Below are 54,590 nucleotides of genomic sequence, written 5' to 3' on the forward strand. Positions count from 1 at the left end.
CTACGGCGCTCGCCGGCCATCCATGGCCGTCGCCCCACTACGCAAGGGTTCCACTCGGCCTCCTGAAGGGACGATCGGTGGCGCCTGGAATATCGTGCGCTTAGGAGCAGGAGCAGGAGCAGGAGCAAAAGCAGGAGCAAAAGCAGGAGCAAAAGCAGGAGCAGAGCGAAGCACGGGTTCGGCTTTCCGCCTTTGCTTTTGCTTTTGCTGTTCGTACATCACCAGTCCAGACGACACGGTTCGTCCCTTCAGGAGGCTGAGCGCAGGTATTGCGTAGCCGGGTGCAGGCCATGGATGGCCTGCAAGTACCGCAGGGCCATGGATGGCCCTTCGGTGCGTCCCGGCGGGAGCAATGCCGGAGGGAAGGGACCCGCAGCGAAGCGTAGGGCCGGATGCAGGGACGCACGGTTTGCGCCACTTTGCCATGACAAAGTGGCCCGCCGTAAGGGCGGAAGGGGCCAGCAGCGTCACCATCGCGAATGGATCAGCTCGCAACACGGCAAGCCAAAGCGTTGGCACTGAAGACAGTGAGCATATCCATTCCCTGCGGCGGCTCCAACGGCTGGTTTCGCCCTTTACGGCGACCCACTTTTGAGGGCAAAAGTGGGCAAAACCCGTGTCCCTGCATCCGGCCCTTCGCTTCGCTACGGGTACCCTCGTTCCACCCTTGCTCCCGCGGGGGCGCGCCGAAGGGCCGTCCCTGGCCCTACGGCGCTCGCCGGCCATCCATGGCCGTCGCCCCACTACGCAAGGGTTCCACTCGGCCTCCTGAAGGGACGATCGATGGCGCCTGGAATGTCGCGCTCAGAAGCAAGAGCAAAAGCAGAGCGAAGCTCGGTCTCAGTTTTCCGATTTCGCCTTTGCTTTTGCTTTTGCTGTTCGTACATCGCCAGCCCAGACGACGCGATTCGTCCCTTCAGGAGGCTGAGCGCAGGTATTGCGTAGCCGGATGCAGGGACGCACGGTTTGCGCCACTTTGCCATGACAAAGTGGCCCGCCGTAAAGGCGGAAGGGGCCAGCAGCGTCACCGCCTCGAATGGATCATCTCGCTGATGACAAAGTATTGGCCCGTAGCCGCTGCCGCCAGGCTGCGATCGACTGCGCAGCAGTCGCAGGGGCCGGAAGTCCTGCGTGAGGCAGGTTTTACGACCGCTTCGCGGCCGATCGCAGCCTGGCGGCAGCGGCTACAGGGAGCACATCCGGTCTGCCGCTCACCTGGTTTGCGGCAAGTGCTCGAAGAGGGTCTTGCAGACGCCCGCGATATGTTCGTCGAGCAACCTCACCGCACGCTCGATATCCTTGGACCGACAGGCATCAAGAATCTCCCGGTGTTCATGATCGGCGCGTTCCTTGCCCGCCGACAGGCTCATCTGCATCCGCAGGTAGCGCTCCAGCTTGTCGTTCACCGAACGGATCATATTCACCAGGAACGGCCGCTGCGCCGGTTCGTACAGGCAAGCATGCAACTCCCAATTGAGCTCGGCCCAGCGGCCGACATCGTTCTCGCCAACGAACTCCTGGCAGATCCGCTCGGCACGGGCGAAGGTCTCCTCGGTCATGTTCGGAATGGCCAGGCGCAACGCCTTGTCTTCGAGCAGCATGCGCACCTCGAACATCTGCGCCAGCTCAGGTTCCGACATGCGCGTAACCATCGCCCCACGGTTGCGCTGGAACATCACCAGGCCTTCGGCCTCCAGGCGCTTGAGCGCTTCGCGCACGGGGATCTTGCTGACGTTGAACTGGCGGGCGATATCGTCCTGGCGGATCGGTTCGTCTTCGGCGAAGTGCCCGGCGATGATCGCATCGCGCAGGTGACGGGTGATGATTTCCGAAGTCGAAGGCGTATTGCCCAGGTCCGGGGCGTTGAGGCGGGGTACGGTCACGGTGGCATCGTCCGAAGTTATTTCAGGATATGGTATACGAATCTATCCGGTCCCGGCGCTACAGTTGCCCAACGGCCAGTTTCAGGAGAGAGTTTGACCGCCGATTACGGGTGTCCACGACGGTATTAGAGACAGGGCTAGCGGATGAAATGCACCTTGCCGGTGTCGTCGTTGCCCATGTAGATGCCGTAGACGCCGGCCTGGCGCTCTTCGATGTAGCGTTCGAGGATTTGGCGGATCGCCGGGTAGTAGATCTGGTCCCAAGGGATGTCCTCGGGGGCGAAGAAGCGGTAGTCGAGGGTTTCCGGGCCGTACTGGCCGGTGACCTCCAGGGCGATGGCGCGGAAGATGATGTACACCTCGCTGATCTTCGGGACGCTGAAGATCGAGTAGGGCGAGATGATTTCGGCACGTACGCCGCTTTCTTCCCAGACTTCGCGCAGGGCCGCCTCTTCGGTGGTCTCGCCGCTTTCCATGAAGCCGGCGGGCAAGGTCCAGGTACCGGGGCGCGGCGGGATGGCGCGCTGGCACAACAGGTACTTGCCGTCCTGCTCGATGATGCAGCCGGCGATCAGCTTGGGATTCACATAGTGGATGTAGCCACAAGCGTTGCACATCAGGCGCTCGTGGGTGTCGCCGGTGGGCCGTCCCTGGTGCAGCGCGGCAGTGCATTGCGGGCAATAGCGAGGGACGGCAGGCATGATCAGCGACCTATGCGGGGTTCTTTGAGGACAATCGGCGTGGCGATGTCACGCACCTTGCTGGTGTCGTCGTGTTTCTGGCGCAAGTAGTCCAGGGCCACCTTGGCCGCGGCGCGCACATGGTCGACCGAGGCCTGGTGGGCGGCCAGCGGATCGCCGCTCTTGATCGCGGCGACGATCTTTTCCATTTCCTGGTTACTGGCCCCACGGCGGTTTTCCTGGGACACCGAGGTGGCGCGCAGGTAGCTGATGCGCGCCTGCAACTGGCGCAGCTGGGTGGCGGCGACATGGTTGCCGGAGCCTTCGAGCAGCACGTCGTAGAAGCCCTGTACCGAATCGAGCACTTGTTGCAGTTCGCCTTCTTCAAGTGACCTGCGGTTCACCTCCAGGGCCTTCTCCAGGGCACGGATGTCCTTGGCCTTGGCGTTCAAGGTGAACAGCTGGACGATCAGGCCTTCGAGTACGCAGCGCAGCTCGTAGATGTCGCGGGCGTCTTCCAGGGTGATGATGGCTACGCGCGGGCCCTTGGCGTCGGCGAACTCCACCAGGCCCTCGGACTCCAGGTGGCGCAGCGCTTCACGCACCGACGTGCGGCTCACGCCCAGGCGGTCGCACAGGTCGCGCTCGACCAGCCGGTCGCCCGGCAGCAACTGGAAGCTCATGATCGCCCCGCGCAGTTTGTCGAGCACGATTTCGCGCAGGGTTACGGGGTTGCGGTTGACCTTGAAGCTGTCGTCGAGGGGCTGGCGTTTCATCGTCTGTGCTCTGAAATTGGCTGTTGCCTTCACCGCCGTCGCGCACCTCGAACCCCGGTGCGCCGTTGCGGTGCCGAACAGCCAGTCGTTAACGGGTTGCCTGCGAGTCGGCCTCGGCGAACGCCTCGCGGGCCAGGCGGAAGCTGTCCACGGCCGCGGGCACGCCGCAGTAGATGCCGACTTGAAGCAGGATTTCGCGTATTTGCTCACGACTCAGACCGTTACGCAAGGCGCCGCGTATGTGCAGCTTGAGTTCGTGGGGGCGATTGAGCGCGGAAATCATCGCCAGGTTGATCATGCTGCGCTCCTTGAGCGACAGGCCTTCGCGGCCCCAGACATGCCCCCAGCAGTATTCAGTGACCAGCTCCTGCAAGGGGCGGGTGAAGTCGTCGGCGTTCTCGATGGATTTCTGGACGTAGTCCTGGCCCAGCACCTGGGTGCGGATCTCAAGGCCTTTCTGGTACTTCTCGTTGCTCATGATCGGCTCCGAAAAAAAACGGGGGCCGCAACCGAGGTGTGGCGCACGGCCCCCTAAGGGAAATCAGGCCAGCGGCGGCAGGGCGCCGAGCTTGCCCTTGTGGTAGATCATCGGCGTGGCCGGTTGATCGGGCAGGATTAGGTTTTTCACCGCGCCGACGATGATGGCGTGGTCGCCGCCGTCGTACTCGCGCCACAGCTCGCACTCGATGATCGCCGTGGCATTGCCCAGCAGCGGGTTGCCCAGTTCGCTCAGGTGCCAGTCGATGCCTTTGGCCTTGTCCTTGCCCTTGCCGGCGAAGGCATAGGCCTCGGCGGTTTGTCCGGCGGCCAGCAGGTGAATGGCGAACTGCTTGCTGTCACGCAGCACCGGATAGGTATCGGAGGCGTAGTTGGGGCAGAACAGCACCAGCGCCGGGTCGATCGACAGCGCGCTGAAGGCGCTGGCGGTGATGCCGACGATGGCCCCGTCGGCGTCCAGGGTGGTGACCACCGTGACGCCGGAAGGGAAGGAGCCCATCACGTCTTTGTAAATGCCGGGTTCGATCATGACGCAGGTCTCCTAACGCATGACAAAGGGGTCGGGCATCGGCGCGGTCGAGAGGTTGATCCACACCGTCTTCAGTTCGGTGTAGGCCAGTACCGAGTCGATGCCGCTCTCGCGCCCGTAGCCGCTGTTCTTGAAGCCGCCGATCGGCGCCATGGCCGAGACCGCGCGGTAGGTGTTGACCCAGATGATCCCCGAGCGCACGTCGCGGGCCAGTCGGTGGGCACGGCCCAGGTCGCGGGTCCAGATGCCGGCGGCCAGGCCAAACTGCGAGTCGTTGGCCATGGCCAGCGCCTGGGCCTCGGTCTTGAAACGGATCACCGCCGCCACCGGGCCGAAGACTTCTTCCTGCATGATCTTCATCGAGTTGCTGTCGCATTCGAACAAAGTCGGCTCGTAGTACCAGCCGTCGCTGTCGACCTCGGCGCGCTTGCCGCCCAGGCGCAACGTCGCGCCTTCGGCCTTGGCCGCCGCCACCAGGCCTTCGACCACGGCCAGTTGCTGGGCGGTGGCCATGGGGCCCATTTCGCTGCTTTCGTCCTGAGGGTTGCCGATCTTGATGCGTTTGGCCCGCTCGACCAGGCGCGCAACGAATTCATCAAAGATCTCGTCCTGCACCAGCAGGCGCGAGCCGGCCACGCAGCTTTGCCCGGAGGCGGCATAGATGCCGGCCACTGCGCCGTTGATGGCGCTGTCCAGGTCCGCGTCGGCGAAGATGATATTCGGCGACTTGCCGCCCAATTCCAGCGACAGCTTGGCGAAGTTCTCGGCGCTGCTGCGCACCACATGGCGGGCAGTGGCGGCGCCGCCGGTAAAGGCGATCTTGCGCACCAGCGGGTGGCGGGTCAGCGCCGCGCCGGTGCTCGGACCAAAGCCTGTGACGACGTTGACCACGCCCGGCGGGAAGCCGGCCTCCAGGGCCAGGCGCGCCAGCTCCAGGACGGTCGCCGAGGCATGTTCGGACGGCTTGATGACGATGGTGTTGCCGGCGGCCAGGGCCGGAGCCAGCTTGATCGCGGTCAGGTACAGCGGGCTGTTCCAGGGGATGATTGCGGCGACCACGCCGATCGGCTCGTGTACGGTGTAGGCGAACAGGTCGGGCTTGTCCAGCGGCAGGGTGCCGCCTTCGAGCTTGTCGGCAAGGCCGGCGGTGTAGTGGAAGAACTCCGGCAGGTAGCTGACCTGGCCGCGGGTTTCGCGGATCAGCTTGCCGTTGTCGCGACTTTCCAGCTGGGCCAGGTGTTCCTTGTTGGCGCTGATCAGGTCGCCCAGGCGGCGCAGCAGTTTGCCTCGGGCGGTGGCGGTCAGGCCGCGCCAGGCCGGGTTGTCGAAGGCCGCCTGGGCGGCCTGGACGGCGCGCTCGACATCCGCTTCATCGGCATCGGGCAATTGCGCCCAGGCCTGGGCGGTGGACGGGTCGAGGCTGTCGAAGGTCTTGCCACTCTGGGCATCGAGCCACTGGCCGTCGATGCACATCTGAAATCGTACGAGAGTCATGCAACGATCCCCTTGGCTGAATCGGAGAGGGTTTTGGCGTCGCCGAGAAAGTCCAGCAGCATCTGGTTGACCAGGCGCGGCGACTCTACCGGCATCATATGCCGTTGCTCGGCCAGTACCACGCTTTGGGCACCGGGTATGCGCCGGGCCAGTTGCCGGGTCATGTCCGGGGTCGAGCCCAGGTCCCATTCGCCGGTGGCGATCAGGGTCGGCACCTGGATGCTGCCCAGGTCGTCGGCGCGGTACATGTCCTGGGTGGCGAACAGTTCGTAGGTGGTCAGGTAGCCCTGCGGATCGTTGCTGGCCAGGGTCTGGCGGATGGCGGCGATCTGCGCCGGGTTGGCCGCCTGGTACTCGCGGCTGAACCAGCGCGCCAGGGCCGCTTCGGCATTGGCGTCCGGGCCGTGCTCGGCCGCCTGGGCGGTACGGGCGATGACCCCGGCGCGCTGCTCGGCGCTACGGTTGAACACGCTGTTGAGCACCACCAGCGCGGCCAGGCGCTGCGGGTAGTGCAGGGCGAAGGCGCGGGCCACCAGGCCGCCCATGGAAAAACCGATGATGGTCGCCTGGGGCAGTTGCAGGTGATCGAGCAGCTCGGCCAGTTGCGCGGCATAGCCGGGCAGGCCGCAACCTTGCTGCGGACGTGGGCTCTGGCCGTGGCCGAGCATGTCGTAGGCGATTACCCGGTAGTCGCTGGCCAGGCCAACGACCTGGCCGCCCCACATTTCTTTGTTCAGGCCCACGCCGTGGATCAGGACCACGGGCTGGCCTTGGCCGGTCGCCAGGTAACTGGTGCCGGCCGGGGTGCGTTCAGCAGCAGGCTGAATCATCGGTCGCTCCTAGGGCGTCGTTATTGTTATTGCGCTTTTTCAGCGGCCAGCTCTTCCAGGTCGATGTAGCGGTTGCCGATGCGCGGGTGCAGGCGGCCACCGTCGGCGCACCCCAGGACCACCACGATCTCGTCGGCGCGCGGGGCGTCCTCGATCTGCATTTCCAGGGTGATGTAGTGCGAGCGAAGGCCTTCGTCGTCCTTGTGCATCATCGGGATTTGGATCGAGGTGCCCGGACCGCCGCGCTTGTTGGTGAAGCTCAGGTAGCTCTTGGCCTTGACCGCCTCGCGGTAGTGGTTGCCGAAACGCAGGGTGTGGATCACCGCCGAGGCGTGCTCGATCTCGCCATCGGCGCCGACCACAGCGGCCTTGCCGTAGGCTTCGATCTTGTCGGCACCGCCGATGGCGGCACACAGGCGCTCGACCATCTGTGCACCCAGGTCCGAGCAGTTGGCGCGGATTTCAGGCTTGAGGTCTTCGACAAAGCCGCGGCCCAGCCACGGGTTCTTGATCACCACGGCCAGGCCGACCATGGTCACCGGCTTGTCGGTGGCCTTGCCCCCTTCGATGAAGGTTTCTTCGGCGTAGGTGACGATCTTGCGGATTTCGAAACTCATGGGCTGCTCCTGTGCAGGTGGGGGCTAGGTCTTGTTGTCTGATGGTATACCATAATACTTTGCATGCAAGTGCTTCCTGCAAATTTCTCTGCCAGGGTGACGTGTGGGGGATAGGGGAGGGCGACCGCGGTGCGGTCGATCGCAGGCTTCGCCAGCTCCCACAAAGGTCGGGGGGCTTGTGGGAGCTGGCGAAGCCTGCGATGGGGTTTACTTGCGCGCTTCGAGAATCAGGTTGAACGGCGTTTCCGTAGCCCGTCTGAAGGTCTTGAAACCTGCTTCTTCAAACACCGCACGCAGGCGCGCTTCCCCGGCTTGCGCGCCCAGGCCCAGGCCGACTTCCTGGGACAGCGAGTTAGGCGTACAGATGAACGTGGAGGCGGCGTAGAACAGCCGGCCCACCGGCGTGCTGTTGGCATCGAGGTTGTCACCGGCATAGGGCTCGACCAGCAGCACCGTGCCGTCGGCCTTGAGCGCTTTGTAGGCATGTCTGGCGGCGCCCACCGGGTCGCCCATGTCGTGCAGACAGTCGAAGTAGCAGATCAGGTCGTAGTCATGGTCGGGAAAGTCCTTGGCGCTGGCCTTGACGAACTGCGTGTGCTCACCCACGCCCGCTTCGGCGGCACGCTGGTTGGCCACGGTGATCGAAGGGGCATGGTAGTCATAGCCAATGAACCGCGAGGCGGGAAAGGCCTGGGCCATGATCACCGTCGAGGCGCCATGGCCACAGCCGACATCGGCGACCTTGGCCCCGGCCTTGAGCTTGTCGACCACCCCGCTCAGCGCCGGCAGCCACTGGCTGACCAGGTTGGCCTTGTAGCCAGGGCGAAAGAAGCGCTCGGTACCGCTGAACATGCACGGGTGGTGATCGCCCCAGGGCAGGCCGCCGTCGCCGCGCATGGCCGCGACCAGTTTGTCCTTGTCGTGGTAGAGGGCGGCGATCACCGAGGCGCCACCGGCGGCGTACACCGGCGAATCCTCGATGGCCAGGGCCATGGCCTGTTCCTCGGGCAGGCGGAAGCGGCCCTCCTTGTGTTCCATGTAGCCCGACGCCGCCTGGGCGCTGAGCCATTCGCGCAGCAGGCGGGCATTGCAGCCGGTCTGTTGCGCCAGTTCTTCGGGGGTGACGAACTGACTGTCGGCCATGGCCCGGTACAAGCCCAGTTCATCGCCGAGGATCAGGTTGGCCAGCAGGGCGGCGGCGCCCATGTCGTTGACCAGCTTTCCCATGAAATCCTGTAGCTTGGCTTCGTCCATTGCGTGATCTCCTGCAAGAAGTCCAACGTCAACGGGGCCGCCGCAGCCAGCGACGGCCTCGGCCATTTGTAAAAGGGGCAACCTATCAGTGTAGTTCAGCGGGCCTGACCGGACGCGCGTTCGCGCAACGCCTTGCTGACTTTTGCCTGGATCTCGTAGGCCGGCGCCTCAACGGCGTCGTAGTCGCGGGAATAACGCCGGGCGAACTCATCCACACCCCATTGCTGATACTGCTGCACATGGTGCAGCTCGTGGGCCCAGAGCGCGACGTTGTCCTGGGCATCGGCCTCGTCGCGAAAGACGATGATGTCGATCAGGGTCACGGCGTTGACGTCGGGGTTCTGCAGCACGGCATTGGCGCTGTCCAGGGCCTGCTGGTCGCCGACCTTGTAGCGCGCCGCATCCAGCACCTGGAAATCGTAATACGGTTCCAGCTGGGCGCGAATGTGCAGTGGGATCGGCAGCAGCGTGCCGGCCGCCGCCTCGTTGCGTGCCTGCTGCAGGGCCATGGCCAGGGAGCTGCTGGCCATGCGCCCCAGGTCATCGAGCACGGTGCGGGCTTCGCCTGGGTCGACCGGCGAGCAGATGCAGCCGCCCAGGCAGATCTCGTACTGGCCGGCGGGGCAGGCGGCGTGGGCGTTGAGCGGGAGGAGCAGGGCAAGACCGAGCAGCAGCGTTTCAACGACTTTCATGCAAGGCCCCGGCGAGAAAATCACGGGAGGCCTTGAGCACGTGCTGCTGGCGCGCTTCGCTGGCCAGCATGCGTGCAATCACCAGCGCGCCCACGCACTGGCTGAGCAGCGCCCAGGCCAGGTCCGGGTCGCCCAGGGTCCGGGCCCAGGCCTGTTGCAGGCTGCACAGCCAGTGTTCGGCTTCTTCGCGCACCGGCAACGGCGCCTGGGCAATCTCCGCGCCCAGGGCCGGGATGGCGCAGCCGCCTTCGCGGTTGTGCACGTGGGCCAGGGTCAGGTACTGGTCCAGGCAGCGGCTGAGCCGTTCGCGGTCCATGGGTTGCTGGGCCATTGGGCTGTGGGACAGCTCGCGGCGCACGATCTCGGTGAACAGGTCGTCCTTGGACGGAAAATGGTTGTAGAAGGCCCCACCGGTCAGGCCTATGGCCTTCATCAACCCGGCCACGCCCGTGGCATTGAAGCCGCCGCGCTTGGCCAGGGCACCGCTGCTTTCCAGCAGTTTCTGCCGGGTCTGTTCCTTGTGATCGGTGGCGTAACGCACGCTGGCTGTCTCCGGTGCACCTGCTTGACGAGGCCTGGATCATAGCATAGCGTTCGTTTAGTAAATGATCGTTTACCAATGGAGGCGATGGATGAACTTGAACAAGAAAGTGGTGCTGGTGGTGGGCGCCGGGGATGCGACCGGTGGTGCGATTGCCAAACGCTTTGCCCGCGAAGGCTACATCGCCTGCGTGACTCGGCGCAGTGTCGACAAGTTGCAGCCGCTGGTGGACGAGATCCGCGCCGGCGGCGGTGAGGCGTATGGCTTCGGCTCCGATGCGCGCAAGGAAGAAGAGGTGACGGCGCTGGTCGAGCAGATCGAAAGCAGCATCGGCCCGATCGAGGCCTTCGTGTTCAACATCGGCGCCAATGTGCCGTGCAGCATTCTTGAAGAAACCCCGCGCAAGTACTTCAAGATCTGGGAAATGGCCTGTTTCGCCGGCTTTTTGACCGCCCAGGCAGTGGCCCGGCGCATGGTCACCCGCGAACGCGGGACTATCCTGTTCACCGGTGCTACCGCCGGCTTGCGCGGTGCTGCCGGCTTTGCCGCGTTCGCTGGGGCCAAGCACGGCATTCGCGCCCTGGCCCAGAGCATGGCGCGGGAACTGGGCCCGCGTAACATCCATGTCGGCCACGTGGTGGTCGATGGCGCCATCGACACGGCCTTTATCCGCGACAGCTTCCCCGAGCGCTACGCCCTGAAGGATCAGGACGGCATCCTGGACCCGGCGCATATCGCAGACAGTTACTGGTTCATGCACGCGCAGACACGGGATGCCTGGACCTTCGAACTCGACCTGCGGCCGTGGATGGAACGCTGGTAAATCCCTGACAACAACAAGAAAAGGACGCATTGCAATGAGCAAGACCGTTGAATTCTTCTTTGACCTGGGCAGCCCGGCCAGTTACCTGGCCTGGACCCAGCTACCGGCGCTGTGTGCCCGTCACGATGCGCAGCTGGTATACCGGCCGATGCTGCTGGGCGGGGTGTTCCAGGCCACCGGCAACGCCTCGCCGGTGATGGTGCCGGCCAAGGCCCGGCATGTATTCGTCGACCTGCAGCGCTATGCCCGGCGTTATGGCGTGCCCCTGGCCTTCCCGCCGGGCTTTCCGATCAACACCTTGAACCTGATGCGCGGCACCGTGGCGGTGCAGCAGTTCGCGCCGCAGCGCTTTGAGGCGTACCTGAGCTGCGTGTTCCAGGCCCTGTGGGTACAGCAGCGCAACCTGGGCGATCTGGCGCAACTGGCATCTGTGCTGGAAGCGGCAGGCTTCGATGCCGAACAGTTTCAAGCCTGGGCGGCCGATCCCGAGGTCAAGGCCGCCCTCAAGGCGGCCACCGACGAGGCGGTGCAACGCGGCGTATTCGGCGCACCCACCTGCTTTGTCGGCGAGCAGATGTTCTTTGGCCAGGATCGCCTGGACTTTGTTGCCCAGGCCCTGGGCTAGGCAGGACAGTCAGGTGTAGCGCCATTATTTTCGCCAACTGTATGGCCTGGGCGTGGCAAGACTCCGTTAGTGTCGATACAGCCTTGAACCCGACGGATTGCCTGCCATGCTCAGCTCACTCGACCTGATTACCGCCTTCGTGCTGTTTGCCTTCGTTTCCTCGATCACCCCGGGGCCCAACAACACCATGTTGCTGGCCTCCGGGGTGAACTTCGGCGTGCGCCGATCGATTCCCCATGCCGTGGGCATCAGCGTCGGCTTCATGGTCATGGTGCTGGCGGTGGGCTTTGGCCTGGGCGAAGTGTTCAAGGCCTATCCGCCGATCTATTCCGTGCTGCGTTACGTGGGCGCCGCCTACCTGCTGTACCTGGCCTGGAAGATCGCAACCTCCGGGCCGCTGTCGGCGAGCAACCCCGAGCGCCGCAAGCCCCTGGGCTTCTGGGGCGCGGCGGCGTTCCAGTGGGTCAACCCCAAGGCCTGGGTGATGGCGGTGGGGGCGATTACCACCTACACGCCGGCCCAGGGTTATGTCACCAACGTGATTGTCATCGCCACGGTGTTCGCCTTGGTCAACCTGCCCAGTGTCTGGGTCTGGGTGATGTTCGGCAGCGCCTTGCGAAATGTATTGCAGAATCCGCGCTGGCTGATGCTGTTCAATGTCCTGATGGCCGCTTTGCTGGTGATATCCCTGTACCCGCTGCTCTTTGTAGAATCGGGGTTTTCCTGAAAGTGAGTGCGCCGGCACATGCAGTTGATTCCCTGGTCCCATGACACAAGTGCTGGCTTCACCTTGCGCGGCTGGCGTTCACCCGCCAGCGGCAAACCGCTGCTGCATTTCTTGCACGGCAACGGCTTTTGCAGCCTGACCTACCAACCCTTGCTGGCGCGCCTGGCCGAGAACTTCGACCTGTGGCTGTGTGATGTCCAGGGCCATGGCGACAGCGATCACGGTGGCCCGTTCCAGGGCTGGAACCGCACGGCGGAGCTGGCTATCGAAGCCTTTGACGCCGGTCGCGGGGAGTACGCCGACGTGCCGCGCTTCGCGGTCGGCCACAGCTTCGGTGGCGTGCTCACCGCGCTGATGCTGGCGCGCCAGCCGCAGCTGTTCCAGCGTGCGGTGCTGCTCGATCCGGTGCTGTTCAGCTGCTCGATGATGGGCCTGATGGGCGCAGCCGCACTGGTCGGCCTGCACCGTCGCCATGCCCTGGCGCGCAAGGCCGCCACCCGCCGCAGCCACTGGCCGGATCGCACCGCGGCGCGGGCTTCGCTGGAGGGCCGTGGCATTTTCAAGGGCTGGAGCGAGCCGGCGCTGCAGTCCTATATCGAACATGCCATTGGCGAGTGTGGCGAAGGGGTGGTGCTCAAGTGTCGGCCGAGCAGGGAAGTGGAGATCTTCAGTTCCTTCCCCCGGCGCATGTGGGCCTCGCTGGGCCAGGTGCAGACCCCGAGCCTGGTGCTCTACGGCGAGGCCACCTATCCCTTCGTGCCGCAGTCGGTACAGCGTTGGGCCCAGGGTAATCGCCATGTCACCGCCAGCCAGGTGCCTGGGGGGCATTGCTTCATGCAGGAAGATCCGGCGGCGTGTAGTCAGCGGATCGAAGCCTTTTTGCACAATTGATGGGGTTGTTGCCCACTTTTTGACGATTGTGAGTCTTGGTTTGAGCGCGCAATAGCACGACTCCCTGAACAGCATGCCACGTGTCGGTCCGAGACCCGATGCAGGTACAATGCCATTATTGATTGCCAGCCTACCTTCGGACCACATGAAACCAAGCATGACGCAGCCGCTCGATACCCTCATCTGTTTTGCCACCCGTTGGGGCCCGCAATTTGGTGGGATCAATAGCTTCAATCACGACCTACTGGGAGCGTTTGCTGCGTTGTATTACCGCCAGGCGCGTACATGGTGTGTCGTGCTTTGGGCCAGTGAGCAGGAGAAGGCCGATGCGAGGGCACAGCAGGTGTCACTCATCTCTCTGGGCTTGGAGACAGAGAAGCAGTTTGCTGCAGGTCATGAACAATTGGCTTGGGCAGCGTTGGCAGCAGAAGGGGTCGAGCCGAACGAACACTGCGTATGGTTAGGCCATGACCGCATCACCGGGCCAATCGCTCTGGCGGCGAAGGCACGCGGTGGGCGCACGGCGTTGATCCACCACATGAGTTACGAGCGCTATGAGCCCTTTGTTGAAAATGCACAGCGGTCTCGGGCCAAGGAAGAAGAACAACGGCAGTTGTTCGAAGCGGCCGACGTGGTGATGGCTGTCGGTCCCTTGTTGCGCGACGCGCTGTACGACATGCTCGATCATGAAACGATTCCGATGCTGGTGCCAGGTTTGGCGGAAATTACTGCCAAGCGTGAGCCCAAGACGCTCAAAGCTTTCTTGAGTGGCCGCCTTAGTGCCGATGCAAGCAAAATCAAACAAGCACACCTGGGCGTTGCAGCGTTTTCCCAGGCCATACGTCAGGCAGATGCGCAGTCGGAAATGCCCAACAAGTTTCAAGGCAAGAACGAGCCAAAGCTGTTGCTGCGGGGCGTGGACTTCGAGGACCGCACGCAGGGCACAGGCGAAGGAGCCGAAGCCGAGTTGCGTCGTTATGCGCTGGAGCAAGCCGGGCGTGTGGTTAACATCCATCCCCTGCCATTCACCGCGCAACGCCAGGTTCTGTTCGATGATTTGCGTGGCTCGACCGTTGCGATGATGCCGTCATGGCACGAAGGTTTTGGCCTGGTCGCGTGGGAAGCCATTGCCGCAGGTGTGCCACTGATCGTCAGCGTGAAAAGCGGGGCGTACAAGCTGCTCGAAGAGTTGGAGCACGGTGCCTATAAATCCTGGGTCACGACAATTGATGTCGAAGGCAGCGAGGAGGCACCTTATCACTCCAGTGGCGATGTGGAGCGACTGTCCAAGGCACTGACCCTGATCGCTCATGATCCGTCCAAACGTCACGATGCTGCGCGACTGCGAGAGAAGCTTTGCGGGTTGTACACCTGGGCGCAGTGCGCTCAATCCTGCGGGCAGGCGTTGGGTTGGTCATTGCAGGAAGCTGCGCCAGTTGTGCAATTGGAGCAAATGCCCCAAACACAGGGTCCGGCTGTTGAAACGATTGAACCTGATGTTGCTCAAACCTTGCCTGGCCTCGGGTTGCCACCGGCCAGTTGGCGACCAAGACAGGGTCTGAGTGATAGCCAATTGTTGCGAGCCGAAGAGGCGATAGTGCCCTTCGATTCCAGTCGCGAACCCTTTTTGCTGGCGCAGATGGAGTGGGTCGAAAAGCCCGGGTATGACTTGCAAGTGCGTTTGCTCTGTGGCCCCGGTGGTGTTGGCAAGACCCGCCTGGCTCTGGAGATGTGCCGCCGCTTGCGCTTGAAAGGGTGGAGTGCGGGCTTCCTGGCGGGCGATAGTGATACCGAAAAAGCTTTGGAACTGGCTAGGAACCTGACGGCAAGCCACATTCCAAGTCTGGTGGTGATTGACTATGCAGAGACACGCCAATCGCTAATGCTCACTTTGTTCAAGGCTCTCAAGGGCAGTAACAACACTAAACCCATTCGCTTTCTGTTGTTGGCACGTGCAGGGGGAGAATGGTGGCGAGTACTGCCGAGCAAGGACTCTCAGTGCGAGGACTTACTGGAGGGGCCCGCTACGAGCGGACCTTTCCAGATACCAGCATTGCATGGCAGCTACGAGGCGCGGCAGATTGCTTACCGACAAGCGCTGCAAGCTTTTGCTCAAAGGCTAGAGATAGAGCCGCCGGAGCATATGCCGAACTTGGAAGATACGTACTTCTCCAGACCGCTCTACATTCAGATGGCGGCGTTGATGGCATTGCGAGGCGAGCGTCCGAAGTCTGCCGAATCCTTGCCGCGTGCGTTGGTCAACCACGAGCGACGTTACTGGGCGAAGGCATTGGCGGCTACAGAGGGCGCAGGGGACGAAATCGTCCATAGAGCTGGCATATTAATGACGTTGTCCACCCTGGCCAATGGCATCGCCACTGAGCGCGTTCTCGAGGAAATTCTTGTTGTTTCCGAGGGCGAGCGCGTTGAGTTTAAAGCACTGTACAGGGCGCTCACTCCATTGTATCCGGATCATCATCAAGGTTTGCATGGCTTGCGCCCCGATGTGATTGGCGAAGCGCTGGTTGCACAGAGTCTGCTCAGTGCACGAGGGATGGAGTTGCTCGATCAGGTGTTGGCTACCGGCAGTAGCGCGCTGCGTCGATCCAGCTTGACAGTGGTGGCGCGCTTGCTGCGAGAGCGGGAGGACTTGCTGCCGGTGATCGAGGAGGTGCTGGGGCGACATTTTATTTTCTGTATCGATGATTGCATTGCTGTCTGTCTTGAGTCCTCTGGTCCCTTGCTGGAAGTGGTAGAGCAGGTCTATCAAGCGCTTCCGTCACGGTTACAATCGCAAGCATCTGGATCACTTATGCCGTGGCTGGGCTTCGATATTGTGCCGCTGGCGAAACTGGGCATTTACGTAAGCCGAAGTCAGGTAAGAAAGTACCTTGAGAAAAAGAACAAGAAAGAAACGCCGAGGGCAGTCGAAGAGTATTTGGAAGCTCTTGGGCTCTTGGCCTTCGCATTGAAGAACGATGGTCAGACTCAAGAGGCCTTGACGACCATTAAACAAGCGTTGGCGCTTAAGTCCGGGATCCGCAGAACACGATCTAATGACCTGATGGTGAGCTGGCATTTAAGAGTTCAGTCGGAGCTGCTCACATTATTGGGTAAAAATGACGAGTCCCTGGTTAGCGCCCAGCATGCACTGCAGCTTACCCGTCAACTGGTTTCGCCGAAGAATGAAACGAATGCTGGAGAGCTGGCCAGGTGCCTGAGCATTTGTGCAGGGTGTATGGCCGACTGTGGCCGGGTCGTGGAGGCACTGCAACTGAGTGAGGAAGGTCTACAGTGGGCAAGAAAGCTCTCGAGACCTACGTCACCCGCTTCTCAGAGTGATCTGGCAGTCAGCTTGAGTAACTTTGCAAGATGTCTGGTCATGAATGGGCATATCCAGAAGTCCTTGGCAGCCAGCGAAGAGGGGCTGGAAATTCGCCGAGTGCTAATGGACGTCGAGCCACAGAAGTACAGGCAAAATTATGCCTTGACCATGATGAACTATGCATCGCGGCTGTCGGACGTGGGTGAGATTGATGAGGCGTTGCGTTTAATCAAGGAAAGCTTGTCGATTAACCGCGCATTGAGCGAATCCAAACCTGAACGATTCAGTGCAGTACTGGGAACAACATTGAACAACTGTATGGTCATCGAAGCCGAAGCAGGGAACTTCAAGGGGGCTCTGGGGTTGGCGACTGAGTTGCTGGCGTTGTACGAGCAGTTGGTTCAAAACAATCAGGATATGTACCTGGTTGAGTTTGAAGCAACACGCATCGAATGCGCATACATCCGCTGGCTGGACAATGGCCAATCCATGACAGAGGAGGCGTACAAGCCGGTGGGCATTCACAGCGATACTCAGAGCCAGCGTGCACTGGAGTATCAGCAGAGCTGGCTGCTGGCATTTGCTGAACAGACCCTGGCTGCGGTGATTAATGCTCGCGCGAGCTGGGAGAAATTGGATTTTTCTCAGCAGTTCGGCATGAGAAACAAACATATTTTGTTGGGGGCGTTCAGCGCCCAGCGATTGGGCGCATGTGATGGCCTTTGGCGTGAGAGCCTCGCGGAGCTGAGAAAAATACGCAAAACCCGTATTCCAGCCTGGATGACCGAGACGGCCCGGCGCATGGGGTTCTCACTGGAAGCTTGAGCACCTCGATATTCAATCGATATCACTGGCAGCGAATTCGCTCGCGAGAAAGTCCAGCAAATGCCGCACCGCCGGCAACAACCCCCGACGCGAGGCGAACACTGCGTGCACCACGCCACATTCCGGCGCCCATTCAGGTATCGCCCGCACCAGCGTGCCATTGGCCAGTTCCTCGCGCACAACCACCAGCGGCACATGCACCACACCCACGCCCGCCACCGCCGCCTGGCGCAGCACCAGCAGGTCGTCAGTGACCAGCCGGGGCTGGTGGCGCAGGCTGGCGCGGGCCGCGTCGGGACCCACCAGCTCCCAGTGGTAGTCGCGCTGCGGCTTGCCCCAGTGCAGGCTCGGCAGGGCACCGAGGTCGGCCAGCACCGGCCGCGTCGGCAGGCGTTCGAGCAACGCGGGCGAGGCCACCAGGCACTGGGTGCTGTGGGCCAGGGTCTTCATCACCAGCTCGCTGCTTTCCAGCGGCGGCACGCGCACGCGCAGGGCGATGTCGATGCCTTCCTGGATCAGGTCGACCTGGCGGTTGGTGCTTTCGATATGCAGTTGCACCAGCGGGCACTGGACCATGAAGCGGGTCAGCATGGACCCAACCCAGAAGTCCAGCAGGGCGGTGGGGCAGCTCAGGCGCACGATGCCCTGGGGCTCGGCGCGGTTGCGTTCGATCAGTTCGGCTGCGCCCTCGGCCTCCACCAGCATGGCGACGCAGTGGCGGTAGTAGGCCTGACCGATTTCGGTGACCGAAAAATGCCGGGTCGAGCGCTGGATCAGGCGCACGCCCAGGCGTTCTTCCAGCCCGGCGATACGCCGGCTGAGCTTCGACTTGGGCATGTCCAGGGCGCGGCCGGCCGGGGCAAAGCCGCCGTGATCGACCACTTGGGCAAAGTAGTAAAGGTCGTTGAGGTCTTCCACCATTGTTCTCCAAATGGAACGCTGAAGGCAGTTTAACCGATCTACCGCAGATGTCGTTGCGCTCGTATGGTTATAGCCATGCACGAGAGGAGGCATCTCATGAAAAAGATCCAAGGCGTCTACAGCAGCCCCAACCCGCACTGGGTCGGTGATGGCTTTCCGGTACGCAGCCTGTTCACCTACGACAACCTGGCCCAGCACATCAGCCCGTTCCTGCTGCTGGACTATGCCGGTCCGCACGACTTCAGCCCGACCAAGGCCCGCCGTGGTGTCGGCCAGCACCCCCATCGCGGATTCGAAACCGTGACCATCGTCTACCAGGGCGAGCTGGAACACCGCGACTCCACCGGCGCCGGTGGCCTGATCGGCCCGGGCGACGTGCAGTGGATGACTGCAGCTGGCGGCATCCTCCATGAAGAGTTCCATTCCCCGGCCTTTGCCGAGAAGGGTGGCACCCTGGAGATGGTCCAGCTGTGGGTCAACCTGCCGGCCAAGGACAAATCGGCAGCGGCCGGTTACCAGACGCTGCTTGCCAGCGACATCCCGGTCGTACCCCTGAACAACGGCAGTCTGCGGGTGATCGCCGGCGAGTATCGCGGCCATAAGGGCCCGGCGCAGACCTTCTCGCCCATGGACGTCTGGGACTTGCAACTCAAGCCCGGCGCCCAGGTTCGCCTGCCCAGCGCGGCCGGACGCAGCACGGCGCTGGTGGTGCTGCGCGGCAAGTTGCAGGTGAACGGCGAGCGTGAAGTCGGCCCGGCGCAGTTGGTGCTGTTCGAGCGGGCCGGTGACGAGCTGCTGCTTGAAGCACAGACCGATGTGTCGGTGCTGCTGCTCAGCGGCGAGCCGCTGGACGAGCCGATTGTCGGCTACGGCCCATTCGTGATGAACAGCGAAGCCGAGATTGCCGAGGCCTTCGAGGATTTTCGCAGCGGGCGTTTCGGCCAGATGAACGGGCCGGCTGCCTCCCGCTAACGCAACTAGTCTCTTAAACCCGAAGGCCGGCCGGCACGGTCGGTCTTCGCCCTGGGCTGCCGGCACAACTGGCGGCCCGTTCCCAAGGAGAACGTGCCATGAGTACATTTGCCAACGTTGCCAACTTCAATGGTCAGGTCCCGCGCATCGACCCCGATGATGCCGTGATGTTGCTGATCGACCATCAAAGTGGCCTGTTCCAGACGGTCAAGGACATGCCCATGACTGAACTGCGGGCCAATGCCATCACCCTGGCCAAGGTCGCGAGCCTCGCGAAAATGCCGGTGATCACTACCGCATCCGTGCCCCAGGGCCCCAACGGTCCGTTGATTCCGGAAATCCACGAAGCGGCGCCCCATGCCCAGTACGTTGCACGCAAAGGTGAAATCAACGCCTGGGACAATCCCGAATTCGTCGCTGCGGTGGAGAAGACCGGGCGCAAGACCCTGATCATTGCCGGCACCATCACCAGCGTGTGCATGGCCTTCCCGAGCATCAGTGCGGTCAATGCAGGCTATAAAGTATTTGCGGTCATCGATGCCAGCGGCACGTACTCGAAGATGGCCCAGGAAATCACCCTGGCGCGCGTCGTGCAGGCCGGTGTGGTGCCCATGGACACCGCGGCGGTGTGCTCTGAAGTACAGCGCACCTGGAACCGTGAAGACGCCCAGCAGTGGGCCGAAGCGTACAGTGCCGTTTTCCCGCACTACCAGTTGCTGATCGAAAGCTACCTCAAGGCCCAGCAAGTGGCTCGCGACAACGAAACCCTGGACTCGCAACGCTGATCCCTCATGTCCGGTGCCTTCGGGTGCCGGCTAATCACAGCAAGGAGTTGGACCATGAGCAAACCCTACGTACGCCTGGACAAGAACAACGCCGCTGTCCTGCTGGTCGATCACCAGGCCGGCCTGCTGTCGCTGGTGCGCGACATCGAGCCGGACAGATTCAAGAACAACGTGTTGGCGGTCGGTGACCTGGCCAAGTATTTCAAGCTGCCGACCATCCTCACCACCAGTTTCGAGACCGGCCCCAACGGGCCGCTGGTGCCCGAGCTCAAGGCCCTGTTCCCGGAGGCACCGTACATTGCCCGCCCGGGCCAGATCAACGCCTGGGACAACGAGGATTTCGTCAAGGCGGTCAAGGCCACCGGCAAGAAGCAACTGATCATCGCCGGTGTGGTGACTGAAGTGTGCGTGGCCTTCCCGGCGCTGTCGGCCCTGGAGGAAGGCTTCGATGTCTTCGTGGTGACCGATGCCTCGGGTACCTTCAATGAGCTGACCCGCGATTCGGCCTGGAACCGCATGTCCCAGGCCGGCGCCCAGCTGATGACCTGGTTTGGCCTTGCCTGCGAGCTGCACCGCGACTGGCGCAACGACATCGAGGGCCTGGGCACCCTGTTCTCCAACCATATCCCCGACTACCGCAACCTGATCACCAGCTACACCACGCTCACCCAGGGTAAGTAAACCCTTCGCTACTCGTCAGCCGGGCGCTTGTGCAGCCCGGCTGATGTCGTTCTGGCAGACCATTCTTTGTATGCTTGCAGCGTCAAGGAGAATGCGGGTCAGTCAATGAACACACCGGCTCACCTCAAAGGCTACCGGCGCTGCGTGCGCCACGGGCCGACGATCACGGTCTGGCTGGGCTACCGTGCACCCTATCACTGGCCCTCGATGCTCGGTTTTCTTGCTGCGCGTTCGATAGCCGGTATCGAAGCGCTGGAGGCCGGGGTGTACCGGCGTACCGTGTTGGTGGCGGGGCGCCAGGGTGTCATCCACTGCCGCCCTGGCGCAGGGCAACGCTTGGCGCTGTCGGTCAGTGGCCTGCCTGCATCGTTACTGCCGGGCCTTATTGCCCGGGTACGCCGGGTGTTCGACCTGGATGCCGATCCCCACGTAATCGAATCCCAGTTGAGGCGTGACCCGCTGATGGCGCGCCTGATCGCGGCGCGCCCGGGGCTGCGCGTGCCCGGCGGCTGGGAGCCGTTCGAGCAGGTGATGCGCACGGTGCTGGGCCAGCAGATCAGCGTGGCCGGGGCCATGACCCTGGCCGGGCGCCTGGTTGCCCGTCATGGGCAACCGCTGGCCAAGGCGCTGATCGCCGATCAGCGGTTGACCCATGTGTTTCCGCTGCCGCAGGCGATTACAGACGTCGACCTCAGTGACCTGGGTATGCCACGCTCGCGGGCGGCGACCCTGTCGGGCATGGCCCGGGCGCTGCTGGACGATCCACGCTTGCTCCGGGCCGATGCCGACCTGCAGGCCTGGGTCACGCGCTTGTGCCGGCTGCGCGGCATCGGGCCCTGGAGTGCCCAGTACCTGGCCTTGCGCCAGCTGGGGGCGGCCGATGCCTTTCCGCTTGGGGATGTGGCGCTGGCCAAGGCCCTGCGCCTGCTGGAGAGCGCCGATGCGCAACTGGCCGAGCGCGCCCTGGCCTGGCGCCCGTGGCGGGCCTACGCGGCGCAGCACCTGTGGGCCTGGCTTGCGGCCCCTCAGCGGGACTGACGCCAGGTCACCTCGGTGATGCCATAGCGTTCGGCCAGGGGCTTGCTGACCTTCTTGACCTTTTCCTGGCCATAGCGGCCAATCCTGCCCACACCGGCGTCGCAGCTCGCCCAGTGCCAGGCTTCGGCGTTGTCCATCTTCTCTGCGCGAATGATGAAGGACTTGGGCGCACCGTGAAGTTGGTAGTCGATCACAAACAGTTTGGCGTCGTTCATGGGCCTTTGAGGATCCTTTCAGAGCGGTTGTCAGGAAATGCCTTGCACTGCAATGAATGAGTCCGCCGGCGGGGAAAAAATTCAATCGGATTTCAATCGTCGCCGCTGATCGTCAGGTGACGGGTGTCCTTGGCGAATACCACCTGCTCCAGGCGGTGGGCGATGCCACAGACCAGCGAGTCGTAGGCGGGGATGACCTTTTCCTCGGCCGACAGGCACTGGAAGATGTCCAGCTTGCGCTCGGCCTGCTGGGTTTCCAGCTCGAAGATACGCACATAGCGCTCCAGGTCGTTGTTCAGGCTCGACAGGTATTCACGCAGGCGCGAGTGGTCCACTGCGCTCTGGCTGAAGTGCCAGGTCATGGGGTGGATCAGAAAGCGTGAATGCGGGGAGGCGATGCGCACTCCGGCGGCCAGGTACATGATGATGCCCATGGACTCGATGTTGCCGGCATTGACCGCTGTGATGGGGACTGGCAGCGACTTGATCAGGCTGTAGATGGAAAAGCCGAAGTTGGTGCTACCGCCTGTGGTCGACAGGTAAAGCAACAATTCGCTGGCGCCCTCGTCGATCGCCTGCAGGCAGCGGTCACGGAAGCGCTCGGTGGTGCGTTGGTCGATCTGGCAGTGGAAGTGAATTACCTGCTGGCTCATGGGCAGGCCTCATGACCGACGCACCGAAGGCGCGTCGGTCGCGGCTGGGTCAACTACGGCCGCCGCCACTTGGCTTGCGGTCTTCCTTGCCCATGTCGGGCTTGCGGGGCTGGCCACCGGCGCCGCCACCGGAAGCCTGGCCGCCTTTCTTGCCGGCGTCGGAGGTTTTTTGCCGGTCATCGGCGAAAGTGCCGCGGTTGCCCTGATTGCCCAGTTGGGTATCTTTGTTAGCCATGATGTGCTTCCTCTGGTTGCAATGGAAGTGCAAGGCAGTTGCCTCACACAGATTGGGTGGCGCGGGCACTGGCAAAGTTTGAAATTTGTTGGGGGCTGCTGGACGAACGGTCGGGTTGGCCCGCCCATCGGGCCCTGGCGCTTTCGCGGTGAACTTACAGTCGTGACGGGGCTTCCCAGTAAACAGGGCCTGTTGTGATTGCCGGGGTGCATGAGCGCTACGGGGGTGCATGGGCAATATCAATTGGCATTCACCGGCTCTCAGGTGATTACTGAGCAGTCGGTCTTTCCGACAGAGGATCGCCCCATGTCACTGATTGGCGTCTCAACCCTTGAACTGCGACAACTGATCGAGCGGGCGTTCTTGCCCGATATCTGCGAAGTCAGTTGCCCGGATGGTGTGTGGCTGACCATTCGGCTTGGGCAGGGCGACAACCTGCTGGTCACCGAGGTTCGCCTGGACAGCCTGACCACCTGCCACGAGGTGCATGCCCTGGTCGATCAGATACGCGAAGAGCGGCGCCTGAACCGAAGCCCGGGCGACTTCCGGCCCAGCACCATTGTCTGAGCCCACGCTTCGTGCCGTTGTGGGCGCCGGCGATGGGGCGCATCGCCCCTGGCCCGCGCCTATTGCAGCTCCAGCTGCAACTGCAAGCCGCCGTCGTCACAACGCCGGTGATAATGGACGATGCCCCGGTAGGTCCGACCTTCCCAGGTAAAGGCCAGGCTGTGGCTGCGTTCGAGCTTGTCCGGCACTGGCGCGCGCACCTGCATCTGCAACCCTGGCAGGCCGTTGAGGTTGAGCGGCGCCAGTTGTACTTCGCATTGCGCGCTGTGGGCCACGGGACCGAAAAAGGTGTCCTGGACGAAGTCGATCTGCAGGCTGGTCGGGTAGGCTGCGTTGACCTTTCTCATGGCTGTCGATACTCGTTTCCAGTTGCCTGGTCGAATAACTGCGGTTCACTTCAAGTGTGATCCTTGATCGGCAACCGGGCAACGCCTTTGCCCATGCTCCCGACTGGCCGGTTCAGCCGCAGGGCGTTTCATGCAAGTGCAGCCAGCGCAGTTCGCCGTTGTCCAGATGCTCGAACACCGCTGTCGATCGGCGCACGCTGTGCCGGCCCCGGGCATCGATCTGTCGTTCCCGGTAGCTGACCAGGCTCACGTGCTGACTGTGGCGGATCAGCTGTGGTTCGTCGATCTGGATGAGCAGGTCCGGTCGTGTGCCATGGGCCGCGTGGAACACCCTCTGCAAGCCCGCATGGTCCAGCCGCTGTCCCGACAGCCCGATCATCGAAAAGTCCGGGCTGAAATGCGCCAATAGCTCGCCCAGTTGCTCAGGTGCGGCCTGGCCGGCCAGCCAGTGCTGGATCAGCATGTGTACGTCGAGAATTTCGTCAAAGCAGCGGTTTTCGGTAGGCATGTTCAAGACTCGGGACAAGGATGTAGGCGCCCCAGGGCCGAGGCCCCGGGCAACGTGAGCACGGCAGGCAGTGCCAGCAGGGACAGCCCTGCCGCCAGCAGCAACACCTGCCGGTAGGCCTCGGGTGCGGGCAACCAGGCATTGAGCACCGCGCCCAGTACGGCCGCGCCGAGGCAGAAACTCAGCTGGCGGTTGAGGCTCCACAAGGCGCTGGCGGCGGCCATGCGTTGCGGGGCGATGGCGAGAAACGCCAGGCTTTGCGCGCTGCTGCTGCACAGGCTGCTGCCCAGGCCCAGCAGGGCGAAAACCAGCACCAGGCCGTAGGGGTGCAGGGCCAGCCCGGGCAGGCTGAGGCCAACCAGGGCGAGGCTCTGCAGCAGAATGCCGGCACACAGCAGGGCGCGCGGCCCTGTCGGATTGAAACGCCAGCGCACCAGGGCAATGGCCAGCAAGGCGCCCAGCGACCACGGCAGCATGAGTGCGCCGGTGGCCGTGGCACTCAGGTGCAGTTGATCTTGCAGGTAGAGCGTCGCCACCAGGTTGGCGCCGATGAACACGCCGGGCACGCACAGGTACACCAGCATCGCGGTGCGCAGCAGCGGCTGGCGTAGCAGGCCAAGGTCGAGCAGGTGTGCGCTGTGGCTGACCGGCTCCCTGGCCGGCAGCCAGGCCAGGGCCAGCAGCCCGGTGAGCAACACCAGCGGCAGCAGCGCCAGGAAGATCCAGCGCCAACTGAGGTGATCCACCAGCAGCCCGCCCAGGGCGGGTGACAGGGCCGGGACCAGCAGGGCGATCATCATCACCTGGGCGGTCAGCGCAGGACGCTGGCGGGGTGGACAGGCCCGGTAGGCCATGGCCTGGCCCACCGGTATCAACAGGCCGCCGCCCAGCCCCTGAAGCAGTCGCCAGAGCAACAGGCTGTCGATCGAGGACGCCATGGCCGCCAGCAGGGTGCCCAGGCCGAACAGCACCAGTGACAACAACAGCGTCTGGCGTTCACCGATGCGCAGCGCGAGCCAAGTACCGAGCGGAATCACCAGGCTCAGGCCGATCAGGTACAGGTTGGCGACCCCGCTCAGTTGCATCACCGATGCATTCAGTTCCTGGCCCAGCAACGGATAGGCACTGTTGAGGGCAAACATGTTGAGCAGGTCCAGGGCAAAACCGAACAGGAATATCAGGGTGACTTTCGAGCGATAAGGCATGGTGTAGCAGCCAGCGAGGGGGCGAGGGCGCAGTCTAGAGCGCTCGAAACACTTGTATAAGGCCGTTGGATTCGCCAGATTGTGCGAATTATTTTGACAATCCAGGGCGATACCCATGGTCAGTCTCGACCGGTTCGAGTTGTTCTGCGCGGTGGTCCAGGCCGGTTCCTTCACCGGCGCCGCCGTGCACCTGCGCCAGACCCGCGCCGCCGTCAGTTTCAACATCAAGCAGCTGGAAGCTGAGCTGGGGGTGACCTTGCTCAGTCGTACAACCCGGCGTCTTGCTCTGACCGAAGCCGGCGAACGCTTTTACGGCCACTGCCAGCAGGTGCTGGAGCACGCACGTATCGCCATCGACGAGGCGCGGGGCGAGCATGCGGGGTTGCAGGGCTGCCTGCGTATCACCTCCACGGTGGAGTACGGCGTCATGGTACTGGCTCCGGCGTTGCAGGGCTTTTGCCGCGAGCATCCCGACCTGCGCGTGCGCCTGCAGACCCACACGGCCCAGGCCGATCTGCTGCGCGATGGCTTCGACGTGGCCATCCGCCTTGGCCAGCCGCACGACTCCAGCTATCGCGGGGTGTGCCTGGACAGCTACGAGGTACGCCTGGTACTGGCGCCGTCGTTGCTGGCGCAAGGCACTGACCTGCTCGACAACCCGGAGCGCCTGGCCCAGTTGCCGCAGATAGTGCACAGCCGCTTCGAGCAGCAGCCCGGCTGGTTGCTGCACGATGCCCGGGGCAATGAAGTGCAGTACCAGGGACGAGGCGAACGGCCGCTGGTTGCCGACAATGCCTCGATTCTCCGGGCGTTCGCGCTAACGGGCATGGGGGTGGCGTTGCTGCCGTCGTGGCTGGTGGCCGAGGACCTGGCCTGTGGCCGACTGCTCGATGCCTTGCCGTCCTGGCGGTTTGCCAGGCAGAGCGTGTATGCACTGTACCCGGACACCCGGCATGTGCCGCGCAAGGTGCGGGCCTGGATCGACTACCTCAAGGGCTACCTTCAGGATCGTCGACCCGGTCATTGATGGCCTCATCGCAGGCTCCCACAGGGACATAGGGGCGCCGCTGTATCTGTGGGAGCAGGCGAAGCCTGCGATCACCCCTGTTTCTTGATGATCGCTTCGCTGATGCTCGCCGGCGCCACGGCGTACTTGGTGAACTCCATCGAGAAGCTGGCCCGGCCCTGGGTCATCGAACGCATCGACGTGGCGTAGCCGAACATCTCGCCCAGCGGCACCTCGGCGCGGATCACCTTGCCGGCCGGGGTCTCGTCGCCATCCTGGATCATTCCCCGGCGCCGGCTGAGGTCGCCGAGGATATCGCCCTGGTACTCCTCGGGCGTCACCACCTCGACCTTCATCACCGGCTCTAGCAGCACCGCGCCGCCTTTTTGCGACAGCTGCTTGGTGGCCATGGACGCGGCGATCTTGTAGGCCATTTCGTTGGAGTCGACGTCGTGGTAGGAGCCGTCATAGACCGCTGCCTTGAGGCTGATCAGCGGGTAGCCGGCCAATACGCCGTTCTTCATCTGCTCCTCGATGCCTTTCTGGATCGCCGGGATGTATTCGCGCGGTACCACGCCGCCAACGACCTCGTTGATGAACTCCAGCCCTTCCTTGCCCTCGTCGCCGGGGGAGAAGCGGATCCAGCAGTGGCCGTACTGGCCGCGCCCACCGGACTGGCGGACGAAGCGGCCTTCGATCTCGCAGGTGTTGCTGATCTTCTCGCGGTAGGCCACCTGGGGCTTGCCGATATTGGCCTCGACGTTGAATTCGCGGCGCATGCGGTCGACGATGATGTCCAGGTGCAACTCGCCCATGCCGGAGATGATGGTCTGGCCGGTTTCCTCGTCGGTCTTGACCCGGAACGACGGGTCTTCCTGGGCCAGCTTGCCCAGGGCGATGCCCATTTTCTCCTGGTCGGCCTTGGTCTTGGGCTCTACCGCCACCGAGATCACAGGGTCGGGGAAGTCCATGCGTTCGAGGATGATCGGCTTGTCCATGTCGCACAGGGTATCGCCGGTGGTGACGTCCTTCATGCCGATCAGCGCGGCGATGTCACCGGCGCAGACGTCCTTGATTTCGGCGCGCTGGTTGGCGTGCATCTGCACCATGCGGCCGATGCGCTCTTTCTTGCCCTTGACCGAATTGAGCACGGCATTGCCGGAACTGAGTACACCGGAGTACACCCGGGCGAAGGTGAGGGTGCCGACGAACGGGTCGGTGGCGATCTTGAAGGCCAGGGCCGAGAACGGCTCATTGTCGTCGGCGTGGCGCTCCAGATGCTTCTCTTCGTCGTCCGGGTCGGTGCCCTTGATCGCCGGGATTTCGGACGGCGCGGGCAAGTAGTCGATGACCGCATCGAGCATCAGCGGCACACCCTTGTTCTTGAATGACGAGCCGAGGATGGTCGGGACGATCTCGTTGTTCAGGGTGCGCTTGCGCAGCCCGGCCTTGATCTCCTCGATGCTCAGTTCCTCGCCGTCGAGGAACTTCATGGTCAGCTCGTCGTCGGCTTCCGCCGCGGCCTCGACCATATGTGCGCGCCATTCCTGGGCCAGCGGCAGCAGCTCGGCAGGGATGTCTTCTTCGCGGTAGCTGGTGCCCTGGTCGGCTTCGTTCCAGTAGATGGCCTTCATCTTCACCAGGTCGATCTGCCCGGCGAAGTGTTCCTCGGCACCGATGGCCAGCTGGATCGGCACCGGGTGGTGGCCCAGGCGCAGGTCGATCTGCTTGACCACGCGCAGGAAGTCGGCGCCCTGGCGGTCCATCTTGTTGATGTAGGCCAGGCGCGGCACATGGTATTTGTTGGCCTGTCGCCAGACCGTTTCCGACTGCGGCTCGACGCCATCGGCGCCGCTGAACACCACCACGGCGCCGTCGAGTACCCGCAGTGACCGCTCCACCTCGATGGTGAAGTCGACGTGGCCGGGGGTGTCGATGATGTTGAAGCGGTACTTGTCGGCGAATTGCTTGGTCGAGCCCTGCCAGAACGCGGTGGTGGCCGCCGAGGTGATGGTGATCCCGCGTTCCTGCTCCTGGGCCATCCAGTCCATGGTCGCGGCGCCGTCGTGCACCTCGCCCATCTTGTGGTTGACCCCGGTGTAGAACAGGATGCGTTCGGTGGTGGTGGTCTTGCCGGCGTCAACATGGGCGACGATGCCGATATTGCGGTACAGCTCGATGGGGGTGGTGCGCGCCATGATGGGTCACCTGAGGTTGTTGCAGAAGAAGTGGGTTCTCCCAAGGTAGCAGAAGTGGGGCGGTCTGCACGGCGGTCCATGGATGAACTGGGATCATCCATGGGCGGCGCAACCATCGGTTGTAAAGCGCGGGGTGGCTGTCGCTTAATGGCGCTATCCGACCATCGCTGGAGCCCTGCAATGCCGCTGGAGAAACCCCTGGACGCCTGGTGCCAGACCCACCCGCTGATCGCCGACCTGGTGGCGTTGCGGCCGGTCAGCTGGTTCAACCCGCAGATCGCGCCGAGCGCGCAGGCATTGGGCGATGTGCCGCTCAGTGGCGAGGATGTGCGCGATGCCAGTGAGCGCTTGCAGCGGTTCGCGCCATTCATCGAGCGCGCCTATGCCAAGACGAGGCCCTGCAACGGTCTGATCGAGTCGCCGCTGTTGCCGCTGCCGGCCTTGCAGGCGCAGTTGCGTGCCGAGCATCAGTTGCCTGAAGGCGCCGCGCTATGGCTCAAGGCCGATAACCTGCTGCCGATTTCCGGCTCCATCAAGGCGCGGGGCGGTATCTACGAGGTCCTCAAGCACGCCGAGGACCTGGCCCTGACCGAAGGCCTGCTCAGGCCGGGAGATGATTACGCCAGGCTCGACAGCGACCAGGCCCGGGCTTTTTTCCACCGGTACAGTATTGCTGTGGGCTCCACCGGCAACCTCGGCTTGTCGATCGGCATCATCGGTGCGCGCCTGGGCTTCAAGGTCACGGTGCATATGTCGGCCGATGCCCGGGAATGGAAGAAGGACCGCCTGCGCAGCCATGGCGTGGAGGTGCGCGAATACAGCGCCGACTACAGTGTGGCGGTGGAGCAGGGGCGCCGCGAGGCCGAGGCCGACCCGCGCTGTCACTTCGTCGACGACGAGAACTCGCGCAACCTGTTCCTCGGCTACGCGGTGGCCGCCGAACGGTTGCAGCGCCAGTTGATCGAGAAGGGCATCCAGGTCGATGCCGAGCATCCGCTGTTCGTCTACCTGCCCTGTGGTGTGGGCGGCGGCCCCGGCGGCGTGGCCTTCGGCCTGAAACTGGTGTTCGGCGATGCGGTGCATTGCCTGTTCGCCGAGCCGACCCATTCGCCCTGCATGCTGCTGGGCGTCTACACCGGGTTGCACGATGGCGTGTCGGTGTATGACTTCGGCATCGACAACCAGACCGCCGCCGACGGCCTGGCGGTGGGCCGGCCCTCGGGCTTTGTCGGACGGGCCATGCAGCGCCTGATCGACGGTTACTACACGGTCGACGACGCCACCCTGTACCGTTTGCTGGCGCAGTTGCAAGCCAGTGACGGCCAGGAGCTTGAACCTTCGGCGCTGGCCGGGGTACCGGGCATGGTCCGGGTGCTGCAGGAGCAGCAGGGCTATCGCCAGCGCCTGGGGCTCAGTGATGAACGCATGGCCCGGGCCACCCACCTGGTGTGGGGCACCGGCGGCAGCATGGTGCCGCGCGCGGAAATGGACGCCTACCTGGCCAAGGGCCGCGCCGAGCTGGCCGGGCACTGAGCATGCTCAACCTGCCACCGCGACTTGGCACGCGCCTGACCGGCGCCCAGTTCGCCAACCTGCACACCTTTGCCGTGGTGGCGCAGCACCTGAGTTTTACCCTGGCAGCCGCGCAGCTGTGCCTGACACCGAGCGCGGTCAGCCATCGCATTGCCCGCCTGGAGCAGGCGCTCGAGGTGCGCCTGTTCGAACGCCTGACCCGGCGCATTCGCCTGACGCCAGAGGGCGAACGGCTGTACCGGCTGGTGCAGGGGTTGGTGGAGGGTCTGGAGGAGGCGCTGCAAGAAACGTCGACGATCAGCGGTCCCTTGACCCTGTATGCCCGGCCGTCCATCACCCAGTGCTGGCTGGTGCCCCGGCTTGCGGATTTCCAGCAGCGCTACCCGCAGATCAGCCTGGACATCCGCACCGGCAACGAGGCGGTGGACTTCCGTGCCCGGCACATCGACCTGGCCTTGCTCTATGGCGACGGCGAGTACCCCGGGCTGGTCAGTCAGTTGCTGATGACCGAGCAACTGGCGCCGGTCTGCAGCCCGCAGTATGCCGAGCGCCACGGCTTGATCGGTGATCCTGGGCAATTGCGCCAGTGCACGTTGCTGCACGACGCCCTGGCCTGGGAGCATGCGGCTTTCGATGCCGAGTGGCAGCGCTGGGCGCGGGGGCGTGGGGTGCAGGCTTGTCTTCCGAGTGCCGCTCTGACGTTCGACCGTTCAGACCTGTGCGCGGTTGCCGCGAGCAACCATGTCGGTGTGGCCATGGGGCGTCGGCAACTGGTGCAGCCGTTGATCGACCAGGGGGTGTTGATCCTGCCGTTGGGCGATTTCGAGCCCGTGGCCGGGCAGGGCTATTACCTGGTGCACCCACCACGCGAGCCGATGCCGTTGCGGATCGGGGTGATGATCGAGTGGTTGCGATCGGTGGGAGCGGGCTACGATCGCATGCACACCGCACAGGGTCGATAGCCCGCCGCCCGGGCCGTTTCGGCGTCGAGGAAGAACACCCGGTGTTTCACGTAGCCGCCCCGGGCGATGGCCCGCATGGCGCACGGGCAATCGAGGCGACCATAGACCTTGCTGCGCCGATGACCACCCAGTTGCCCAGGCTGGTCGCTCAGGTATTCGACGCCATCGGCGCCCAGCAGGCGCCAGGGGCCGCTGCCCATGATCAGAACCAGCGGTCGTTGCGCTTGCGTCCACGGGTCAGGGCCGGCAGGATCAGGCCGACCAGCAGGCCGGCACCGGCGATGCCGCCGCCGTAGACCATGTAGCGCATCAACACCTGCTTGTTCTCATCCCCCAGGCGCGCCTGGGTGCTGCGCAGGTCCGACTGGGTGTCGCTCAGTTCGGCAGTGAGTGCCTTGTTACGTGCTTCCAGCTCATCGATCAGGGTCTTGCGCGAGTCCAGGGTCTCCTGCATGCCCTGCACGCGGGATTTCCAGCTGTCGTCGATGGTTTTCAGCTTGTCGCCCAGCTGGGTCACCTGCTCGGTCAGTTGCGGCAGGCGTTCGGCCTGGCCCGGGACGCTTTGCAGGTCGTTGCTGGGAATCCACACGGTATCGCCGGCTTCGCCGCGCACCTGGCTGTAGTTGCCCTGGGTGCCGAGCAGGGTGACTTTCTGTCCGGACTTGAGGTTGCCGACGATGCGGTGGCCATCGGTAGGGCCGCTGCGCACGTAGGTGGTCAGGCTGTCGCTGACCCAGCGTTCGTTGCTGGTGGTTTCTTCGGCCTGCACGGTGCCGCTCAGGCCAATCAGGGTAGCGATCAAACCGATGACAAGTCGGTTGCGCGGGCGCAGGAGGGGAGAGTTAGGCATGGTGGTCTTCGCGTGAATAAACATAAAAAGCCCGATGCGTGGGCCGGTGAGTCTGGGCGTGCGCGCAGGCCGCCAGGCTGACAGACCATGTTTCTACAGGCAGGTTCACTGAAGAGTGTAGGAAAATGGCAGCAAATGTTGCGGGCACAGGCCGTGCCCGCAATCTGGGGGAGGGGCTGGGTCAGCTCACGACGCGGTAGCAGGGCACGTATTCGGCGCCACCGGGCAGTTTCATCCGGTGCTGGGCGACGAAGGCTTCCAGCAGTTTGCCCAAGGGTTGCATCACGGCGGCATCACCGTTGATTTCGTACGGGCCTTTCTCCTCGATCAGGCGGATACCCTTGTCCTTGACGTTGCCGGCCACGATCCCGGAGAACGCCCGGCGCAGGTTGGCCGCCAGTTCATGGGCCGGCAGGTCATGGCGCAGTTGCAAGCCGGCCATGTTTTCGTGGGTTGGGTCGAAGGGGCGCTGGAAGCCTTCTTCGATCTTCAGCAGCCAGTTGAAGTGGAAGGCATCGTTGCGCTCGCGACGGAACTGCTTGACCTCCTTGAGCCCTTCGACCATCTGCCGGGCCACTTCGGCCGGGTTGTCGATGATGATCTTGTAGTGCTCCTGGGCCTCATCGCCCAGGGTGGCGCGCACGAAGGCGTGCAGTTGCTGCAGGTAGGGCTCGGCGCTCTGGGGACCGGTGAGGATGACCGGGAACGGCAGGTCGCGGTTGTCCGGGTGCATGAGAATGCCGAGCAGGTACAGGAACTCTTCGGCGGTCCCGGCGCCACCGGGGAAGATGATGATGCCGTGGCCGACGCGGACGAAGGCTTCCAGGCGTTTCTCGATGTCCGGCAGGATCACCAGTTCGTTGACGATCGGGTTGGGCGCCTCGGCGGCGATGATGCCGGGTTCGGTCAGGCCCAGGTAGCGGCTGCTGCTCATGCGTTGCTTGGCATGGGCGATGGTTGCGCCTTTCATCGGCCCTTTCATGACCCCCGGACCGCAACCGGTGCAGACGTCCAGCTTGCGCAGGCCCAGCTCGTGGCCGACCTTCTTGGTGTACTGGTATTCCTCGCTGCTGATCGAGTGACCGCCCCAGCACACCACCATCTTCGGCTCCACGCCCGGGCGCAGGGTGCGCGCGTTGCGCAGCAGGTGAAAGACGTAGTCGGTGATGCCCTGGCTGCTTTCCAGGTCGATGCGCTGGCTGGCCAGTTCGCTTTCGGTGTAGACGATGTCGCGCAGGGCGCTGAAGAGCATTTCACGGGTGCTGGCGATCATTTCGCCATCAACGAAGGCGTCGGCCGGGGCATTGAGCAGCTCCAGGCGCACGCCGCGGTCTTGCTGGTGAATGCGCACCTCGAAGTCCTTGTAGGCTTCGAGGATGGTCTTGGCGTTGTCGACATGCGCGCCGGTGTTGAGGATGGCCAGCGCGCACTGGCGGAACAGGGTGTAGAGACTGCCGGATCCGGCTTCACTCAGTTGCTGTACTTCTCGTTGGGACAGTGTTTCCAGGCTGCCTTTGGGGCTGACAGATGCATTGATAACTTCACGTTGGGGCATTCTGGTTTTCCTGTGAGCGGTTAAACGTCCATCTTCTGCACACCACCATACCGAGAAATTGTTGCTGCAACGAGTGTCTTTGTGCCCGGGCCCCTTACTGAACTTCTGGATCGGCTTTCCAGCCCACGGCCTGCAACGCCTGGAGCAGTTGTTCGGGCTTGAGCGCCAGGGCCTGGTTGCCGTTGGCGTGCAGGTCGGTGGCGGCCAGCAGTGCATTGAGTATGGCTTCTTCCACCGCATCTGCCGCTGCGCCGAACAGCGCTGAAATGTGGTCGTTGTTGACCATCTGCACGGTGGTGGTGGGCATGCCCGGGCGGCCGACATTGGTCACCGGCAAGTCGCTGTTGCCCACCGAGAAGGCCAGGAAGATGTCGCCGCTGGTGTCTTCGGTGCCGCCGCCGACCCGGGCCAGGCCGACGCTGGCGCGCTGGGCCAGGCGGGTGCATTGGTGCGGCAGCAGGGGCGCGTCGGTGGCCAGGGTGACGACGATCGAGCCCATGCCGGCCTCACCGACGTTGTCGCGGCCACGGAAGGGCGAGGGCAGCTCGCCCAGCACCCGGCCCACCGGATAGCCGCCGACCCGCAGCGCCTCGCGCACCCCGTAGTTGGCCTGAACCAGGGCGCCGACGGTCCAGCCGCCGGCCTGCGCCTCCAGCACCCGCGAGGCGGTGCCGATACCGCCCTTGAACTCGTGGCAGATCATCCCGGTGCCGCCGCCCACGCAGCCTTCGGCCACAGGGCCGGTGCGGGCGTCGGCCAGGGCGGCCTGGACATGCTCGGCGGTCACGTGCTGGCCCCAGATGTCGTTGAGCACCCCGTCATAGGTTTCCAGCACCGTAGGCATGCACCAGTAGGTGCGCTGCTTGCCCATTTCACGCTCGGCACTGACCAGCGCATCGCGGACCACGCCGACACTGTGGGTGTTGGTGTAGGCGATCGGCGTGGTCAGCAGGCCGGCTTCGCGGATCCACTCAAGGCCGGTGGCATCGCCATTGCCGTTGAGCACGTGCACCCCGGCAAAGCAGGGCTGCAGATGCGCCGCCTGGGGCCGTGGCTCGATCACCGTGACGCCGGTGTGCACCGCCAGCTCGCCGTCTTCACGGTGCAGGGTGTGGTGGCCCACACGTACGCCGGGCACATCGGTGATGGCGTTGTACACGCCCGGTTTGCCCATGCCAATACGAATGCCAAGGTCACGAATACGCATGCTGCACTGCTCCGTCGGGAAGGTTCGAAGGCCGGCCGTCCGTGCTCGCCCGGGGGATCATGCCGCGCATGACAAAGGGGACGAGCAACGGCAATACTGCGCGCCGGTGGTGCAGAGTCTAGGAACTCGGCCCGCCCTTGGCGATTACCCCCAGTCGTTACCCCCCAGGAGTTATCGGTGCATACCCTATTTGAAGCCGCGGCCCATCATCAGGGGCTGGCCAAGGTGGTCGAGCAGTTGGGCCGGCCGGGTTTCTGGCAGCAGACCCTGGTGCTGCTCAACCAGATGTTGCCCTTCGACAACGGCCTGGTGATCTTCACCGAGCGTGATCAGCCACCGGTGGTACTGGCCGAATTCGATCGAGGCTTGCGCAGCGCGCCGTCGCCCATGCCCCTGTACCTGAGCGGCCTGTACCTGCTCGACCCGTTCATCCAGGCCATGGGCGAGGGGCTGGCCGATGGCGTCTACCGTATGGAAGACGTGGCACCGGACGAATTTCGCCAGAGCGACTATTTCAGGAACTACTTCCGTTCGGCCATCGGCGAGGACGAACTGCAACTGATCCTCAACCTGGCCCCGGGGCAGATGCTGGCGATTTCGCTCGGCGCCAGCGAGCGTTTCGAGACCGCGCACCTGGGCCAGATGAGCGTGTACGCGCCATGGCTGATGGCCCTGCTGCGTCAGCACTGGCGCCTGCAACACCCGGCGCAGGACGAGCAGGCCCGGGTCACCCCGGTGGAGCAGGCCCTGGCGCATTTCGGCCGCGATACCCTATCGGCCCGCGAGCTGGAAATCGCCCGCCTGGTGCTGCGCGGCAACTCCAGCAAGGCGATTGCCAAGCGCCTGGCCATTTCCCAGGAAACGGTCAAGGTGCACCGGCGCAACCTGTATGCCAAGCTGGGTGTTTCGTCACAGTCGGAATTGTTCAGCTTGTTCCTGCAACGGCTGGGTCAGGCACAACCACAGGAGTGAATGATGCTGCGGATATTGGGCAAGGCTTCATCGATCAACGTGCGCAAGGTGCTGTGGACCTGCGCTGAACTGAATCTGCCGTTCGAGCGGGAAGACTGGGGCTCGGGCTTCGAGTCGACCCACAGTGAGGCCTTTCTGGCACTGAACCCCAATGCCATGGTGCCGGTGATCCAGGATGGCGACTTCGTGCTGTGGGAGTCCAACAGCATCATCCGCTACCTGGCCTCGGCCTATGGCGGTGAGCACCTGTACCCGGCAGCGCCGCAGGCACGGGCGCGGGTCGATCAATGGATGGACTGGCAGGCCACCGACCTCAACGATGCCTGGCGCTATGCCTTTCTCTCGCTGGTGCGCCAGTCACCCGCGCACCAGGACCCGCAAGCCCTGGCCGCGGCCTGTGCCAACTGGACGCGGAACATGACCATTCTTGAGCAACAGCTCAAGCGTACCGGCGCCTACGTCAGCGGTCAGGACTTCTCGCTGGCCGACATCCCCATTGGCCTCTCGGTCAACCGCTGGATGCAGACACCGCTGCAGCGCCCTGAACTGCCAGCGGTTCACGCCTACTACGAGCGCCTGAGCGAGCGCGAAGGCTACCGCCTGCACGGGCGCAACGGCACGCCGTAAGGTCTCAGTGGTCGAGCGCGGTGAGCAGGGCGTGGGCCGCTTTCACCCGCTCGTCATTGGGGTAGTTCTTGTTCGCCAGCAGCACGATACCGATGCGTTTGGACGGCACGAAGACCACGTAGGCGCCAAAGCCGTTGGTCGAGCCGGTCTTGTTCAGCAGGGTATCGGGCGGCAGGCGGGCAGGCTTGAGCCAGGTCACCGGATGCGGCTTGAGGGTCATGGCGGTCGAGTTGCCCTTGAGCAGGTGGCGCAGGCTTACCGGGTAGCGATAGGTTTCCCACCCCAGGCCCTGGGTCATCTCGCCGACCCGGTAATAGCCGGTCTGGGTCAGGGCGATGGCGCGCTGCAAGTCGATGCTCAGCGGCTGCGGCTGTATCTGCAGTTCAACGAAGTGCAGCAGGTCGCTGGCCGTGGTTTTCAGCCCGTAGGCTTCGGCATCCAGCGGCCCGGGGCCGACCCGGACCGTCTTGTTGTCCCGGGTATAGCCCTGGGCGTAGTGACCTTCCTGCTCGGCCGGTACCTGCAGGTAGGTGTGTTGCAGGCCCAGTTGCGGCAGCAATTCATCGTTCATCACGTCGGTGAACGGCTTGCCCAGGCTTTTGGCGGCCAGGTAGCCGAACAGGCCGAGGCTGGGGTTGGAATACAGCCGGTGGGTGCCTGGGGCGTAATCGGGCTTCCAGTGGGCGTAGTAGCTGATCACATCTTTCTCGTCCTTGACCTTGTCGGGGAACTGCAAGGGCAGGCCGCCGGCGCTGTAGGTGCCCAGGTTGAGCAGGGTGACGCCGTCGAACGCGCTGCCCTTCAAGGCCGGCCAGTGCTTGCTGGCGACATCACCCAGGTTGAGCTTGCGGTGGGCCTGGGCCAGACCTGCCAAGGTGGCGGTGAAGGTCTTGCTCACCGAACCGATCTCGAACAGGGTGTCGGCGTCCACCGGCTGGTTGGTCTGTGTCGAGGCGACGCCGTAGTTGAAGAGATACTGCTTGCCGTCGACCGAAAGGGCCACCGCCATGCCGGGAATGGCCTGTTGCTGCATCAGCGGGCGGATCGTGGCCTCGACGCTGGCGGCGATCTGTTCGTCGGCGAGCGGGGCGGCCAGGCTCTGGCCTGCGCCGAGCATCAGGGCGAGCCCCGCCATCATCGCGGGTGTGATGCGGCTGTCAGGGTGATTCATCAAACAAGCTTCCATGTGTATTGATCTGATTGAGCGGCTGGCGAAAGAACGCCCCCGGCGGCACGCCGAACTGCTTGCTGAACGCGGCGATGAAGGCTGATAGCGACTCATAGCCGCACGCCAGGGCAACGTCGGTGACGCGCTCGCCGCGCTCAAGTGCCGGCAGTGCGCTCAAAAGGCGCATGCGCTGGCGCCAGAGGCGAAAGCTCAAGCCGGTTTCGCGCAGGAACAAACGGCTCAAGGTCTTTTCCGAGACGCCCTGCTGCACGGCCCAGTCACTCAGGCGGGTGTCGGCGTCGGGCTGCGCCTGTAAACGCTCGCACAGCTCACGCAGGCGCAGGTCCCGGGGCAGGGGCAGCATCAATTGCTGCTGCGATGCCTGTGCCAGTTGGTCGAGCAGCACCTGCACCAGGCGACCATCGGCACCCTTGGGGTCGTAGTGCACCGGCCCTTCGCTGAAGGTGCGAATCAGCTCGCGCACCAGTGGGTTGATCGCGATCACCCGGCATTGCACAGGCGACCAGCGGGCCGGCGGCTGTTCCAGGTAGAGGCTGCGCAGGCAGGTCTGGCCGGGGCAACTGACCCGGTGGCGGACCTGCGCCGGGATCCACACCGCGCGCTGCGGTGGAACCAGGTAGAAACCCGAGTCGGTGTGCACCTCCAGCACCCCCTCGATGGCATAGGACAACTGCCCCCAGGGATGGGCGTGGCGGTAGCCCAGGACGATGTTGGGCAGGGTTTGGACGTGGCCGTAGACCGGGCGTGGCAGCTGGGTCAGCTGCTCGAGGGCCTGGGGCTCGGGCAGGGTGGGTTGTCCGTTTGGCGACACTGGCGGGGTGCTGGCGTTAGTGACAAAGGTGCGCAGACCTTATCGTCTGCCGCGTCACAATAACAAGTCGGGACCGACCATGAAGTACCTGCGGATGCTGTTCGACAATTTCACCGTGGCCTTGCTCGGAGTGATCCTCATCGCCACCGTGCTGCCCTGCGAAGGCGACGGCGCCCGGGTGTTCGGCGGGCTGACCAACCTGGCCATCGGCCTGTTGTTCTTCCTGCATGGCGCCAAGCTGTCACGCGAGGCGGTGGTGGCCGGGGCCGGGCACTGGCGCCTGCACCTGCTGGTGTTCGCCTGCACCTTCGTGATGTTTCCGCTGCTGGGCCTGGCGCTTGCGCCACTGCTGCTGCCGTTGATCGGCGATGAGCTGTACCTGGGCGTGCTCTACCTCTGCGCCTTGCCGGCCACGGTGCAGTCAGCCATCGCCTTCACCTCGCTGGCGCGTGGCAACGTGCCGGCGGCGATCTGCAGCGCGGCGGCGTCGAGCCTGCTGGGCATCGTCCTGACGCCCTTGCTGGTGGTGCTGTTGATGGGGGTGGAGGGCGACGGGGGCTCGAGCCTGGACGCGGTGCTCAAGATCGTCCTGCAACTGCTGGTGCCCTTTGTCGCCGGGCAACTGGCGCGGCGCTGGATCGGCCACTGGGTCACGCGCAACGCCCGCTGGCTGAAATTCGTCGACCAGGGGTCGATCCTGCTGGTGGTCTACAGCGCCTTCAGCGATGCGGTGGTCAGTGGCCTGTGGCACAGCGTGGCGCCACCGCGGTTGGCGGCCCTGGTGCTGGTCTGCTGCCTGCTGCTGGCGCTGGTGCTGGGCTGCACGGCGAGCCTGGGACGGCGGCTGGGTTTCAACCTCGAAGACCGCATCACCATCCTGTTCGCCGGCTCGAAAAAAAGCATGGCCACCGGCGTGCCGATGGCCCAGGTACTGTTCGTTGGCGGCGGCATCGGGGCGATGATCCTGCCCTTGATGATCTTCCACCAGATCCAGTTGATGGTCTGCGCAGTGCTGGCCCAGCGCTACGCAGCCCGTACACAGGCCCCGGCGTTCAGAGCAGAACCCCTTTGACCGGTTGCAGCGGCAGGGAGCGCTTTCCCCGGGACAGTCGTTGGGCTGGGCTGGTGTGGCTGGATGATCCTGCCGGGCAGACCTGTACGGTGGGCGCGAAGGTATCGTAGATCACACCAGGTCAAAGCCTTGCGGGGATGCGGCGGGATAACGCTATAATGTAATATTATATCGTAATGACAAGGTGCTCCATGCCACCCGCCAGTACCCGCCTGCAATCCATCGATGCCCTGCGCGGGCTGGTGATGCTGTTCATGTTGCTCGACCATGTGCGCGAGACCTTCTTTCTCCATCGTCAGGTCGGCGACCCGATGGAGGCGTCGAGCGTCGCCCCCGAGCTGTTTTTCACCCGGTTGCTCAGCGCCCTGTGTGCGCCGGTGTTCATCTTTCTGACCGGCTTGTCGGCCTGGCTCTACAGCCAGAAACACAGCCGCGCCGACACCTCGCGGTTCCTGCTGGGGCGCGGGCTGCTGCTGGTGTTGCTGGAGCTGACCCTGGTCAATCTGGCCTGGAACGGCACCTTGCTGCCGCAGACGCTGTGGCTGCAGGTGATCTGGTGCATCGGCCTGTGCATGATCGTCCTGGCGGCGGCCCTGCACCTGCCGCGCGGGTGGTTGCTGGGGCTGGGCGCGTTGATCGTCGGTGGTCACAACCTGCTCGATCCGCTGGTGCTGAGCCCTGACTCGGCCTGGTTCGCGCCCTGGGCGGTCCTGCACCAGCGCGACTTTATCGAACTGGGCGAGGTCACCCGGGCGCGCACCACCTACCCGGTGTTGCCGTGGATCGGGGTGATCCTGCTGGGCTGGGGTGTGGGGCCCTGGTTCGCCCAAGGCACAAAAGCTGTGCAGCGTCTGCGGCTGTTGCTGGGCTGGGGCGGCGGCCTGCTGCTGGCGTTCGTCGGCCTGCGTTACCTCAATGGCTACGGCGAGCAACCCTGGGTGGCCACGGGTGATGCACTGCGCACCGCCATGAGTTTCCTCAGTGCGCGCAAGTACCCGCCCTCGCTGATGTTCCTGCTGCCGACCCTGGGCCTGTGCCTGGTGCTGCTGGCAGTGCTCGAACGCCATCAGGCGCGGTGCTGGGTGCCGGTTCTGGCGTTGTTCGGGGCGGCGCCTATGTTCTTCTACCTGCTGCATCTGTATGTGCTCAAGGCGCTGTACCTGGTGGGCGTCGCGGTGTGGGGCCTGAACCAGGGGGCGTATTTCGGCTTTGACCAGGTCAGTGGCGTGTGGCTGTGCAGCCTGTTCCTGGCGTTGCTGCTGTATGTCCCGACACGCGGGTTCGCGGCGCTCAAACAGCGACGTCGGGACATTGCCTGGCTCAAGTACTTCTGAATCGGGTCAGTCGTGGCAGCAGGGCTTATCGGCTTCGGCGCCCTCGTAGCGGTCGTGATGGCGCACCCAGTCCATGGTGCCTTCCTCGTTGCGGCCCTTGGGCATCAGGTCGAGGAAGTTGTAGGCGCCGACCAGGATGTCCAGGCCACGGGCATAGCTTGAGTAGGTGTGGAAGATCGTGCCCTGGGCATCGCGGTAGAACACGCTCAGGCCCGGCAGTTCGGTCTCGTCGCCGGTATAGGGTTCGTAGTTGTACTGGTTGATGCCCTCTGCGCCGGCACTGACGCCGAATTCCTGGTTGAAGCGGCTGCCGTGGGACGAGACCCAGGGGAATTTCCAGCCCATGCGTTGCCTGAAGGCCTGGAACTGGGCGAAGGGGGCGCGGGACACGGCCACCAGCGAGACATCGTGATGGGCCAGGTGCAGGTTGGCGCCGTCGAAATGATCGGCCAGGAACGAGCAGCCGCTGCAGCCTTCGGTCCAGCCGTCGCCAAACATGAAGTGATAGACCAGCAACTGGCTGCGCCCGGCGAACAGGTCGGCCAGGCTCAGCCGGCCCTGGGCGCCTTCGAAGCTGTAGGGCTGGTCGATGCGCACCCAGGGCAGGGCGCGGCGGGCCCTGGCGAGTTCGTCGCGCTGGTGGGTGAGGGCCTTTTCGTGCAGCAGCAACTGGCGGCGGGCGCTGAGCCATTCGCTGCGCGAGACCACCTGCGGGTTGTGGTAGTTGTCCATGGGTACGCTCCGGCGGGGGAATGTACGGATGGTCGATTGCACGCGCAGGGATTCGACAGTGCCGGTGCATCGGGCGATGAACGGTACAGATTTGCCCCTGCAGGCGGTCGCGGAGCCGGCGAATTTTACGAACCAGGGGAACTAACTACACTAGGAATTCTCTATCATGGCATCGGCCAGCCAGCGGGGGGCATTGTAAGGTGATCGCCGCCTGATTAGACTGCGCCGAATTTCGTACGCAAAGCCCTTGTTAAGGACGTATATGATCAAGAAATGCTTGTTCCCGGCTGCCGGTTACGGCACCCGCTTCCTGCCTGCAACCAAAGCCATGCCCAAGGAAATGCTGCCGGTGGTGAACAAGCCACTGATCCAGTACGGCGTTGAAGAAGCGCTGGATGCTGGACTGTCCGAGATTTCGATTGTCACCGGTCGCGGCAAGCGCGCCCTGGAAGACCACTTCGACATCAGCTACGAGCTGGAAAACCAGATCAAGGGCACCGACAAGGAAAAATACCTGGTCGGCATCCGCCGTCTGCTCGACGAGTGCTCGTTCTCCTATACCCGCCAGACCGAGATGAAGGGCCTGGGCCACGCGATCCTGACCGGTCGCCCGTTGATCGGTGACGAGCCGTTCGCCGTGGTGCTGGCTGACGACCTGTGTGTCAACCTCGAAGGCGATGGCGTACTCAAGCAGATGGTCAAACTGTACAAACAGTACCGCTGCACCATCGTTGCCATCATGGAAGTCGACCCGCAGGAAACCAGCAAGTACGGTGTGATCGCTGGCGACCTGATCGGTGACGACCTGTACCGTGTTCGCAACATGGTCGAGAAGCCAAAACCTGAAGATGCACCGTCGAACCTGGCGATCATCGGTCGCTACATCATGACCCCGGACATCTTCAAACTGATCGAAGAAACCGAGCCGGGCAAGGGCGGTGAAATCCAGATCACCGACGCGCTGATGAAACAGGCCCAGGATGGCTGTGTAATCGCCTACAAGTTCAAGGGCAAGCGTTTCGACTGCGGTGGCGCCGAAGGCTACATCGAGGCGACCAACTTCTGCTTCGAGAACTTCTACAAGACCGGCAAGGCTTACTGAGTCTTCGGTGTTGTGTGAAAAAGCCACCTTCGGGTGGCTTTTTTGTTCCTGACTTGTGAGTCGGGGTATGCTGTCGGCCTGGCAAGGAGACTGAAATGGCCTACGATTTTGATCTGTTCGTGATTGGTGCCGGTTCCGGCGGTGTGCGTGCTGCGCGTTTTGCGGCGGGCTTCGGCGCGAAAGTGGCCGTGGCCGAAAGCCGCTATCTGGGCGGTACCTGTGTCAACGTCGGCTGCGTGCCGAAAAAACTGCTGGTCTACGGCGCCCATTTTGCCGATGACTTCGAGCAGGCCGCAGGTTTTGGCTGGTCGCTGGAAGATGCCCAGTTCGAGTGGGGCAAGCTGATCGCCAACAAGAACCGCGAGATCGAGCGGCTCAACGGCATCTACCGCAACCTGCTGGTCAACAGCGGCGTGACCTTGCTCGAAGGCCACGCCCGGCTGACCGGTGCCCATGAAGTGGAAGTCGAGGGCCAGCGCTACAGCGCCGAGCATATCCTCATCGCCACGGGCGGCTGGCCGCAGGTGCCGGACATCCCGGGCAAGGAATTGGCGATCAGTTCCAACGAAGCCTTCTTCCTCAAGGACCTGCCCAAGCGTGTGCTGGTGGTCGGTGGCGGTTACATCGCCGTCGAGTTTGCGGGTATCTTCCAGGGCTTGGGGGCGAAAACCACGTTGCTGTACCGCGGCGAGATGTTCCTGCGCGGCTTCGATGGCGGTGTGCGCACGCACCTGAAGGAAGAACTGGAGAAACGCGGCCTGAACCTTGAGTTCAATAGCGATATCGCCCGCATCGAGCGCCAGGACGACGGCAGCCTCAAGGCCACCCTCAAAGATGGTCGCGAACGGGTCGCCGACTGCGTGTTCTACGCCACCGGGCGTCGGCCGATGCTCGACAATCTGGGCCTGGAAAACACCGGTGTGGAGCTCGATGCCCGTGGTTTCATCCGTGTCGATGACCTGTACCAGACTACCGAGCCGTCGATCCTGGCCATCGGCGATGTGATCGGGCGGGTGCAGCTGACCCCGGTCGCCCTGGCCGAAGGCATGGCCGTGGCCCGTCGTCTGTTCAAGCCCGAGCAGTACCGCCCGGTGGACTACCAGAACATCCCGACCGCGGTGTTCAGCCAGCCGCCGATCGGCACGGTCGGCCTGACCGAAGAGCAGGCACTGGAGCAGGGGTACAAGGTGCAGATCTTCGAAAGCCGTTTCCGGCCGATGAAGCTGACGTTGACCGAGGTCCAGGAAAAGACCCTGATGAAACTGGTGGTCGATGCCGACACCGACCGGGTGCTGGGCTGCCACATGGTCGGCCCGGATGCCGGCGAGATCATCCAGGGCCTGGGCATCGCCCTCAAGGCCGGGGCGACCAAGCAGCAGTTCGACGAGACCATCGGCGTGCACCCGACGGCGGCGGAAGAGTTCGTCACCCTGCGTACGCCTGCGCGTTAAGCGGCGCCTTCAATCGCCGGCTATGCCGGCTCCCACAGGGTGGTTGGCTGAGAACCCTGTGGGAGCCGGCAGCGCCGGCGATAGGCTGCACAGCAGCCCCAGTAATATTCCTTCTATTAGTATCCTCCCTTATAGCCAAAACCAATCAGCGACATCAGCTTTGCCAATGAGCATTGATCCAATGCATTGGCTACGATTCTCCCATCAGTTTTTTCAACCCCTGAAGGAGAGTCACTCATGCCTATCATCAACAGCCAGGTAAAACCGTTCAAAGCCACTGCTTACCACCAGGGCAAGTTCGTCGAAGTGTCTGACGCCGACCTGAAGGGCAAATGGTCCGTGGTGTTCTTCTACCCAGCCGACTTCACCTTCGTCTGCCCGACCGAGCTGGGCGACCTGGCCGACAACTACGCCGAGTTCAAAGACCTGGGCGTGGAAATCTACGGTGTGTCCACCGACACCCACTTCACCCACAAAGCCTGGCACGACACCTCGGACACCATCGGCAAGATCCAGTACCCGCTGATCGGTGACCCGACCCACGTCATCTCGCGCAACTTCGATGTGCTGATCGAAGAAGCCGGTATCGCCGACCGTGGCACCTTCGTGATCAACCCTGAAGGCCAGATCAAGATCGTCGAACTCAACGACGGTGGCGTAGGCCGCGACGCCAGCGAACTGCTGCGCAAGATCAAGGCTGCCCAGTACGTTGCCGCCCACCCGGGCGAAGTCTGCCCGGCCAAGTGGAAAGAAGGCGAAGCGACCCTGGCGCCATCGCTGGACCTGGTCGGCAAGATCTAAGACCGTGAGCCAGCCGAGGGCGGTGCTCGCCCGTACCTGACGTTGCCACCGCCCCGCAAGACGCCCGGGCGCTTTCGCCCGGGCGTTGTTATTTCTACCGTTTGAAAAAGGAATCGCCCGTATGTTGGACGCCACGCTTAAAACTCAGTTGAAAGCCTACCTGGAGCGGGTCACTCAGCCGATCGAGATCGTCGCCTCCCTCGATGACGGCGCGAAATCCCGCGAATTGCGCGACCTGCTGGTGGAAATTGCCGGCCTGTCGCCCCTCATTACCTTGCGCGAGGACGGCAACGACGCCCGTCGCCCGTCGTTCTCGCTCAATCGCCCGGGCGCTGCCCTTGATGGCAAAGGCATCAGCCTGCGCTTTGCCGGCATCCCCATGGGCCACGAATTCACCTCGCTGGTACTCGCCCTGCTGCAGGTCGGCGGTCATCCGTCCAAGGCCAGCACGGAAGTGATCGAGCAGATCAGCGCGCTCAAGGGTGAGTTCAACTTCGAAACCTACTTCTCGCTGTCGTGCCAGAACTGCCCGGACGTGGTCCAGGCGCTGAACCTGATGGCGGTGCTCAATCCCAATGTGCGCCATGTCGCTATCGACGGTGCGCTGTTCCAGGCCGAAGTCGAGTCGCGCAAGGTCATGGCCGTGCCGAGCGTCTACCTCAATGGCGAAGTGTTCGGCCAGGGCCGCATGGGCCTGGAAGAGATCCTCGCCAAGCTGGACACCAGCGCCGGCGAGCGCCAGGCCGAGAAGATCAATGCCAAGGACGCCTTCGATGTGCTGGTGGTCGGTGGTGGCCCGGCTGGCGCTGCCGCCGCGATCTATGCTGCCCGTAAAGGCATCCACACCGGCGTGGCCGCCGAGCGCTTCGGCGGCCAGGTGCTCGACACCATGGCCATCGAGAACTTCATCTCGGTCCAGGAAACCGAAGGGCCGAAACTGGCCATGGCCCTGGAGGAGCACGTCAAGCAATACGACGTCGATATCATGAACCTGCAGCGCGGTGAGGCCTTGATCCCGGCTACTGACGGCGGCCTGCATGAAGTGCGCCTGGCCAGTGGTGCGTCGCTCAAGGCCAAGACCGTGATCCTGGCCACCGGTGCCCGCTGGCGCGAAATGAACGTGCCGGGTGAGCAGCAATACCGCAGCCGTGGCGTGGCTTACTGCCCGCACTGCGATGGCCCGCTGTTCAAGGGCAAGCGCGTGGCGGTGATCGGTGGTGGCAACTCCGGCGTGGAGGCGGCCATTGACCTGGCGGGAATCGTCGCCCAGGTGACCTTGATCGAGTTCGACAGCCAGCTGCGCGCCGACGCCGTGTTGCAACGCAAGCTGCACAGCCTGCCCAACGTCAAGGTGATCACCAGCGCCCTGACCACCGAGGTGCTGGGCGACGGCGAGAAGGTCAATGGCCTGCGCTACAAGGATCGCAACAGCGATGAGCTGCATGACCTGCAACTGGAAGGCATCTTCGTGCAGATCGGCCTGCTGCCCAACACCGATTGGCTCAAGGGCACGATCGAGCTGTCGCCGCGTGGTGAGATCATCGTCGACTCCCGTGGCCAGACCAACCTGCCGGGCGTGTTTGCCGCGGGTGACGTGACCACCGTGCCGTACAAGCAGATCGTGATTGCGGTGGGTGAGGGCGCCAAGGCCTCCCTGGCGGCCTTCGATCACCTGATCCGGACGTCGGCACCGGCCTGACGGGCCTTATCGCGGGGGTAGGAGCGGGCTTGCCCCGCGATGCCGTATTCCCTCACCCCAGACAGGCACGCCGGTACTCCCCCGGCGTCACCCCATAGGCCTGCTTGAACTGCCGGTTCAAATGACTCTGGTCGGAAAAGCCCAGGGCAAAGGCCACATTGAACGGCAGGCAGTCGTTTCGCAGCAATGCGCGTGCACGGCTCAGGCGTCGTTGTTTGAGCCAGGCGTGGGGCGGCAGGCCGGTGGCCTGGCGAAACACCCGGGCGAAGTGAAAGGGTGACAGGTTGACCGCCTCGGCCAGTTCCTGCAGCGAAGGCGGGTAGGCCAGACGACTGTCCATCAGCTCCTTGGCCCGGGCCACGGCGCAGGGTTCATTGCCTGGTTCGCGGGCGTTGCCAATCCGGGCGTGACGCTGTACCAGCAGCCAGACCGCTTCGCGCCAGGCGGTCTGCTGTTCCAGGGCGCTGGCGTCGTGCTCGGCCGAGCAGTGCAGCCCACTGAAAGCCCTGGCCAGTTGCGGATCGTGCAGCACACTGGCGTCGAAGCTCGGCAGGCCGTCACGTTTGACTTCCAGTTCATCGAGCACACCGGTAATGCGCTCGATCTGCGGGTAGAAACCGCGATAGCGCCAGCCGAGTTCGTGGGCCTTGGCGCCGGTGTGCAGCTCGTCAGGGTGGATCAGCACCATGCTGCCCACCGGAGCCAGGTGCTCGCTGCCACGGTGCCAGAAACGCTGGGCGCCGGACTCGATGATGGTGATCACATAGCCTTCATGCACATGGGGGGCGAAACGCTGCTGGACATACTGTGCATGCAGCATCTCGATATCGCCCAAAGCCTGGGCTTGCCAGAAGCGGGTCTGTTCCCGTGTCGCTGCACTCATGGATTGGCGTTCAACCACCAGCGGAAAATAAAGAAGCACACCATGCTCACCAGCATGCTGATCAAGGTACTGCGGGTCAACAGCACCAGCACCACGGCCACCACCGAACCCAGCAGGTAGGGGTTGGCCAGGCTCAGGTCGAGCTGGTGACCGGGCAGGAAGATGATCGGCCCGCAGATCGCCGTGAGCATGCCCGGCACGGCAAAACCGAGAAACTGCCGCGCATTGGAGCTCAGGCGCAGGGGCAGGCGTGGTTCGAGAAAGGCATAGCGGTTGAGGAACACCAGCACACCCATGCCGACGATCAAGGCAAAAATCATGACCGTGCTCCGCTGAATTTCTGGCAGATAAAGCCGGCACTCATGCCCAGCAAGCCGGCGGCCACCAGGCCGGTTTCCCACTGCCAGAAACTGAACAGCACCGAACTGAACAACGACACCGCGACGCAGACCACCGTGGGCAGGTTGCGAACCAGCGGGGTAATCAGGGCGACGAAGGTGGCGACGATGGAAAAGTCCAGGCCCAGCTGGTCCAGGTGCGGGATGTTCTGGCCCAGGATAATCCCGGCCAGGGTGAACAGGTTCCAGGCAATGTAGAAGGTCAGGCCCACGCCCAGGGCATACCAGCGGTTGAACTGTTGCTGGTCGTACTGGCTGGTCAACGCGAAGAATTCATCGGTGAGCAAGAAACCCAGGCCCAGCCGCCACCGGGTAGGCAGGCCCGAGAGCACCGGGCGCATCGACAGGCCGTAGAGCAGGTGCTGGGAGGTCAGCAGCAGGGTGGTCAGCAGAATCGAAAACAGGTTGGCCCCGCCCTTGATCATGCCGATGGCCACCAGTTGCGCGGCGCCGGCAAATACGATGGCCGACAGGCCCTGGCCTTCCCAGGGGGTGAGGTCGGCTTCGATGGCCATGGAGCCGGCCAGCAGGCCCCAGGGGGCGACGGCCAGCGATAACGGCAGGATGGCAACGGCGCCCTGGATGAACGCCTGGCGGGCAAAGGGTGGACTGGACATGGACATCTGCAACAACGGGAAAAGGTTGTACAGCATGCCAGAGCCGCGCGCGGGTGACTTGAACGATCTTGCTGTCACTCATCACCCGCCGGGGTTGATGCGCTTCAGTGATGACTGCTCAGCAAGCGCTGTTGCGCGGCGTAGCAGCCATTGAGGTCCACGGCCTTCTGCCAGTAGGCCTGGCGCTGCTGCGGGTCGAGATTGCCCTGCAGCCGATAAATCTCGGCCTGGTAATCGCGCTGCCGGCCCCACTGCATCGCCAGGCCCTGAGGCTGTTCGCGGTTGCATTGCAAGCGCAGGGCGGGTTGCGGGTAGTAGGGCGCGAAGCGATTGCTACTGGCCTGGAGGCTTTCGAGGTCGCGGCGAAAGTCGCTGCTTTGGCGGTAGTCGGCACACCAGCTTTCGATACCCAGGGCGGCAGGCGCAAAACCCTGGGCGAGGCTGGTCTGCAACAGCGGGCAGGCTGCCGCCGGGATCCGCGCGGCAGGCAGGTAGGTCATGTAATAGAGCGCCAGGCGATAGCGTGCTACCGGATGGTCCAGCTCCACGGCCTTTTCCAGCAGGCTCACTGCAGGTGCCAGGGTGCGCCCCAGGGCCTGGCCTTGTCGTGCCAGGTCCTGGTCGGTGCTGCTGGTCTTGAGGCTGAAGCCGTCGTTCTGGCTGTCGGCCTGCTCCAGCATCTGCACGGCCTGGCGGTACAACAGGTCGGCGTGGGGCGCGATCTGTACGCTATCGGCCAGGGCGCTGATGGGTACCAGTACGGCGAACAGGCCACGCAACAGGTGCGTTTGTATCGAGGCGAAACGCGGAGGCTGGCGACTGGGCATGAAAACATCGGTGTAGCGGTAAGTTTCAGGGTTCAATCCGACTGTCCATAGTGGGGTTCGAGGGGCCTGGAATTAGTTCGGACATTCTAACCATTGTAGGAGTCGGTCGAAACCCGGGTAGGGTCAGGGCAACAGAATGTTGAGATTGTAGAACAGGCCGACGGTGGCGATCACCAGCAACAGCGCACCGCTGGTCAGGCTGATCAGGCGCCGATGGCGTGGGCTCACCAGCCGTGCGGTGAGGAAGATGTACAGCCCGAGGATGGTCAGGTCGATGGCAATCCAGACCAGCGACAGCAGCACCAGGCTGTTATTTATGTAGGAAGTGACTTGTATGAACTGCGGGAAAAAGGCCACAAAGAACAGGATGTCCTTGGGGTTCGACAGGCCGACCACGAAACCCTGCCACAGACCGCTGCGCTGTGTCGGGGCCACGGCGGCAGCCGGGACGTCGGCCAGGGCCTCGGGCAGGCTGGCGATCGCCAGGTAACCGATGAACAGGCACCCGAGCAGGCTCAGGCCAGCCAGCCAGCGCGGGTCGATGACCGCACTGGTGAGAATCACGCCGGCGGCCAGGGCGATCAGTACCAGCGAGGCGGCATTGGTGCCCAGGGCGGTCAGCAGCGCCTGGCGGCGACCCGCGCTGGCCGTGGTGTTGATGACCAGGGCCACCACCGGGCCGGGTGTGGCGATCAAAAGCAGGACGGTCAGGGCGTAGGTCAACAGCAGGGCGGTATTCATGGCATCACTCGCAGCGAAAGGGCAGGCGGGCATTCTCGGCAGCCCCCCGAAGCTTGTAAAACGCCTGTTACTGTGGCTTTCTATTAGTTTTACTCATGCTTTAGGCGGCCATGACCGAACGCATCCCCGCATTGCAGGCCCTGAGGGCATTCGAGGTGGCCGCGCGCTTTGGCTCGTTCACCCGCGCCGCTGAAGAACTGGCCCTGACCCAAGGCGCCATCAGCCATCACATCAAGACCCTCGAAAGCCTGTTCGACTGCGCGCTGTTCGAGCGGCGCGGGCCGAAAGTGGCGCTGACCGAGCCGGGCCGGCTGCTGGCCCAGGAGCTCAAGGTCGGCTTCAAGATCATCGAAAACGCCTGTGGCCTGCTCAAGCAGGACCGCCAGCACCTGCGCCTCAAAGCGCCCTCGACCCTGACCGTGCGCTGGTTGCTCAGGCAGTTGGCGCTGTTCAAGCAAGGCGAGGAACACCCTCAGGTACAACTGAGCAGCGTGTGGATGGACATTGACTCGGTGGACTTTTACAGCGAGCCCTACGACTGCGCGATTCTCCTCGCAGATGGCCACTTCGGCGCTGACATCGCCAGCCTCAAGCTGTTTGATGAATGGCTGGTACCGGTGTGCCAGCCCGGCTATGCGGCGGACCTGGCCAGTTGCGAACGGCTGCACCCCTCGCCGGATCGCCGTGACTGGCGGCGCTGGTTGAAGCGCACAGGGGGCGATGGGTTGAGCCTGGAACGCGGCCAGGTGTTCGACACCCTGGATCAGGGCATTTCGGCAGCCCAGCAAGGCCTGGGCGTGGCCGTGGTCGACCTGCTGCTGGCCAGCGGCGAGCTCGACGCCGGGCGCCTGGTTACCCCCTTCCCCCAGGCCGTAGCCACCGGCGAGGGCTACTACCTGACCTGGCTACAGGCCAGTCCCAAGGCGCGTCAGGTGCAGGCCCTGGGTGAATACCTGCAGCAAAACGTGCCGCAACGGCCCAGTCACGGGCTGGACTATTTGTATGACTAATACTGTGGTGCGCCCGCCTGCGGCAGCACCCGCGTGCTCATGAAGTCGATGAACACCCGCAGCCGTGGTGGTACTTGCCGCCCGGACGGCCACAACAGGTAGAAGCTGCCGCGCCGCTCCATGTAGTCATCGAGCACGGTCACCAGTTCCCCGCGCTGCAACTGCTGGCGCACGGTGAAATCCGGAATGCAGGTAATGCCGCGATCGCGCACGGCAAAGCAGATGCGCGTGTCGACGTGGTTGCAGACCATCGACACCGGAATCTGGTATTCACACCCGGCCGGTTCCTGGCGCAACGGCCATTGTTCGAGCTTGCCGGTGCTGGGGAAACGGTAGTGCAGGCACGTGTGCCGGGCCAGTTGGTCGGGGTGGGTGGGGGTGCCATTGTTCGCCAGGTAGGTCGGTGAGGCCACCAGGACATGGTGGAAGTGGCCGAGAAAGCGCGCGCTAAGGCGCGAGTCGCCGGGCGTGCCGCCGCGCATCACCACATCGAACCCTTCGCCGATGATATCGACCATGCGGTCGTCGAAATCCAGGTCCAGCTCGATGGCCGGGTACTGCGCCATGAACTCGCTCAAGGCCGGCATCACCAGGGCGGTCACCTGCGGCAGGCTGATGCGCAGGCGCCCGCGCGGCACTTCGTGGGCCTGGGAGAGTTCCAGCTCGGTGGCTTCGATCTCGGCGAGGATGCGCCGGCTGCGTTCCAGGAACAGGCTGCCCTCGGCAGTCAGGGTGATGCTGCGCGTGCTGCGGTGAAACAGGCGCACGCCCAGGCGGCTTTCCAGACGCGCCACACGCTTGCCAATGGCCGAAGCACTGATGCCCAACGACTGGGCTGCGCCGACGAAGCTGCCCGTTTCCGCCACCCGCACGAACACCACGAAACCACTGAGGCTATCCATCTGTATGTCCTGATTGCGGACATCAATGTCCGTTATGAGCGGAATTGTACCCGTCTTTTTCCGCAGTGACCGCAGGCTTAAGGTTCGCCCATCTTTCCTACAGGAGTTTCACCATGACCCAGATGAGTTGCACGGCCGATGGACCCGCCGCACTGGCACAGCCCTTGCCGGTCAGCGGCCTGCTGGCCCTGGCCATGACCGGTTTTATCGCCATCCTCAGCGAAACCCTGCCGGCCGGCCTGCTCGGACAGATCGCCAGCGGCATGCAGATCAGCGAGGCCATGGCCGGGCAGATGGTCAGCGTCTATGCCCTGGGCTCGCTGCTTACGGCCATTCCGCTGGTGACCCTGACCCAGGGCTGGCGCCGGCGGCCGGTATTGTTGCTGGCGATTATCGGTTTCTTGCTGTTCAACACGGTGACGGCCTTGTCCAGTGCCTACTGGCTGACATTGGTCGCCCGCTTCATGACCGGGGTCGCCGCGGGCCTGGCCTGGGGCGTGATCGCCGGGCATGCGCGGCGCATGGTCAGCCCCGAGCAACAGGGCCGGGCCATGGCGCTGGCGATGATCGGCGCGCCGCTGGCCTTGTCGCTGGGGGTGCCGGCCGGCACCTGGCTGGGTGAGTTGCTGGGCTGGCGCATGACCTTTGCCCTGGTCTCGGCGTCGACCCTGGTGCTGGTGGCCTGGGTGCTGTGCAAGGTGCCGGATTTTGACGGCCACGCCCCGGGCCAACGCCCGGGCATCGCCCAGGTGCTGCGCACTCCAGGGGTACTGTCGGTGCTGTTGGTGATCCTCACCTGGGTGCTGGCGCACAACGTGCTGTACACCTACATCGTGCCGTTCCTGGCCTCGGTGGGGTTGGCGGCAAGTACCGGCATGGTCCTGCTGACCTTCGGCATCGCCGCCTTGGCCGGTATCGGCGTGGTCGGTGCCTTGATCGACAAGCACCTGCGCAACATGGTGCTGCTGAGTTTGTTCGGCTTTGCCGTGGTGGCGCTGGTGCTCGGCTTTGTCAGCCGGTCGGCAGCGCTGGTGTATGCCAGTGTCGCGCTCTGGGGCCTGACCTATGGCGGCGCGCCGACTTTACTGCAAACCGCCAGCGCCGACGCCGCCGGGGAGGGTGCGGATGTGGCGCAGTCAATGATCGTCACCGTATGGAACTCGGCGATTGCCGTCGGCGGCCTGCTCGGTGGCGTGCTGCTCAGCCAGTGGGGCGTGGGTAGCTTTCCCTGGGTGCTGCTGGTATTGATCGGCCTGGCCCTGCTGATTGCCGGGCGCGCCCAGGGTCACGGTTTCGCCCCGGGTGCCCGGGTGCACAGCTAAGTTCGGCAGGCGCGGCGCAGACGGGTAGAATCGACGCATACACAGGTGTTTTCGAGGTTGCAGCGGTGGAGTTACAGCAGGGCTTTGTCCTGACCCGGCATTGGCGCGACACCCCGGCCGGTACAGTGGTCGAGTTCTGGCTGGCCACCGATCAGGGGCCGCGGCGCTTGCGGCTGGCGCCGCAGACCTCGGTGGCGTTCATCCCCGCCGAGCAGCGTGGGCAAGCCGAAAGCGTGCTGCGCGGCGAGCGCGATGTCGAGTTGCGCGAACTGGCCCTGCGCGACTTCGAGCAGCGGCCGGTGCTGGGCCTGTACTGCCGCCAGCACCGCCAGTTGATCCAGCTGGAAAAGCGCCTGCGTGCAAGCGGGGTGCAAATCTACGAAGCCGATGTGCGCCCGCCCGAGCGCTACCTGATGGAGCGTTTTATCACCGCGCCGGTCAGTTTCAGCGGTACGCCCGATGCCAGCGGCGTATTGATCGATGCCCAGCTCAAACCCGCCCCCGGCTACCGGCCGACGCTCAAGCTGGTGTCGCTGGACATCGAGACCACCGAGCGTGGCGAGCTGTACTCCATTGCCCTCGAAGGCTGCGGGCAGCGCCAGGTGTACATGCTCGGCCCGGCCAATGGTGACCCTGAAGAGATCGATTTCGACCTGGAGTACTGCGACAGTCGCGCGCAACTGCTCGAACGCCTGAACGACTGGCTGGCCCTGCACGACCCCGATGCGATCATCGGCTGGAACCTGGTGCAATTCGACCTGCGCGTGCTGCAGCACCACGCTACCGAACTCAAGGTGCCGCTATGCTTGGGGCGCGGCGGCGAGGCGATGGAGTGGCGCGAGCACGGCAGCCGCGCACACTTCTTTGCCGGGGCCGCCGGGCGCCTGATCATCGACGGAATCGAAGGGTTGCGCTCGGCGACCTGGAGCTTTCCCTCGTTCAGCCTGGAAAACGTCGCCCAGACCTTGCTTGGCGAAGGCAAGTCGATCGATACGCCGTACCAGCGCATGGATGAAATCAACCGTATGTTCGCCGAGGACAAGCCGGCGCTGGCCCGCTACAACCTCAAGGACTGTGAACTGGTCACGCGGATTTTCGCCAAGACCGAACTGCTGACCTTCCTGCTCGAGCGGGCCACGGTCACCGGCTTGCCGGCCGATCGCAGCGGCGGTTCGGTGGCCGCGTTCTGTCATCTGTACATGCCCTTGATGCATCGCCAGGGCTTCGTTGCGCCGAACCAGGGCGAGCGTCCGGAAGAGGCGAGCCCCGGCGGCTTCGTCATGGACTCGCGACCGGGTTTGTACGAGTCGGTGCTGGTGCTCGACTACAAGAGCCTGTACCCCTCGATCATCCGCACTTTTCTGATCGATCCGCTGGGCCTGGTCGAAGGCTTGCGCGAACCGGGTGACGCCACTTCGGTGCCGGGGTTTCGCGGTGCGCGCTTCTCCCGCACCCGGCATTGCCTGCCGGCGATCGTCGAGCGGGTCTGGCAGGGCCGCGAGACGGCCAAGCGCGAGCACAATGCGCCGTTGTCACAGGCGCTGAAGATCATCATGAATGCCTTCTACGGTGTGCTCGGTTCCAGTGGCTGTCGGTTCTTCGATCCACGCCTGGCCTCATCGATCACGATGCGCGGCCACGAGATCATGCGC

56 protein-coding genes (1 of these 56 running past the window's edge) are annotated in these 54,590 nt (G+C 63.7%); 24 read left to right on the forward strand and 32 right to left on the reverse strand.

Annotated features, from left to right (window positions below; translation table 11 throughout):
• Positions 1 to 1,211 precede the first annotated feature (1,211 nt).
• The 11 genes from ACIQUS_RS11285 to ACIQUS_RS11335 form a co-directional block, all read right to left on the reverse strand.
• Positions 1,212 to 1,883: a GntR family transcriptional regulator gene (locus ACIQUS_RS11285; protein WP_403046824.1), complete on the reverse strand. Its 672-nt coding sequence runs from the start codon at positions 1,881 to 1,883 to the stop codon at positions 1,212 to 1,214.
• A 137-nt stretch (positions 1,884 to 2,020) separates the two neighbouring features.
• Complete coding sequence (locus ACIQUS_RS11290) at positions 2,021 to 2,584, reverse strand: NUDIX hydrolase (protein ID WP_403046826.1); 564 nt, start codon at positions 2,582 to 2,584, stop codon at positions 2,021 to 2,023.
• 2 nt (positions 2,585 to 2,586) lie between these two features.
• Complete coding sequence (locus ACIQUS_RS11295; RefSeq protein ID WP_403046829.1) at positions 2,587 to 3,339, reverse strand: GntR family transcriptional regulator; 753 nt, start codon at positions 3,337 to 3,339, stop codon at positions 2,587 to 2,589.
• Positions 3,340 to 3,427: 88 nt separating this feature from the next.
• Positions 3,428 to 3,817: a carboxymuconolactone decarboxylase family protein gene (locus tag ACIQUS_RS11300; protein ID WP_403046832.1), complete on the reverse strand. Its 390-nt coding sequence runs from the start codon at positions 3,815 to 3,817 to the stop codon at positions 3,428 to 3,430.
• 63 nt (positions 3,818 to 3,880) lie between these two features.
• The gene (locus ACIQUS_RS11305; RefSeq protein WP_403046834.1) at positions 3,881 to 4,366 is read right to left on the reverse strand and encodes a flavin reductase family protein; all 486 of its coding nucleotides are present in this window, start codon (positions 4,364 to 4,366) and stop codon (positions 3,881 to 3,883) included.
• Positions 4,367 to 4,378: 12 nt separating this feature from the next.
• On the reverse strand, positions 4,379 to 5,860 hold the full coding sequence (locus ACIQUS_RS11310) for an aldehyde dehydrogenase (RefSeq protein ID WP_403046837.1): 1,482 nt from the start codon (positions 5,858 to 5,860) through the stop codon (positions 4,379 to 4,381).
• Positions 5,857 to 6,690, reverse strand: coding sequence for an alpha/beta fold hydrolase (locus ACIQUS_RS11315; RefSeq protein ID WP_403046840.1), 834 nt, complete (start codon positions 6,688 to 6,690; stop codon positions 5,857 to 5,859). Before ACIQUS_RS11315 ends, ACIQUS_RS11310 begins: the two co-directional genes overlap by 4 nt.
• Positions 6,691 to 6,716: 26 nt before the next feature.
• Entirely contained in the window at positions 6,717 to 7,307 is a 591-nt protein-coding gene (locus tag ACIQUS_RS11320; RefSeq protein ID WP_285861039.1) for an amino acid synthesis family protein, read from the reverse strand.
• A gap of 207 nt (positions 7,308 to 7,514) precedes the next feature.
• Complete coding sequence (locus ACIQUS_RS11325; protein WP_403046844.1) at positions 7,515 to 8,561, reverse strand: class I SAM-dependent methyltransferase; 1,047 nt, start codon at positions 8,559 to 8,561, stop codon at positions 7,515 to 7,517.
• A 95-nt stretch (positions 8,562 to 8,656) separates the two neighbouring features.
• The gene (locus ACIQUS_RS11330) at positions 8,657 to 9,253 is read right to left on the reverse strand and encodes a DUF4157 domain-containing protein (protein WP_403046847.1); all 597 of its coding nucleotides are present in this window, start codon (positions 9,251 to 9,253) and stop codon (positions 8,657 to 8,659) included.
• Positions 9,240 to 9,794: a TetR/AcrR family transcriptional regulator gene (locus ACIQUS_RS11335; RefSeq protein ID WP_403046849.1), complete on the reverse strand. Its 555-nt coding sequence runs from the start codon at positions 9,792 to 9,794 to the stop codon at positions 9,240 to 9,242. Before ACIQUS_RS11335 ends, ACIQUS_RS11330 begins: the two co-directional genes overlap by 14 nt.
• A 91-nt stretch (positions 9,795 to 9,885) precedes the next feature.
• On the opposite strand from ACIQUS_RS11335, the gene ACIQUS_RS11340 reads away from it, so the two are divergent.
• The 5 genes from ACIQUS_RS11340 (at position 9,886) to ACIQUS_RS11360 (ending at position 17,010) form a co-directional block, all read left to right on the forward strand.
• On the forward strand, positions 9,886 to 10,617 hold the full coding sequence (locus tag ACIQUS_RS11340) for an SDR family oxidoreductase (protein WP_403046852.1): 732 nt from the start codon (positions 9,886 to 9,888) through the stop codon (positions 10,615 to 10,617).
• 34 nt (positions 10,618 to 10,651) lie between these two features.
• Entirely contained in the window at positions 10,652 to 11,242 is a 591-nt protein-coding gene (locus ACIQUS_RS11345) for a 2-hydroxychromene-2-carboxylate isomerase (RefSeq protein ID WP_403046855.1), read from the forward strand.
• A 106-nt stretch (positions 11,243 to 11,348) separates the two neighbouring features.
• Complete coding sequence (locus tag ACIQUS_RS11350; protein ID WP_403046857.1) at positions 11,349 to 11,969, forward strand: LysE family translocator; 621 nt, start codon at positions 11,349 to 11,351, stop codon at positions 11,967 to 11,969.
• An 18-nt stretch (positions 11,970 to 11,987) separates the two neighbouring features.
• Complete coding sequence (locus ACIQUS_RS11355; protein ID WP_403046859.1) at positions 11,988 to 12,860, forward strand: alpha/beta fold hydrolase; 873 nt, start codon at positions 11,988 to 11,990, stop codon at positions 12,858 to 12,860.
• A 157-nt stretch (positions 12,861 to 13,017) separates the two neighbouring features.
• Entirely contained in the window at positions 13,018 to 17,010 is a 3,993-nt protein-coding gene (locus tag ACIQUS_RS11360; protein ID WP_403046861.1) for a glycosyltransferase, read from the forward strand.
• Between the two features lie 12 nt (positions 17,011 to 17,022).
• On the opposite strand, the gene ACIQUS_RS11365 is transcribed toward ACIQUS_RS11360, so the two are convergent.
• Positions 17,023 to 17,931: a LysR family transcriptional regulator gene (locus ACIQUS_RS11365; protein WP_403046863.1), complete on the reverse strand. Its 909-nt coding sequence runs from the start codon at positions 17,929 to 17,931 to the stop codon at positions 17,023 to 17,025.
• Positions 17,932 to 18,027: 96 nt separating this feature from the next.
• Between ACIQUS_RS11365 and ACIQUS_RS11370 the strand changes: the two genes are divergently transcribed.
• The 4 genes from ACIQUS_RS11370 to ACIQUS_RS11385 all read left to right on the forward strand — a co-directional run bounded on the left by ACIQUS_RS11370 (position 18,028) and on the right by ACIQUS_RS11385 (position 21,407).
• Positions 18,028 to 18,903, forward strand: a complete 876-nt coding sequence (locus ACIQUS_RS11370) for a pirin family protein (RefSeq protein WP_403046866.1) — start codon at positions 18,028 to 18,030, stop codon at positions 18,901 to 18,903.
• 98 nt (positions 18,904 to 19,001) lie between these two features.
• On the forward strand, positions 19,002 to 19,688 hold the full coding sequence (locus ACIQUS_RS11375) for a hydrolase (protein ID WP_403046869.1): 687 nt from the start codon (positions 19,002 to 19,004) through the stop codon (positions 19,686 to 19,688).
• Positions 19,689 to 19,742: 54 nt separating this feature from the next.
• Positions 19,743 to 20,369: an isochorismate family cysteine hydrolase YcaC gene (gene ycaC / locus ACIQUS_RS11380; RefSeq protein WP_403046871.1), complete on the forward strand. Its 627-nt coding sequence runs from the start codon at positions 19,743 to 19,745 to the stop codon at positions 20,367 to 20,369.
• A 105-nt stretch (positions 20,370 to 20,474) separates the two neighbouring features.
• A complete protein-coding gene (locus ACIQUS_RS11385; RefSeq protein WP_403046874.1) occupies positions 20,475 to 21,407 on the forward strand; it encodes a DNA-3-methyladenine glycosylase family protein in 933 nt (310 codons plus the stop codon).
• Here ACIQUS_RS11385 and ACIQUS_RS11390 read toward each other — a convergent pair.
• The 3 genes from ACIQUS_RS11390 to ACIQUS_RS11400 form a co-directional block, all read right to left on the reverse strand.
• A complete protein-coding gene (locus tag ACIQUS_RS11390; protein ID WP_403046876.1) occupies positions 21,395 to 21,622 on the reverse strand; it encodes a DUF6555 family protein in 228 nt (75 codons plus the stop codon). The two genes, ACIQUS_RS11385 and ACIQUS_RS11390, sit on opposite strands and share 13 nt — an antisense overlap.
• A 92-nt stretch (positions 21,623 to 21,714) precedes the next feature.
• Positions 21,715 to 22,275: an ATP-dependent Clp protease proteolytic subunit gene (locus ACIQUS_RS11395; RefSeq protein ID WP_403046879.1), complete on the reverse strand. Its 561-nt coding sequence runs from the start codon at positions 22,273 to 22,275 to the stop codon at positions 21,715 to 21,717.
• A gap of 49 nt (positions 22,276 to 22,324) precedes the next feature.
• A complete protein-coding gene (locus ACIQUS_RS11400) occupies positions 22,325 to 22,510 on the reverse strand; it encodes a KGG domain-containing protein (RefSeq protein ID WP_403046883.1) in 186 nt (61 codons plus the stop codon).
• A gap of 306 nt (positions 22,511 to 22,816) precedes the next feature.
• On the opposite strand from ACIQUS_RS11400, the gene ACIQUS_RS11405 reads away from it, so the two are divergent.
• Entirely contained in the window at positions 22,817 to 23,077 is a 261-nt protein-coding gene (locus tag ACIQUS_RS11405; RefSeq protein ID WP_403046886.1) for a DUF1652 domain-containing protein, read from the forward strand.
• A 59-nt stretch (positions 23,078 to 23,136) separates the two neighbouring features.
• Here the strand turns inward: ACIQUS_RS11405 and ACIQUS_RS11410 are convergent, their stop codons facing one another.
• The 3 genes from ACIQUS_RS11410 to ACIQUS_RS11420 form a co-directional block, all read right to left on the reverse strand.
• Entirely contained in the window at positions 23,137 to 23,424 is a 288-nt protein-coding gene (locus ACIQUS_RS11410) for a hypothetical protein (protein ID WP_403046889.1), read from the reverse strand.
• A 112-nt stretch (positions 23,425 to 23,536) separates the two neighbouring features.
• The gene (locus tag ACIQUS_RS11415; RefSeq protein WP_403046891.1) at positions 23,537 to 23,932 is read right to left on the reverse strand and encodes a DUF4440 domain-containing protein; all 396 of its coding nucleotides are present in this window, start codon (positions 23,930 to 23,932) and stop codon (positions 23,537 to 23,539) included.
• A 2-nt stretch (positions 23,933 to 23,934) separates the two neighbouring features.
• Complete coding sequence (locus tag ACIQUS_RS11420; RefSeq protein WP_403046894.1) at positions 23,935 to 25,137, reverse strand: MFS transporter; 1,203 nt, start codon at positions 25,135 to 25,137, stop codon at positions 23,935 to 23,937.
• A gap of 115 nt (positions 25,138 to 25,252) precedes the next feature.
• On the opposite strand from ACIQUS_RS11420, the gene ACIQUS_RS11425 reads away from it, so the two are divergent.
• Complete coding sequence (locus ACIQUS_RS11425; protein ID WP_403046897.1) at positions 25,253 to 26,164, forward strand: LysR family transcriptional regulator; 912 nt, start codon at positions 25,253 to 25,255, stop codon at positions 26,162 to 26,164.
• A 71-nt stretch (positions 26,165 to 26,235) separates the two neighbouring features.
• Here the strand turns inward: ACIQUS_RS11425 and fusA are convergent, their stop codons facing one another.
• The gene (gene fusA, locus ACIQUS_RS11430; protein WP_403046900.1) at positions 26,236 to 28,341 is read right to left on the reverse strand and encodes an elongation factor G; all 2,106 of its coding nucleotides are present in this window, start codon (positions 28,339 to 28,341) and stop codon (positions 26,236 to 26,238) included.
• A 180-nt stretch (positions 28,342 to 28,521) separates the two neighbouring features.
• Between fusA and dsdA the strand changes: the two genes are divergently transcribed.
• Positions 28,522 to 29,874, forward strand: coding sequence for a D-serine ammonia-lyase (gene dsdA, locus ACIQUS_RS11435; protein ID WP_403046902.1), 1,353 nt, complete (start codon positions 28,522 to 28,524; stop codon positions 29,872 to 29,874).
• 2 nt (positions 29,875 to 29,876) lie between these two features.
• Positions 29,877 to 30,836: a DNA-binding transcriptional regulator DsdC gene (gene dsdC, locus ACIQUS_RS11440; protein WP_403046905.1), complete on the forward strand. Its 960-nt coding sequence runs from the start codon at positions 29,877 to 29,879 to the stop codon at positions 30,834 to 30,836.
• Here the strand turns inward: dsdC and ACIQUS_RS11445 are convergent.
• The 4 genes from ACIQUS_RS11445 to ACIQUS_RS11460 form a co-directional block, all read right to left on the reverse strand.
• Positions 30,803 to 31,036 (reverse strand): Ada metal-binding domain-containing protein, encoded by a 234-nt coding sequence (locus ACIQUS_RS11445; protein WP_403046908.1) that lies wholly within the window; start codon positions 31,034 to 31,036, stop codon positions 30,803 to 30,805. The two genes, dsdC and ACIQUS_RS11445, sit on opposite strands and share 34 nt — an antisense overlap.
• 2 nt (positions 31,037 to 31,038) lie before the next feature.
• Positions 31,039 to 31,686, reverse strand: coding sequence for a TIGR04211 family SH3 domain-containing protein (locus ACIQUS_RS11450; protein ID WP_403046910.1), 648 nt, complete (start codon positions 31,684 to 31,686; stop codon positions 31,039 to 31,041).
• A 181-nt stretch (positions 31,687 to 31,867) separates the two neighbouring features.
• Positions 31,868 to 33,241, reverse strand: a complete 1,374-nt coding sequence (gene ppnN, locus ACIQUS_RS11455) for a nucleotide 5'-monophosphate nucleosidase PpnN (RefSeq protein WP_403046913.1) — start codon at positions 33,239 to 33,241, stop codon at positions 31,868 to 31,870.
• A gap of 94 nt (positions 33,242 to 33,335) precedes the next feature.
• Positions 33,336 to 34,448 (reverse strand): P1 family peptidase, encoded by a 1,113-nt coding sequence (locus ACIQUS_RS11460; RefSeq protein WP_403046916.1) that lies wholly within the window; start codon positions 34,446 to 34,448, stop codon positions 33,336 to 33,338.
• Between the two features lie 177 nt (positions 34,449 to 34,625).
• Here ACIQUS_RS11460 and ACIQUS_RS11465 point away from each other — a divergent pair, with 177 nt between their 5' ends.
• Both ACIQUS_RS11465 and ACIQUS_RS11470 read left to right on the forward strand, forming a co-directional pair.
• The gene (locus tag ACIQUS_RS11465) at positions 34,626 to 35,420 is read left to right on the forward strand and encodes a LuxR C-terminal-related transcriptional regulator (protein WP_403046919.1); all 795 of its coding nucleotides are present in this window, start codon (positions 34,626 to 34,628) and stop codon (positions 35,418 to 35,420) included.
• Positions 35,421 to 35,423: 3 nt separating this feature from the next.
• On the forward strand, positions 35,424 to 36,047 hold the full coding sequence (locus tag ACIQUS_RS11470) for a glutathione S-transferase family protein (RefSeq protein WP_403046922.1): 624 nt from the start codon (positions 35,424 to 35,426) through the stop codon (positions 36,045 to 36,047).
• A 4-nt stretch (positions 36,048 to 36,051) separates the two neighbouring features.
• Here the strand turns inward: ACIQUS_RS11470 and ampC are convergent, their stop codons facing one another.
• Positions 36,052 to 37,185, reverse strand: coding sequence for a class C beta-lactamase (gene ampC, locus ACIQUS_RS11475; RefSeq protein WP_403047402.1), 1,134 nt, complete (start codon positions 37,183 to 37,185; stop codon positions 36,052 to 36,054).
• A 19-nt stretch (positions 37,186 to 37,204) separates the two neighbouring features.
• On the reverse strand, positions 37,205 to 38,047 hold the full coding sequence (locus ACIQUS_RS11480; protein WP_403046924.1) for an AraC family transcriptional regulator: 843 nt from the start codon (positions 38,045 to 38,047) through the stop codon (positions 37,205 to 37,207).
• A 79-nt stretch (positions 38,048 to 38,126) separates the two neighbouring features.
• Between ACIQUS_RS11480 and ACIQUS_RS11485 the strand changes: the two genes are divergently transcribed.
• Both ACIQUS_RS11485 and ACIQUS_RS11490 read left to right on the forward strand, forming a co-directional pair.
• A complete protein-coding gene (locus ACIQUS_RS11485) occupies positions 38,127 to 39,119 on the forward strand; it encodes a bile acid:sodium symporter family protein (protein ID WP_403046927.1) in 993 nt (330 codons plus the stop codon).
• A 191-nt stretch (positions 39,120 to 39,310) separates the two neighbouring features.
• Positions 39,311 to 40,453 (forward strand): DUF1624 domain-containing protein, encoded by a 1,143-nt coding sequence (locus ACIQUS_RS11490; RefSeq protein WP_403046930.1) that lies wholly within the window; start codon positions 39,311 to 39,313, stop codon positions 40,451 to 40,453.
• A 6-nt stretch (positions 40,454 to 40,459) separates the two neighbouring features.
• Here the strand turns inward: ACIQUS_RS11490 and ACIQUS_RS11495 are convergent, their stop codons facing one another.
• On the reverse strand, positions 40,460 to 41,185 hold the full coding sequence (locus ACIQUS_RS11495; RefSeq protein WP_403046933.1) for a DUF899 domain-containing protein: 726 nt from the start codon (positions 41,183 to 41,185) through the stop codon (positions 40,460 to 40,462).
• A gap of 262 nt (positions 41,186 to 41,447) precedes the next feature.
• Here ACIQUS_RS11495 and galU point away from each other — a divergent pair, with 262 nt between their 5' ends.
• The 4 genes from galU to ahpF all read left to right on the forward strand — a co-directional run bounded on the left by galU (position 41,448) and on the right by ahpF (position 46,238).
• Positions 41,448 to 42,287: a UTP--glucose-1-phosphate uridylyltransferase GalU gene (galU, locus tag ACIQUS_RS11500; protein ID WP_403046936.1), complete on the forward strand. Its 840-nt coding sequence runs from the start codon at positions 41,448 to 41,450 to the stop codon at positions 42,285 to 42,287.
• 95 nt (positions 42,288 to 42,382) lie between these two features.
• Positions 42,383 to 43,738, forward strand: coding sequence for a glutathione-disulfide reductase (gene gorA / locus ACIQUS_RS11505; protein WP_403046939.1), 1,356 nt, complete (start codon positions 42,383 to 42,385; stop codon positions 43,736 to 43,738).
• A 237-nt stretch (positions 43,739 to 43,975) separates the two neighbouring features.
• Entirely contained in the window at positions 43,976 to 44,539 is a 564-nt protein-coding gene (gene ahpC / locus ACIQUS_RS11510) for an alkyl hydroperoxide reductase subunit C (RefSeq protein ID WP_128325693.1), read from the forward strand.
• Between the two features lie 121 nt (positions 44,540 to 44,660).
• Positions 44,661 to 46,238, forward strand: coding sequence for an alkyl hydroperoxide reductase subunit F (gene ahpF / locus ACIQUS_RS11515; RefSeq protein WP_403046944.1), 1,578 nt, complete (start codon positions 44,661 to 44,663; stop codon positions 46,236 to 46,238).
• Positions 46,239 to 46,290: 52 nt separating this feature from the next.
• Here the strand turns inward: ahpF and ACIQUS_RS11520 are convergent, their stop codons facing one another.
• The 5 genes from ACIQUS_RS11520 to ACIQUS_RS11540 all read right to left on the reverse strand — a co-directional run bounded on the left by ACIQUS_RS11520 (position 46,291) and on the right by ACIQUS_RS11540 (position 49,704).
• Positions 46,291 to 47,121, reverse strand: a complete 831-nt coding sequence (locus tag ACIQUS_RS11520) for an AraC family transcriptional regulator (RefSeq protein ID WP_403046947.1) — start codon at positions 47,119 to 47,121, stop codon at positions 46,291 to 46,293.
• Complete coding sequence (locus ACIQUS_RS11525; protein ID WP_403046950.1) at positions 47,118 to 47,441, reverse strand: AzlD domain-containing protein; 324 nt, start codon at positions 47,439 to 47,441, stop codon at positions 47,118 to 47,120. Before ACIQUS_RS11525 ends, ACIQUS_RS11520 begins: the two co-directional genes overlap by 4 nt.
• The gene (locus ACIQUS_RS11530; RefSeq protein WP_403047404.1) at positions 47,438 to 48,136 is read right to left on the reverse strand and encodes an AzlC family ABC transporter permease; all 699 of its coding nucleotides are present in this window, start codon (positions 48,134 to 48,136) and stop codon (positions 47,438 to 47,440) included. The genes ACIQUS_RS11525 and ACIQUS_RS11530 overlap by 4 nt, the downstream gene beginning before the upstream one ends.
• A 104-nt stretch (positions 48,137 to 48,240) precedes the next feature.
• The gene (locus ACIQUS_RS11535) at positions 48,241 to 48,963 is read right to left on the reverse strand and encodes a sel1 repeat family protein (protein WP_403047405.1); all 723 of its coding nucleotides are present in this window, start codon (positions 48,961 to 48,963) and stop codon (positions 48,241 to 48,243) included.
• A gap of 123 nt (positions 48,964 to 49,086) precedes the next feature.
• Complete coding sequence (locus tag ACIQUS_RS11540) at positions 49,087 to 49,704, reverse strand: LysE family translocator (RefSeq protein ID WP_403046953.1); 618 nt, start codon at positions 49,702 to 49,704, stop codon at positions 49,087 to 49,089.
• Between the two features lie 110 nt (positions 49,705 to 49,814).
• Between ACIQUS_RS11540 and ACIQUS_RS11545 the strand changes: the two genes are divergently transcribed.
• Positions 49,815 to 50,714, forward strand: a complete 900-nt coding sequence (locus tag ACIQUS_RS11545; protein WP_403046956.1) for a LysR substrate-binding domain-containing protein — start codon at positions 49,815 to 49,817, stop codon at positions 50,712 to 50,714.
• Here the strand turns inward: ACIQUS_RS11545 and ACIQUS_RS11550 are convergent.
• Entirely contained in the window at positions 50,711 to 51,616 is a 906-nt protein-coding gene (locus ACIQUS_RS11550) for a LysR family transcriptional regulator (RefSeq protein WP_403046958.1), read from the reverse strand. The genes ACIQUS_RS11545 and ACIQUS_RS11550 overlap by 4 nt on opposite strands.
• A gap of 122 nt (positions 51,617 to 51,738) precedes the next feature.
• Here ACIQUS_RS11550 and ACIQUS_RS11555 point away from each other — a divergent pair, with 122 nt between their 5' ends.
• On the forward strand, positions 51,739 to 52,938 hold the full coding sequence (locus tag ACIQUS_RS11555) for an MFS transporter (RefSeq protein WP_403047407.1): 1,200 nt from the start codon (positions 51,739 to 51,741) through the stop codon (positions 52,936 to 52,938).
• 65 nt (positions 52,939 to 53,003) lie between these two features.
• Positions 53,004 to 54,590, forward strand: partial view of a DNA polymerase II gene (locus ACIQUS_RS11560; RefSeq protein ID WP_403046961.1) — the 5' portion only. 774 nt of this gene lie beyond the right edge of the window; only the first 1,587 of its 2,361 coding nucleotides appear in the window; its start codon is at positions 53,004 to 53,006; the stop codon falls past the right edge of the window.

It is taken from the genome of Pseudomonas sp. NPDC090755, from assembly GCF_044769005.1.
Classification (GTDB): domain Bacteria; phylum Pseudomonadota; class Gammaproteobacteria; order Pseudomonadales; family Pseudomonadaceae; genus Aquipseudomonas.

Bases quoted from the DNA above. Each gene is read 5' to 3' on its own strand.
- ACIQUS_RS11325 (WP_403046844.1), bottom strand. From the start codon at position 8,561: ATGGACGAAGCCAAGCTACAGGATTTCATGGGAAAGCTGGTCAACGAC.
- ACIQUS_RS11400 (WP_403046883.1), bottom strand. From the start codon at position 22,510: ATGGCTAACAAAGATACCCAACTGGGCAATCAGGGCAACCGCGGCACT.
- ACIQUS_RS11550 (WP_403046958.1), bottom strand. From the start codon at position 51,616: ATGGATAGCCTCAGTGGTTTCGTGGTGTTCGTGCGGGTGGCGGAAACG.
- ACIQUS_RS11495 (WP_403046933.1), bottom strand. From the start codon at position 41,185: ATGGACAACTACCACAACCCGCAGGTGGTCTCGCGCAGCGAATGGCTC.
- ACIQUS_RS11535 (WP_403047405.1), bottom strand. From the start codon at position 48,963: ATGCCCAGTCGCCAGCCTCCGCGTTTCGCCTCGATACAAACGCACCTG.
- ACIQUS_RS11395 (WP_403046879.1), bottom strand. From the start codon at position 22,275: ATGAGCCAGCAGGTAATTCACTTCCACTGCCAGATCGACCAACGCACC.
- ACIQUS_RS11420 (WP_403046894.1), bottom strand. From the start codon at position 25,137: ATGCCTTATCGCTCGAAAGTCACCCTGATATTCCTGTTCGGTTTTGCC.
- ACIQUS_RS11350 (WP_403046857.1), top strand. From the start codon at position 11,349: ATGCTCAGCTCACTCGACCTGATTACCGCCTTCGTGCTGTTTGCCTTC.
- ACIQUS_RS11360 (WP_403046861.1), top strand. From the start codon at position 13,018: ATGACGCAGCCGCTCGATACCCTCATCTGTTTTGCCACCCGTTGGGGC.
- ppnN (WP_403046913.1), bottom strand. From the start codon at position 33,241: ATGCCCCAACGTGAAGTTATCAATGCATCTGTCAGCCCCAAAGGCAGC.
- ACIQUS_RS11300 (WP_403046832.1), bottom strand. From the start codon at position 3,817: ATGAGCAACGAGAAGTACCAGAAAGGCCTTGAGATCCGCACCCAGGTG.
- ACIQUS_RS11525 (WP_403046950.1), bottom strand. From the start codon at position 47,441: ATGATTTTTGCCTTGATCGTCGGCATGGGTGTGCTGGTGTTCCTCAAC.
- ACIQUS_RS11355 (WP_403046859.1), top strand. From the start codon at position 11,988: ATGCAGTTGATTCCCTGGTCCCATGACACAAGTGCTGGCTTCACCTTG.
- ahpC (WP_128325693.1), top strand. From the start codon at position 43,976: ATGCCTATCATCAACAGCCAGGTAAAACCGTTCAAAGCCACTGCTTAC.
- ACIQUS_RS11460 (WP_403046916.1), bottom strand. From the start codon at position 34,448: ATGCGTATTCGTGACCTTGGCATTCGTATTGGCATGGGCAAACCGGGC.
- ahpF (WP_403046944.1), top strand. From the start codon at position 44,661: ATGTTGGACGCCACGCTTAAAACTCAGTTGAAAGCCTACCTGGAGCGG.
- ACIQUS_RS11530 (WP_403047404.1), bottom strand. From the start codon at position 48,136: ATGTCCAGTCCACCCTTTGCCCGCCAGGCGTTCATCCAGGGCGCCGTT.
- ampC (WP_403047402.1), bottom strand. From the start codon at position 37,185: ATGATGGCGGGGCTCGCCCTGATGCTCGGCGCAGGCCAGAGCCTGGCC.
- ACIQUS_RS11425 (WP_403046897.1), top strand. From the start codon at position 25,253: ATGGTCAGTCTCGACCGGTTCGAGTTGTTCTGCGCGGTGGTCCAGGCC.
- ACIQUS_RS11485 (WP_403046927.1), top strand. From the start codon at position 38,127: ATGAAGTACCTGCGGATGCTGTTCGACAATTTCACCGTGGCCTTGCTC.
- dsdA (WP_403046902.1), top strand. From the start codon at position 28,522: ATGCCGCTGGAGAAACCCCTGGACGCCTGGTGCCAGACCCACCCGCTG.
- ACIQUS_RS11330 (WP_403046847.1), bottom strand. From the start codon at position 9,253: ATGAAAGTCGTTGAAACGCTGCTGCTCGGTCTTGCCCTGCTCCTCCCG.
- ycaC (WP_403046871.1), top strand. From the start codon at position 19,743: ATGAGCAAACCCTACGTACGCCTGGACAAGAACAACGCCGCTGTCCTG.
- ACIQUS_RS11305 (WP_403046834.1), bottom strand. From the start codon at position 4,366: ATGATCGAACCCGGCATTTACAAAGACGTGATGGGCTCCTTCCCTTCC.
- ACIQUS_RS11445 (WP_403046908.1), bottom strand. From the start codon at position 31,036: ATGGGCAGCGGCCCCTGGCGCCTGCTGGGCGCCGATGGCGTCGAATAC.
- ACIQUS_RS11290 (WP_403046826.1), bottom strand. From the start codon at position 2,584: ATGCCTGCCGTCCCTCGCTATTGCCCGCAATGCACTGCCGCGCTGCAC.
- ACIQUS_RS11315 (WP_403046840.1), bottom strand. From the start codon at position 6,690: ATGATTCAGCCTGCTGCTGAACGCACCCCGGCCGGCACCAGTTACCTG.
- ACIQUS_RS11345 (WP_403046855.1), top strand. From the start codon at position 10,652: ATGAGCAAGACCGTTGAATTCTTCTTTGACCTGGGCAGCCCGGCCAGT.
- ACIQUS_RS11545 (WP_403046956.1), top strand. From the start codon at position 49,815: ATGACCGAACGCATCCCCGCATTGCAGGCCCTGAGGGCATTCGAGGTG.
- ACIQUS_RS11310 (WP_403046837.1), bottom strand. From the start codon at position 5,860: ATGACTCTCGTACGATTTCAGATGTGCATCGACGGCCAGTGGCTCGAT.
- ACIQUS_RS11340 (WP_403046852.1), top strand. From the start codon at position 9,886: ATGAACTTGAACAAGAAAGTGGTGCTGGTGGTGGGCGCCGGGGATGCG.
- galU (WP_403046936.1), top strand. From the start codon at position 41,448: ATGATCAAGAAATGCTTGTTCCCGGCTGCCGGTTACGGCACCCGCTTC.
- ACIQUS_RS11415 (WP_403046891.1), bottom strand. From the start codon at position 23,932: ATGCCTACCGAAAACCGCTGCTTTGACGAAATTCTCGACGTACACATG.
- gorA (WP_403046939.1), top strand. From the start codon at position 42,383: ATGGCCTACGATTTTGATCTGTTCGTGATTGGTGCCGGTTCCGGCGGT.
- ACIQUS_RS11385 (WP_403046874.1), top strand. From the start codon at position 20,475: ATGAACACACCGGCTCACCTCAAAGGCTACCGGCGCTGCGTGCGCCAC.
- ACIQUS_RS11375 (WP_403046869.1), top strand. From the start codon at position 19,002: ATGAGTACATTTGCCAACGTTGCCAACTTCAATGGTCAGGTCCCGCGC.
- ACIQUS_RS11450 (WP_403046910.1), bottom strand. From the start codon at position 31,686: ATGCCTAACTCTCCCCTCCTGCGCCCGCGCAACCGACTTGTCATCGGT.
- ACIQUS_RS11365 (WP_403046863.1), bottom strand. From the start codon at position 17,931: ATGGTGGAAGACCTCAACGACCTTTACTACTTTGCCCAAGTGGTCGAT.
- ACIQUS_RS11390 (WP_403046876.1), bottom strand. From the start codon at position 21,622: ATGAACGACGCCAAACTGTTTGTGATCGACTACCAACTTCACGGTGCG.
- ACIQUS_RS11320 (WP_285861039.1), bottom strand. From the start codon at position 7,307: ATGAGTTTCGAAATCCGCAAGATCGTCACCTACGCCGAAGAAACCTTC.
- ACIQUS_RS11520 (WP_403046947.1), bottom strand. From the start codon at position 47,121: ATGAGTGCAGCGACACGGGAACAGACCCGCTTCTGGCAAGCCCAGGCT.
- ACIQUS_RS11490 (WP_403046930.1), top strand. From the start codon at position 39,311: ATGCCACCCGCCAGTACCCGCCTGCAATCCATCGATGCCCTGCGCGGG.
- fusA (WP_403046900.1), bottom strand. From the start codon at position 28,341: ATGGCGCGCACCACCCCCATCGAGCTGTACCGCAATATCGGCATCGTC.
- ACIQUS_RS11370 (WP_403046866.1), top strand. From the start codon at position 18,028: ATGAAAAAGATCCAAGGCGTCTACAGCAGCCCCAACCCGCACTGGGTC.
- dsdC (WP_403046905.1), top strand. From the start codon at position 29,877: ATGCTCAACCTGCCACCGCGACTTGGCACGCGCCTGACCGGCGCCCAG.
- ACIQUS_RS11295 (WP_403046829.1), bottom strand. From the start codon at position 3,339: ATGAAACGCCAGCCCCTCGACGACAGCTTCAAGGTCAACCGCAACCCC.
- ACIQUS_RS11540 (WP_403046953.1), bottom strand. From the start codon at position 49,704: ATGAATACCGCCCTGCTGTTGACCTACGCCCTGACCGTCCTGCTTTTG.
- ACIQUS_RS11405 (WP_403046886.1), top strand. From the start codon at position 22,817: ATGTCACTGATTGGCGTCTCAACCCTTGAACTGCGACAACTGATCGAG.
- ACIQUS_RS11555 (WP_403047407.1), top strand. From the start codon at position 51,739: ATGAGTTGCACGGCCGATGGACCCGCCGCACTGGCACAGCCCTTGCCG.
- ACIQUS_RS11410 (WP_403046889.1), bottom strand. From the start codon at position 23,424: ATGAGAAAGGTCAACGCAGCCTACCCGACCAGCCTGCAGATCGACTTC.
- ACIQUS_RS11470 (WP_403046922.1), top strand. From the start codon at position 35,424: ATGCTGCGGATATTGGGCAAGGCTTCATCGATCAACGTGCGCAAGGTG.